Here is a 55,560-nt window from a genome sequence, read left to right as displayed (position 1 = left end):
AGCTCGTCGTCGGTCGCATCGGGGAACCGATAGGCGAGGTTGTAACGCACGCTTCCCGTCAGCAGCGGCGTCTCCTGCTCGACGTAGGCGATGCGCTCCCGGATCGAGCTGAGGGACAGCGCGGCGTAGTCGCCGCCGTTCATCCGGATTGTGCCCGACTCGGGGCGGTAGAACCCGAGGATCAGCGAGAACAGGCTCGTCTTCCCGGCTCCCGACGGCCCGACGACGGCGATCCGCCCACGCGAGGGCAGGCCGAGAGTGAGGTCGACCACGGCCGGCGCGACGGCCCCGGGGTAGGTGAACGTCACGCGCTCGAACTCCAGCGCCGGCGCATCTCCAGCATGCTGCGGGGCGTTCCCGCCGCTGGCGGTGTCCTCCGCGGCGATGTCCTCCGTCTCACGGATGCGCGCAGCGGCGGCCGCGCCGGACTGGAGCTCGGCGACGTACATCGTGATCGAGCTGACCGGCTCGACCAGCTGGAACGCGTACAGCAGGAACGCCACGAGAGTCGACACCTCGAGCCACCCCGACCCGACCCGCCAGGCGCCGACGGAGAGGATCAGAAGAATGCCGAACTGGATGCCGCTGCCCGCGATGGTCCACGCGAACGCCTCGGTGCGATTGGCCCGCTTGCCGTGGCGCATCGAATCGCGGGCCTGATCGATGACGCGGCGCTCCTCGGTTCCCTCCGCCCGTGCCGCCTTCATGGTCCGCACAGCGCGAGCCCCGCCCTCGAGGATCGCTCCGAGACGGCCAACCGCCTCCTGTGCGCGGCGTTGCGCCTCTCCGATCCGAGGCATGAGTCGACCGGCGAGCACGCCGACGACGACGATGCAGCCGAGCGCCACCAGGAACAGGGTGAGGTCGAGGATCGCCATGAGGACGAGCGATCCGGCGAGGGCGATCACCTGATTGACCAGATTCACCAGTGCGGACGAGGTCGCTTCGCGCAGCAGCACCGTATCGGAGGTGACTCGGGTCACCACCTCGCCGGTCGGCCGGAACTGCAGGTCCGCCACTCGTCCACGGAAGAACCGTCTGACGAGCATCGATCGCGCCGAGAACACGATGTCCTCCGCGAGGTTGCCGAGAAGCACCGCCTGCGCGAACCCGAATCCGGCGCCGGCGATAACAAGACCGAGCAACAGGGCGATCGGCGTCAGCATCTCGGCGGGCGCACCGACGGAGTCGAGGATCCGCTTGGTGACCAGCGGCGTCGCCAGCGCGGCTGCCGTGCCTCCGAGCCCCAACAGGAAGCCGACGGCGAGACGAGCGCGATGTGGCCTGACGAAGAACCAGAGCGTCCGCATGTTCGGCCACGAAGGCGCGGCGGACGGTTCCTGATCGCGGGCAGGGCTGACGGGCGATTGCTCGAGGTTCGGTGCGGAAGTCATTGCTTTCGCACCGTAGAAGATCTGGCTCTGCGTCGAATAAGAGAACGGAACGGGTGACGCCCCCTCCCGGCGCACCTCCGACACGTAGGCTTGCCCGATGTCCGGAAACTCGCGTGTCAGCCCCGATGCCTTCGTGCGCGTGCGCGGAGCGCGCGAGAACAACCTCCGGAACGTCGACGTCGACGTTCCGCGCAACGCGATCGTCGCGTTCACCGGTGTGTCGGGCTCGGGCAAGTCGTCGCTCGCGTTCGGGACGATCTTCACCGAGGCGCAACGCCGGTATCTCGAGTCCGTGGCCCCCTACGCCCGGCGCTTGATCCAGCAGGGCCACAATCCGCACGTCGAGTCGATCACGGGGCTCCCGCCGGCAGTCGCCCTGCAGCAGCGTCGCGGCGCGCCGAGCTCTCGCTCGAGCGTCGGCACGGTGACGACGCTGTCGAACTCGCTGCGGATGCTGTTCTCGCGCGCCGGCACCTTCCCCGACGGGTTCACCGACCGGCTCGACTCCGACGCCTTCTCCCCCAACACCGCCGCCGGCGCGTGCCCGGAGTGCCACGGCATCGGCGTCGCGCACACGGTCACCGAGGAGACCCTCGTGCCCGACCCCTCCCTCAGCATCCGCGACGGCGCGATCGCCGCGTGGCCGGGCGCGTGGCAGGCGAAGAACCTCCGCGACATCACGATCGCCCTCGGCTACGACGTCGACCGCCCCTGGCGCGAGCTCGACCCCGCCGACCGGGAATGGCTGCTGTTCACCGACGAACAGCCCGTGATGGAGATCACTCCGCAGCGCGACCGAGTCGCGAAGCCCTACAAAGGCATGTTCTGGAGCGCGAAGAAGTACGTCTTCCACACCCTCGCCGACTCGAACAGCGCGAAGATGCGCGAGCGAGTGCTCCAGTTCGTGCGCACCGGCGTCTGCCCGCTGTGCGGCGGCTCGGGCCTGCGGCGCGAGGCGCTGGCTGTCACCTTCGCCGGCCGCACGATCGCCGAGCTGAACGCCCTGCCGATGAGCGACCTCGCCGACATCCTGCGTCCGACCACGATGCTGACGGATGCCGCGCCCGCGCTGCCGACGTCATCGTCCGGCGAGCGGACGGATGTCGCTGTCGCGATCACCACCGACCTCGTCGCCCGCATCGAGGTGCTGATCGACCTCGGGCTGGGCTACCTCGGTCTCGGCCGGGTGACCACGACCCTCTCCCCCGGCGAGATGCAGCGTCTGCGTCTGGCGACGCAGTTGCGCTCGGGCCTGTTCGGCGTGGTCTACGTGCTCGATGAGCCGTCGGCCGGCCTGCATCCCGCCGACGCCGAGCCGCTGCTCGACGTGTTGGAGCAGCTGACGGACGCGGGGAACTCGGTGTTCGTCGTCGAGCACAACATGGACGTCGTCCGCGGCGCGGACTGGATCGTCGATGTGGGACCTGGAGCGGGCGAGGGCGGCGGCGAGGTGCTCTACAGCGGAGCCGTCGACGGACTCGCCGAGGTCGCTGTGTCGGTGACGCGGCCCTTCCTGTTCCCCGACGCCGACGGCGCTGCCGTGAAGCCGCGCGACCTGCGCACCCCCACCGGTTGGCTGACGCTGAAGGGCGCCTCACTGCATAACCTGGTGGACGTCGACGCGTCGTTCCCGCTCGGGACGTTCGTGGCCGTCACGGGTGTGTCGGGGTCGGGCAAGTCGTCGCTCGTGGGAGGCGTGCTCCGCGACGTGGTGCGCGGCTACCTGCGCGGGGATGACGCAGGCGACCAGCCGGACGACGAGACAACGGATGCCGCGGCGCCGGCCGAGACCGGGCTGGCGGAGGCGACACTCCCCGACGGGCGAGCCGATATCCCGACGGTGCGGACCGTCGACGGCCTCGAGCACATCGACCGGCTCGTGCGCGTCGACCAGAAGCCGATCGGACGTACGCCGCGCTCGAACCTGGCGACCTACACGGGCCTGTTCGATGCGGTGCGCGCCGTGTTCGCCGGCACCGACCTCGCCCGCGAGCGCGGGTACACCGCCGGCCGTTTCTCGTTCAACGTCGCGGGAGGCCGCTGCGAGACGTGCCTCGGCGAGGGCTACGTCTCGGTCGAGCTGCTGTTCCTGCCGGGCAGCTACGGGAAGTGCCCGACGTGCCACGGCGCGCGGTACAACGCCGAGACGCTCGAGGTCACCTACCGCGGTAAGAACATCGCCGAGGTGCTCGCCCTCACCGTCGACGAGGCTGCCGGGTTCCTCGAGCCGGTGCCCGCGGCATCCCGCAGCCTGCGCACGCTACGCGACGTCGGCCTGGGCTACCTGCGGCTCGGGCAGCCGGCTACCGAGCTGTCGGGCGGCGAGGCGCAGCGCATCAAGCTTGCGACCGAGCTGCAGCGCGCCCGTCGCGGCCACACCCTGTACCTGCTCGACGAGCCCACCACCGGACTGCATCCCGCCGACGTGCGCCTGCTGCTCACGCAGCTGCACGCGCTGGTCGACGCCGGCAACACGGTAGTCGTCGTCGAGCACGACATGGCTGTCGTAGCCTCCGCCGACTGGGTCATCGACCTCGGTCCGGCCGGCGGCAACGCGGGTGGCCGCGTGGTGGCGGCCGGGACGCCCGAGGACGTGGCGCGGGAGGCGGAGAGCCGGACGGCGCCGTACCTCGCGCGGCATCTGGCGAACCGATCGGAGCCGAACGCTACGCCGTGATCGAGGCCGGGTCGGCGAGCAGGGATCGGCTGATCGCCCGTACCGAGGGGAAGGTGTCGAGCTCCATGACGTCCGCGAGCGAGAACCACCCGGCGCCGTGGACCTCGTCGGCCGCGAAGCTCACGGTCTCCTCCCCCGTCACGTCGAGCACGAACGCCATGTCGAGGTGGATGTGCGCCGGCTCGCCGGGGCGCTCGGGGATGAGCTGATAGCTCATGCTCGTGGGGAGGTCGAGCTGCGCCTCTTTCGTGCCGTCGACCTCGAGGTCGATGCCCGGGTGCGGCCGCACCGCCGCATGGATGCCCGTCTCTTCGAGCACCTCACGGACGACGGCGGCTTGCGGCGTCTCGTCCGGGTCGACGTGACCACCCGGGGGCAGCCATCTGGTGAGCTTCCGGTGATGCACGAGCAGCACTCGGTCCCCCGCCGCATTGAGGACGTAGCCACTCACGCTGAACTGCTTCTCGAAGTGCGACGTGTGCTCGATGAGCGTCATACGGGGGTCCTCGGTTTCTCGCGGCCGGGGCCGGGCTAGCGCACGTGCCTCCTCCATGCGCTCGGCCATGGTCCGGTCGAGAGCTACTACCAGTCTCCATCGGGGCTGCTCGGCGCGGGCTCAGGACACTCGAGCCACGTCGCGCGGACGGAACTGTTCTCGAGCAAGTAAGACCGGCACGCTCGGCGTGCCGTCTGCGGCCGCCAACCAGCTGAAAAACTACGATCCTCCAGGTGGAACTCGACCTCCACGTCAACGGTGGAATCCGTGCTGCTCAGCACTCTCCATGTGAACGATGGCACTTCTGCTAGTTCCTGGGGCGTGAGCTCGAGGACTCGTACGAGCGCTCCCCGCTCATTGGCATCATCGGCGACCCCCTGCTGCACGCGCTGGAGCAGATCATTGTCAGCGAATGCCGCAGCGTAGGAGTCCTCTGGCTCTGCTTCCGAGTCCGACCACCAGCCCGCTGCAGAGCCCACTCCCCCGGCAGTCAGAAGGGCGCCCAGACAGATAACCAACACGATCCTGCGGCGACGGAATGCCCGGGGCACCTCATTCATTCCTCGATCCTGCTCCCAACTTGACCGCAGCGCTATGACCGGGATGTCGGTGCGTCTCGGAGTGGCACGTGTCCTTGATTGCCTTTCCATCCTGGAGACACCCCCCTGTGACCATGACCGACTGCCACCCCGGCGGTCGCGTCATCCTGCGAAGTGGTGCCAGCACGCGACGAGCGAAACGGCGGCGCCAATGCGAAGCCGAAGAGCTTGGGCCACACGGGGTAGGGCGTGAACAGCTGCAAGATCCTGCCCGCTCGGCGCGCGCAGGAAACGCGCGAGGAACACGCGTCCTCGCGAGCGTCACGACCGCTGAGGAAGCCCGCCTCGCCGACGCCTCGGGCGTGGATGGGCTCGTTGTCCAGGGACCGCGCGCCGGGGGGCACAGTGCGACGTTCGGCGCCACCCGCACACCCGACACCGTCCTCACCCGCGCCTTTACGGGACGCCCCACTCGCGCTCTGCGCAACGGGTTCATCGACCGCCACCAGAGAACCGACCTCAACGCCTACCCGGCCGTGCACCACACCTCACCCGTCCACTCCGACAGGCGGCGTCGCAGGCCGGCGACGCGGACCGGTTGCAGCTGTGGGCGGGCACCGGGTGGCGCAACGCCACCTCCGGTCCGGCATCGGAGATCATCCACCACCTCGCCGACGGGGTCTGAGCGCACCGAATCGCCTCGTCCCGGATGCCGCGGGGAGTGCGAATCCGGTCGACGGAGCGCCGGAGCGGCACACCCGCGTCCGCGAAGGCCGCGCGGAAGGGCGGGACGCCCGCCTCTGCGGTCAGGTCAGGGTGTCCCGTGCCACAGCCGCGCGGTCTCGATGTGCGTTCGCAGCAGGCGCTCGCGCGCTTCGTCCAGTGCGTCACGAGCATCCTCGAAAGCGCGACGCGCATCCTCGAGTCGGTGGTCGACCGCGGTCGGCGCTCCGGTCAAATGACGATCAACGGGGCGCCTGCAGATCGAATGACTCGATGTCGATGATCTGCTTCGTTATCGCATAGATCAGAACCTGCACTCGGTCGCGCACCCCCCACTTGGTCATGACCCGACCCAGATGCGCCTTGACGGTCGGCTCTGCGAGATGCAGCTGCCTCGCGATCTCCGCATTCGATCGCCCGTGAGCGAGTGCTTTGACGATCGACAACTCGCGCGGGGTGAGGGGTGGCGGTGCAGGCGCACCACCGACGATGCCCGGGTCGTCGCGCACGGAGCTGATCAAGTCGCGAGTGACGCGTGGGGAGATGACGGACCGGCCGGCATGGATCTCGCGCATCGCTTCCAGGATGTCGTCCGGGTCGGTGTCCTTCACGAGGTAGCCGGAAGCTCCAGCGCGCAGCGCCGGTACGACGTGCCGCTCCGTCGAGAACGTCGTGACGGCGAGCACCCGCACATCCGGGGAGGCCGTCGTGATCTGACGCGTGGCTTCGATTCCCGAAAGCTTGGGCATCTGCAGATCCATGAGCACGACGTCGGGTCGAAGCTCCCCCGTCGCCGCGACCGCACTCTCGCCGTCCACCGCTTCGCCGACGACGCTCATGTCACCGCTGGTGTCGACGAAAACACGGAGAGCATGACGGACGAGCGCTTCGTCATCGGCAATCAACACTCGCGTGGCTCCCACGCTGCGATTATAAGGAGCGCGTCGACAATCGGGTTAGTACATAGGTATGTGAATTCCGATACCTCCGGACGCAGTGCACCGGCATGCTCTTCCGAAATCCTCCTCCGAGAACCCTCGTTAGGAGTATCGATGTTCACGGAACTCTTCTTGTTCACAGCGGGAATGCGACCGGCGGGTCCGATCATGAGCGAGTTGTGCCGCTTGCTGGGGATCTGCAAGTGACCCGATCACCCATGCGGGCATGATGGGAGGGTGACGGAGCGTCAGAGGAGACTACGACACCGGCACGCGCCGGGCCGAGTGGGCGCGGATGAGCGCGGGTTCTCCGCGCTGCCGCGCCGGGGGCGCATCATCCTGCTCCTCGTCCTGGCCGTGATGCTCGTCGTCGACATCGCTTTAGCCGTCACCGAGCCAGGTGTCGCGTGGCGCGGTCTGATGTTTGGGTTGCCTGCGATGCTGGCCACGGCTCTGTTCATCTGGTGGCCCCCGGCAGCAGCGACCAGCCTCCTCCTCATCGCGCTCGTGCAGATCACCGCGGGGCAGGACGGCAGCGATGTCCTCTACCTCGCGGGCGTTGCCGGCCTCGTGGTCTACACGAGCCCGCTCTGGTTCGTGTCGATCTACGTCGTCGCGACGCTGATCCTCACGATCCTGGCGAGCACCGTCCTCGGAATCTTCGCGAACACGGCGCTGCCCGCGCTGGCGCTCGTGGTCGCGATCTCCGCCTCCATCGGCTGGGCGCTGCGCGCGGCGCACGGGCGTGAGTTGCGCCTGGCGGGTGACGTCGCCGCACTGGCCCAGGCACGCACGGCGGCGATCGAAGCCGAGCGGGAACGCATCGCAGACGAGTTGCACGACATCATCGCGCACGACATCACGCTCGTCTCGATGCACGCGAGGGTTCTTGAGCGCGTCGATGACGAAGCACTGCGCGACCAGTCCGTTCGCGCCATCCGCGCCGGCGCAGACCAGGCGCTGGCTGACATTCGCAGGATGCTCCGGATCGTGCGCGACGACGGAGCTTCCCCACTTCAGACGCCCGATGACCACGTCCCGACGCCGAACATCGCCGCCGCTTTCGAGGAGGCCCGCGACGCGCTCCTGCAGCTTGGGGCGGCCATCACGGTGCGATACAGCGACGTCTCGGTGTCGTCCACGATCGAACAGGCCCTGGTGCACCTGATCCGTGAGGGCACCACCAACATCGCGAAGCATGCGCCCGCGAACGCCTCCGTGACGATCACGCTCGAGGTGCTCGACGACGACGTGTGTCTAGAGCTGACCAACAGCATCGACCCTGCTCCGACCACAAGCGGCGTCCCATCGTCCGGTTATGGGCTCGACCGTCTGCGCGAGCGTGTCTCGGTCTCCGGCGGGCACTTCACGTCGGGACCCGCAGACGGACGGTGGGTCCTCACCGCACGGTTACCCGCGCGCTGACCGTCGGCGACGTGCCGCCCGAGCGCGCACCGGGGAGCGCGGAGCGCAACGTCATGAAGGTCAGCGCACGTCGCAGCACTGCGACGACGAGCGCAGTGCCGCGGATCGTCACCCACAATCGGGGCGACGTGATCCTGTGCGCAGCCGAGAACACTCGATAAGGCGACCGGCTCGAGCGAGCATCACCCCCGGCGAAGTCAGTACGTTCGTCGCTACTCGCGGGTCCGGGCAAGCGCGAACATGACGATGTCGGGGCGCCCGCTCCGCGTGAAAGTGAGGAGATGAAGACATGAGCACTGTCACGGGTCTGGCCGAGGACCAGACGAGAATCAACGTCCGTCAGCTCGCGGGCGCGACGGTGGCCCTGACAATCGCCACCTTCGCGCTCGTCTTGAGCGGCACCTTCGGGCCGGAGGTGGTGAAGTCGATCATCACGGCGGCAGGAGTTGCCGAGGCCGGGGTCGCCGTCGCGATCGTAGATGCGGTCCTAGCGGGTTCCGCGGTCGCGACCGTGGTGGCCGCGTTCATCGGCCTCGGCGTCGGCGGCGCCGTCGTGGGCGGCATCCGCTGGGCGATCGCGACGTTCGGGCGCAAGCAGGCCATCGAGTAAGACCTGAGCGTGTCCGCCAGGAGCTTGCCCTCGGCTCGACGAGAGATGACGGGCGCACGGCGCTGGGCAGCGGGGGTGACGATCCCTCTGTGGATCGTGACCCTCGCGCTCGGCGCCACTGCCGGGCTGCCGTTCGAAACTGCCCGTCAGGACCCCGCATACATGCCCTGGGAGCAGGTGCCGCTGATCTTCGGCAGCAACATCATGGTCGGCCTCATCCTCTACGCGGGAGTCGCAACGCTCGGCACCATCACGATCGCGATGACGGTACTCGCGGGGATCTACATCGGCTCGGTGGTAGGACTCGCCGCTTCGGACTGGGGCGTCGGCGGAGCCGCCGACGCGCTGCTTCCGTTTCTCGCCTTCGAAGTTGCGGGTTTCGCTGTGTTCGGTTTTGCGGGACTTCTCCCGACTGCGGAGCTAGCTCGTCGCTTGTATCTGCGGAAGCCGTCTGGATCAGCCACGTGGCGGCAGCACGCGAACTCGTTGAGTGCGTCACTGTCCGCCACCCTCCCATACGCACTCCTCGGAACCGTGCTACTGATCGTCGGCGCGATTCTCGAGGTCGCTGGCGGCTTGCCGCGCTGACGACCGAGTCCGCCCGGTACGGAGAAAAATGATCAATGCACCATCCGAGTCCATCCTCGACCACGTATCGAGGACCCCGCGACGGCGCCGCGCGCTGCCGTGGGTGCTCGTCAACGTCCTCCTCGCCATAGTTGGCGCCTTCGCCCTCGTCAGACACATCGACGCTCAGCTCGCCTTGCCTGCGACCGAGGTGCCCCAGGGTTTCGAGGGCCTAGCGCGGGTTACCGCGCTCTCGATGCTGATACTGGCCGCCATCGCGACGTACGTCGTGCTACGGCTGGGAGCGGCGATCGTCGGCGGCGGCCTCGCCGGCTTGATCAGGTCCGAGGCGCGGTGGGATGCCCGCGATGCAGCGGTCGCTGCCGTCGATTACGCTTCCGCAGGCTCAACACTGCTCGCCATCATCGCTGCGGTAGCGGCTGTCCCCAAAGCCGCCGCAATCACGGCCATCGCGGTGTTCGGCGTGTCCATCATCTTCGCGGTCGGTTACCGCACGCTTCACGGGCGGCACGTCGCGGTGCGAGTGCAGGTCGTGACGATCGCTTTAGCCGCGGCAGCGACCGGCGCCGTGCTCGCCGCTCAGATCGGAAGGGTTCTCGCATGAGCGCGTGGAAACGTATTCGACCATGGATCGCCCCGGCTGCTGTTGGTGTTCTCTTCGTGGCGTCGGTCGTCGGGTTCTTGCTCCGCGACTCCAACGAGCTCGGCGCACCGGAACGCACCTTCGCCGTGCTTTCTGTTTCGCGTTCGGTGTTGGCCGTCGCGGGCGCGGTCGTAGCAGTGCTGCTGGTGATATTCGTTGCGAAGCCCACATTCGTGCCAGTCGTCGGGGTGCTTCTCTTCGCGATCGCCATGCTTCTCTGCGTCGTTATCGGGGCATTCCTGCGCGGGGAAGCCTGGGGTTGGCTTCCCTACTCGGCCGCCGCCCTGTGCGGGCTCGCGGCCCTCGCGCACCTTGAGGGAGCGTTTGATCGGAAGCAGCTCGGCCGGGAGCGGCACACGTGACAGTTGGTTCTCGATCCATAGTCGCAGCGTCTGCGGACGGAGGCGCGCTCGCGGCTCCGAGGCAAACATCGCTTGTCGGCCGGGCACGGTCGGCGCTGGGCGCGATCGTTGTCGTCGCGCGGTTCGAATTCGCTATGTGGGCGCGAGCAAACGGCGTCACCAACAATGTTCGCGCGGCCAGCACGATCCTTCTCGTGATGGTCGTCAGTTCAGGCGCGATGCTCGTGCTGCTTCTCGTGGCGATCGCTGCCGTCGTCCGCATTCTTTCGGTCGCTATCACTCCCTTCCTGCCGGTGGTCGCCCTTGTCGCCGAGGTACTGATGGCGCTCACCGCCCTCTCTGCTGTGAGCGGCTCAGCTCGCGTGCAGGCACACTTGACGCCCTTCTCCCGGCTCCTGTTCGACGGGCTGCGGGTCGCCCCGCGCGCGAGTCTGTTCGTGCGGGGTCAGCTTCGACCGCTGCTGCGTGTAGCTGCAATCGCCGTGATCGCGCTGACGGTGACGATCAGCGGCCCCGCCGATGTGGCCACGGTCGGTGGCGTTCTGCTCGTCGGCGTCGCAGCCGTGCTTCTCATCGCGGTCGGTGTGTCACGAGCGCCGACGAAGATGCACTCCTTTCCCGTCGCCGTCGCACTTGCCGTCGGCTGCGGGGCAGCGGCGGGCTTTTTCCTCTCGACCCTCAACCCCGTCGCACTACTCGCCCTGGACGTCGAGGAGTTGTTCCGATTCGTGACCGATCAGTTGCGCAGCGCGTCGTCCTTCTCTCCCGCAGCGATCGCTGCGGTCCTGGTAACCGACGCACTGGCGCTTCGATTCGGCCGCGCGACCGGCGTCGAGTCTGCGCTCCGCAGAGTCCACGGCTGGCCCTCGGCTTTCGTAGCGCTCGTGACGCGCTCGGTCGGGCGTGGCTCCATCATCCTCCGTCGCACTCTCCGCCCGCTGTGTCTGTTGAGCTCAGCTGTGCTGGCAGCGGGCCTCGCCGGCACTGGCGCTCTGGCGGGCGTAGCACCGGGAACGACGGCGATCGCACTGCTTCCTTTGGTGGTCGCCAGTATTGTCTCGGCGACCGCATCGACGTTCCTCACGCCGCTGCATGTCTTGCCCCTCTTCGCGTTGGCCGCCCGATCAGCGCCACGGTCTATTCCGGTCGCGGTCGCGGTCTACGGGGTGACTCTGACCGTCGTGGTCGCCGCTCCAACCCTGGTCCTGGGTGCCGGGGTCTCGCTGTTGCGCTTCGATCCGACTCCGCTGCTGGTTGCTGTTGTGACCTCGTTCGGGGCTGTAGCAGGCCTCATTCTGTGCCCATTCGCCGATTCCGGGGTCCAACGATTGCCGGACGGCACCATCGAACTCAGTATCCATGGCCACCTCGTTTCGGGTGCGCCTCCGCTTCTGGGCGCGCTCGCCGTGACATTCTCGCCGCTCGCCGTTGCCCCCGCGGTATTGCTGGCGTCGGTCGGGGCCGCGGCTGTCGCCCTCGTGTTCCTCCGTCGAAAGGTGCACGTCCTGTGAATGAAATGAGCGCAGTCGTCGCGTTCGAGAACGCCACGCTCGCATATCGCGGTGAGCCACCCGTACTCACCGACGTCACACTCACTATCGGACCAGGTTTGACTCTGATCACGGGGGCGAACGGCAGCGGAAAGTCGACGCTGCTCGAGACCGCAGCCTCGAATCTGCCCCTGCGCTCGGGAACATGCTCGATACGCGGCGTCTCGGTAGGCGACACCACAGCGCGACGCATGAGGGCATACGCTCCGCATGAGATCGGCCTCATTCCGGCGCTGACCCTGCGCGAGCACCTCATTCTTTGCGGGCGAAGTTCGGACGACGAAATCGACGCTGCGCTCCAACGATGGGGTTTGATCGACTACGGTGACTTGCCAAGCTCGGAGTTGTCGACCGGGAACCGGCGCAAGAGCTGGCTCCTCATGTGCACCGACGACGTCGAATCCTCCTGTGTGCTGTTGGATGAGCCCTTCAACGCGCTCGATGAGGACGCCGTGGAGGCGTTGATCGACACCATTTCGACATGGCTCACGCAAGGCCGAGCGGTGATCGTCGTCGCCCATGCGTTGCCAGCTCGCCTGCGCCAGCTGGCAACCCGACTCGTCGCGATCGAGAAGGGCGAGGTTCATGTCGCGGACGCTTGACTCCGGCGCTGCGCCGCGCCTCATCGTGTCCGGCGTCTCGAAAACACTCGGTGGGCGTCGGGTGCTCAACGACGTTTCCTTGCGCGTCACGCCCGGGACCGTGACGTCTCTCGTAGGCCCGAATGGGGCCGGCAAGTCCACGCTTCTCCGAGTAGTGCTCGGATTGGAACGCGCGGACGCAGGCGCGGTCAGCATCGACGGGGTGTCGTACACGCACCTGCAATCGCCGATGCGTTCGGTGGGCGCGTCGCTTGATGCTGGTTGGTTGCACCCCCGCCGGCGAGCATGCGATGAGCTACTCGTCGCCGCCCGGTCGCATCGGATCGACAAGGCCCGAGTGACAGAGGTGCTGATGGAGGTCGGGCTGACGGAAGCTGCGCGCCGCCGGGTCGGAACCTTATCGTTCGGCATGCGGCAGCGGCTATCGCTCGCGCGCGCCCTTCTCGGGCAGCCGAGCCTTCTGATACTGGACGAGCCACTCAATGGCTTGGACGTTGACGGCATCCGGTGGATGCGGTCGTTGGTACGAGGCGTAGCCGACAAAGGCGGAGCAGTGCTCATGTCGTCCCACGTGCTCAGCGAGGTCGCAGCGGTGAGCGACAACGTCGAAGTGATGTCGGCAGGACAGATTGTGACGACCCGCCCTCCGGCGAGGACGTCCGGAAGCTCGACGTCTGAGGCTGCCGGATGGACCGTCACCGCTCTCACGGATGCCGCCGCGGATCTCGCCGCCCTGCTGCGCCGCCAAGGCCACGTCGTCAGCGTCGACGGACGTCGCGTCGTCGTGCATGACGCGCGCGTCGCCGCCGTTGCCCGCGTGGCCTTCGTCGAGCGTCTTTTCGTTGAGTCGATCGGGGAGACACGTGGGGACCTCGAGGCCGAGTACACGCTCGCGATGGCGCGTGCGAACCAGGAGAACCTCGCGCCGTCTGCATTTCACCAAGGCTGAGACATGAACACCGAACCCGTGACCCAGACAGGGCTCCGCGCTCAGCGGCGTTTTCTTCGACCAGGCTGGCGCGACGTCGTCGCATTCGAAATCACCCGCTACTGCACCGTCCCCGCACCCTGGCTGATGATGGCGTCGGTGGTCCTGGTAGGAGCAGGATCGGCGGCACTTGCCGTGCTGCTGGCTCAAGCATTGGCCGACACGACACACGGCGGCCTGCAAGCCGACGCTACGAGTCTCCTTCGGGCGGCTCCGACCTCAGGCGCAACCACGATGTTCCTGGTAGCCGGCGTGTTGGGCGTTTATGCCTCCTCGGGCGACCGAACCACCGGGGGTAGTCGCTTGAGCAACCTCGCAGTGCCGTCAGCACGACGCCTTCTCGCGGCGCGCCTCTGTGCCGTCGGAGCTGTTTCCTCCGGCGTGGCGCTGGCGACTTTCCTCGTCTGCGTCATCGTGGTCGGAGGCTTGGCAGCGCTACTCGAGCAACGCCCGCCGAGCTTCTCGGTGGAGATCGCGCGAGGAGCGCACCTGGCGCTAGGAGCGGTTGCTGTTGCTTGGATTGGCACCGCCATCGGCGTCTTGCTTCCGTCCGGCCCTCTCGCCTACGGGTTGTTCTTGGCTATCGGCTGGCTCGTCCCGACAGCGCTGCGTGCGGTCAGGGCACCTGCCACGATCATCGATCTCCTGCCCGTAGACCAGGCCGCCGCGCTGGCCGGCGCGGCCGGTCCAAACGCCCCGATCACCTACATCATCCCGTTTACGTGGGCCGCTCTGCTGTGCGGTCTCGCCTGGCTGATGGCGCCGGTCACGACGCGTCGTTAGCCCAGAGCTTCCGCAGGCACCAGCCCCTTCGTGGCAACGCGAAGAATAGGGCGACGCGGCAGGTTGAAGCTGCCCCCCCGGCTCAAGCCTGGGCTCACGCCCGGCGGCCTCCGCTCCGCGACCTGATCCTCAAGGCTGATGAGGGAGCCCTGCATCCGGATGCCGACCTCGCCGCAGCAGGGCTCATTGCGAGCCCCCGACACGACAGCGGCAATGAGCTCGCGGCTCGGATAACGCTCCGTGGGCCTGCCGCGAATGCAGCAGAGGCGCCGAAGTCCTGAGCAACCTGCGACCTGAATGAGAAGCCACTGCCAGAGACCGCGAAGCCCCGACAAGCATCTCGCTCGCCGGGGCTTCGAACCGTCGGGATGACAGGATTTGAACCTGCGACCCCTTGACCCCCAGTCAAGTGCGCTACCAAGCTGCGCCACATCCCGGTCCGCTGCCCGCACGCGGACAACTCCCCTATCCTAACGGGTCCGCGGCCCACTCGCGAACCGGTGCACCCGGGCGCGTTGCCCGTGTCGGTGGCGAGCGCTACGGTCGGCCCATGACCGAGACGAGGATCGTGCCGGTGACGCCCGGCAGCTTCAGCGACGCACAGCACGCCATCAGCGGCGGTGGTGACGGACGGGAGTGTCAGTGCCAGTGGTGGACGATGACGAACGCCGAGTTCCAGCGCACCGACATCGAGGGACGGGCGGCGGCGTTCCGCAGCGAAGTGAATGCCGCACCCTCCCCCGGCCTCGTGGCCTACGTCGACGGTGACGCCGCCGGCTGGGTTCGCGTCGGGCCGCGGACCCGCCAGGTGCGACTGAGCAAGACCCGCGCCTATGCCGGTGCGACCGACGAGCCCTGGGACGACGCGGACGTCTGGGCCGTCAGCTGCTTCGCGGTGCGCAAGGAGCATCGCGGCTCGGGCCTCAACGCGGCGCTTCTCGATGCCGCGATCGCCTTCGCCCGCGAGAACGGCGCACGCGTGGTCGAGGCGTACCCCGTCGACCCGGATGCGGGGCGAAAGGTGACGTCCAACGAGCTGTACCACGGGGCTCTCTCCACGTTCCTCAGCGCGGGCTTCCGCGAGGTCGCGCGCCCCAAGCCGCACGTCGCCGTGGTCTCGCTCGAGCTCGCTGACGCACACGAAACCAGTACCGGCGAGCACCCGTGACGCTTGGGCGAGAATGGAACGCATGACCGCATCCGATGCCCCTGTCCGCGTGGACTCGTGGCTATGGGCGGTCCGCATCTACAAGACCCGCTCAGCGGCGACCACGGCGTGCCGCGCCGGTCACGTCCGGGTCAACGGCGAAAAGGTCAAGGCGTCGCAGTCGGTAAAGCCCGGCGACGAGCTGCGGGTGCGGATCGCGGGCTTCGACCGCATCCTCGTCGTCCGGCAGACGCTCACCAAGCGCGTCGGCGCGCCCGTCGCCGCGACCGCGCTGGAAGACCGCACTCCCCCGCGCGAGCCGATGGCGATGCTCGCCGTCCGTGATCGCGGCGCCGGCCGGCCGACGAAACGCGAACGCCGCGAGATCGACCGACTGCGCGGAGTCGACTGACCCACACCTCGGGCACGCGACCACCGATCGCCTCGACAACTACCCCGCGTCACTCAGCGCACGACACGTCGCCGCGCCACCTGCACGACGACGCACAGCACGAGCGTGACCAGCCCCCAGATGGCGCATGCGGGCGGCAGCACGCGGTACGCCAGGTGCTGGGCGGTCCACTCCGCCGTCAGTGGCCCGTACGCGGCCAGGCCGATCAGCCACGCCACGACAAGCGCGACCGGCAGCGACGCCCACCAGACCACCCGCACGGCGCCGGGCAGTACCCGCCGCACCCGAGCCGACGACCGTTTCCGCAGCCAGAACGCCCCCGCGACTGCAAGCCCCAGCAGGCCGAGCGCGCTCGATGCGTACTGGAACCACCGGTAGCCGTGGAACGGTCCCCAGCGGTCGGCCAGCGCCGGGAAGAGCTCGACGCCCCAGCGCCCCTCGTGGGTGAAGGCATCCCAGGCGATATGACTCAACACGCCGAGAGCCAGCGACACCACGACCAGCAGAACCGTGACCGCGACCGACCGGCCGCGCCCCGTCCCCGGCACGACCGTTCGCAGCGCGTCGCCGCCTGTGGCATCCCACGTCGACGGCAGCCGTCCGGCAAGCCAGTCCGGCGCGAGCTCACGGACCGCGGGGCGCAGCAGGAGCCACCATGCGAGCAGCAGCACGCCCGCTATCACGACCGTCCGCCACGGGTACGCGTGCGTCTGCGCGTAGCTGATGCCGATCCCCCGGGCGAACAACGGCAGGTCTGGAGCCATCGCCCCGACAGCCACGGCCGCCGGCACGAGCGGTGTGCGAACAACCGCCAGCGCGACGACGGCGTGGCTCGGGGTGAACGGCATCCGGTCGGGTCAGTCCTCGACGAAGACGCCCGCGAGCGTCTTCTTGCCTCGCCGCAGTACGGCCACGCCACCCGGCAGATCCCCGACGACGACGGCCGACTCGTCGTCGACCTTCGCACCGTTGATCGAGACGCCGCCCTGCGCGATGGCCCGGCGGGCCTCCGACAGGCTGCCGACGAGCCCAGTGTCGACGAGCAGCTGCACGACCGAGGTGCCGGCCGACGCGGTGGCGTGCGGAAGCTCCTGCAGGGCCGAGCGCAGCGTGGCGGCGTCGAGAGCGGTCAGGTCGCCCTGGCCGAACAGTGCATCGGATGCCGCGATGACCTTGGCCGTCGCGTCGACACCGTGCACCGTCGCGGTGACCTCGAACGCCAGACGCTTCTGCGCGGCACGGCGGAACGGCTCGTCGGCGACGAGGCGCTCGTAGTCCGCGATCTCGGCGCTGCTGAGGAACGTGAACACTTTCAGACGCTCGACGACATCGGCATCCGCGGTCGAGAGCCAGAACTGGTAGAACGCGTACGGGCTCGTGAGCTCGGCGTCGATCCAGATGGCGTTGCCCTCGCTCTTGCCGAACTTCGTGCCGTCGCTGTTGGTGATCAGCGGCGTGCCGAACGCGTGCACCGAGGTGCCCTCGACGCGGTGGATCAGGTCGGTGCCGCTGGTGAGGTTGCCCCACTGGTCCGATCCACCGGTCTGCAGCGTGCAGCCGTACTGGCGGTAGAGCTCGAGGAAGTCGAGCCCCTGCAGAATCTGGTAGCTGAACTCGGTGTAGCTGATGCCGGCATCCGAGTTTAGGCGCGCGGCGACGGCATCCTTCTTCAGCATCGTGCCGACGCGGTAGTGCTTGCCGATCTCGCGCAGGAAGTCGATCGCCGACAGCGGCGCCGTCCAGTCGAGGTTGTTCACCATGCGAGCGGCGTTCTCGCCCTCGAAGCTGAGGTACTTCTCGATCTGACCGCGCAGCCGGTTGACCCACTCGGCGACGGTCTCGCGCGAGTTGAGCGTGCGCTCGGCGGTCGGGCGCGGGTCACCGATGAGGCCCGTCGAGCCGCCGACGAGACCGAGGGGCTTGTGACCGGCCAGCTGCAGGCGGCGGAGCGTCAGCAGCTGCACGAGGTGACCGAGGTGCAGGGATGCCGCCGTCGGGTCGAAGCCGCAGTAATACGTGATCGGGTCTCCGCCGAGCGCTTCTCGCAGCGCTTCCTGGTCGGTGGACACATGCACGAGACCGCGCCACACCAGCTCGTCCCACACGTTCTCGAACGCGGGATCGAGCGCCACGGGGGCGGTCGTCAGGGCTTCATCAGACACGCGCTTCAGGTTATCAGCGGCGCACGGCGCGGCTGGTCGGGCAGGTCCGACCTGTCAGGAATCAGCCTGAGTCGTCCCGCCGACAGGCTGAGAGGCGCTCGGGGCGGCTTCGCCGCCCCGACCTGGCGTCTGAGCCTGACGACGGCACGCGAGTCAGCTCGCCGAGACCTGGTCGTACAGACCGATCACATTGCCCTCGGAGTCTCGCAAGTAGACCCAGCGCGCGTCGTCGCCGAGAGCCTGGATCTCACCGACCTGTTCGCCGCCCGCTGCAACCGCCGCGGCCACGACGTCTTCGATGCGGTCGACGGTGAAGACGACTGTCGGATGCGGCACGGCAGACCGTTTGTGCAGGTCGCCGTTGACGCCTTCGCCATCGGGCTGCCGGAGCACGCCCATGTCATCTCCCCACGGCTCGTAGTCGAACCCGAGAACGGTTCGGTAGAACTCCCGGGCGCGCGCGATGTCGTCGGCCGGGATCTCGAAATGCTCCATCTTCGCCATGCCTTGAGCATGACGAACGCCGCTCAGCACGACAAGAGTCAGCGGCGCACCCGCCGACCCGCCTCGATGACGGTCAGGCGGCGGTTCCCCACCAGATGAGAAAGGCCGCGCCGAGGGCGACGACCCAGCTGACGAGGCTTCCGACGAGGAAGTACTCGGCCCGGTCTCCCCCGTCGTGGTCGCGCGAGATCTCCGGGAAGCGGACGATGCCCTTCGCCGCGAGCACGGCGGCCAGCAGCGTGAACGCTCCGGTGAGGGTGAGGGCGAACACGAGCACGCGCTCGAGAGGGCCGATGATGCGCCCGCCCTTCAGCTCGTTCGCCGCCTCGGCGGCGACGACACCGCCCCGCAGCGATGCCCGCACGATGACGTTGCCGGACTCGACGAGGAAGACCAGCGCTCCCGCGAGCGCGATGGCGAGGTCGAGGCTCACGACGCCGAGGGGCGAGTCGATCGGCCAGATCTGTTCCAGAGGCCCCTGGCCGTCGCGCACCCCGATGAGGGCGACCGCCACGGCCACCACAACGGCCAGGAGCGCCGCAGGCCACAGTCCCCATCGAGTGGGCTCGCGCGTCGAGGTGACCGCCGCCCACCCGGCCGCGACGGCGATCGCCGCGAACCACCAGGCCGCGGCGCCCGCCCAGGCCGCGAGCGGCAGCAGCGCCGCGCCGAGGACCACCAGCACGATCCCGAGCTTCGCGCCCGACAGCCGCTTGCGGGCGAGGTCGAGCCCGCCGACCGCGAAAAGGATGAGTCCCGCGCCGATCACGACGAGCGCTCCGTCAGGGCCGTGTACCCGGCGACGATCGCGGGAGCTCCGGATGACGCCAGCAGCTGCGACACGGCCGACTGGGTGATGCCCTCCTCCTTCGCGAGAGCGCCCTGGGTGCGACCGAGGCAGCGCCCGTAGGTCAGGCGCCGCGCGCGCGCCGACATCGCCCCGACGAGTTCGTCGCGGGCGAGCGCGTATGCGTTGGCGAAGCGGATGCGGTCGGCCATGGCGACATCCTCGTCCTCCCCTCCGACAATGCGGATGCGGGCGCGCGGAACCGCGCGGTCCTGCATCGCGTGCACCTGCTCGATCGCCTCGCGCGCCCGCCACCACCCCGGCCCGTCGGAGATGTCCGAACTCTCGGATGCGACCGAGCCGACGTCGCCGACACCGACCCCGAAGCGCAGCGACGCCTCGTCGGGCAGCGCCAGCTGCAGGAGCAGAAGCCAGGCCAGCGCGTCATCCATCTCGTCGAAGACCGCCTGGAACTCGTCGGCGAACGTGGCACGCATCGGGGTCACGGCGACGGGAAAGGCGCGATCGACCTCGGCCATCGCTGCTTCGATCTGCGCCTGGGTGCGGCTGCGATCGTCGAGCAGGCGAGAGCCGACGATGTCGGCGATGACAGCAACGGTCATGCAGATCAGGCTAACACTTATATCTCGCGGATATCAGTCACCAGCTGATGAATATCCGGTATCAGCCGATCGCTTATGTCAGAGCTGCCACACCCGCACGGCCTGCTGAGCCTGAGCGATCAGTGCCGCACGCTGCTCGGCGACCCGCACCGGCGCGGTTCCGCCGATGCCGTCGCGGCTGGCGACCGATCCCTCGGGCGACAGAACCTCGCGGACCTCGGGAGCCAGGTGCTCCGAGACCGAGACGAGGTCGTCATCGGATGCCTCATGCAGCTCGATGCCCCGCTCCTCGCAGAGCCGCACGAGCGAGCCCGAGATCTCGTGCGCCTCGCGGAACGGCACACCGCGCTTGACGAGCCACTCGGCGACATCGGTCGCGAGCGAGAACCCCTGCGGCGCGAGCTCGGCCATCCGGTCGACGTCGAAGCGGAGCGTCGCGACCATGCCGGCGAACGCGGGCAAGACCACCTCGAGCGTCTCGATCGAGTCGAAGACCGGCTCCTTGTCTTCCTGCAGGTCGCGGTTGTACGCGAGCGGCAGCGCCTTGAGGGTCGCGAGCAGACCCGAGAGGTTGCCGATCACACGACCGGCCTTGCCGCGAGCGAGCTCGGCGATGTCGGGGTTCTTCTTCTGCGGCATGATGCTCGACCCGGTCGAGTAGCCGTCATCGAGCGTGACGAAGCCGAACTCGCGGGTGTTCCAGATGATGATGTCTTCGGCGAACCGCGAGATGTCGACGCCGATCATCGCGGCGATGAAAGCGAACTCGGCCACGACATCCCGCGAGGAGGTGCCGTCGATCGAGTTGTCGGCGGGACGCTCGAGGCCGAGCTCCGTGGCCACGAGCTGCGGGTCGAGACCGAGGGTCGCACCGGCGAGCGCTCCCCCGCCGTAGGGCGAGATCCGCGCGCGCACCGACCAGTCACGCAGGCGCTCCAGGTCGCGCAGCAGCGGCCAGGCGTGGGCCTGCAGGTGGTGGGCGAGCAGCACCGGCTGCGCGTGCTGCAGGTGGGTGCGGCCGGGCATGATCGCGCGGGAGTGGTTCTCGGCCTGACCGACGATGGCGTCGATGACTCGCAGGATGTCGCGGGCGATGACCTCGGCGTGATCGAGCAGGTACAGACGCACGAGCGTGGCGATCTGGTCGTTGCGGCTGCGTCCGGCGCGCAGCTTGCCGCCGAGCTCCGGTCCGACGGTCGCGATGAGGGCGGCCTCGAGCGCGCCGTGCACGTCTTCGTCGCCGGGGGCTGGCTGCAGCGATCCGTCACGGACGGCGGCGAGCACCGAGTCGAGCCCCGCGTGCATGCGACTCTCCTCGTCGGGAGTGAGGTACCCGGCGGCGGCGAGCGCCTTCGCGTGAGCGTGCGATCCGGCGATGTCGTACCCGGCGAGCGCCCAGTCGAAGTGCGTCGATCGGCTCAGGCGGGCCAGCTCGGGCGCGGGGCCCGAGGCGAAGCGGGCTCCCCAGAGAGCCCCGGAGTTCGTGCCGCCTGACGTGTCTGCGCTCATCGCTCCAGCCTATCGGGGCGGCATCGCTGTCCCCGGCGCCTCCACGCGCCCGCGCACCGTCAGCCGGGCGAGTGCGTCGATGCCGGCTTCGAGGGGACCGCGCCCGACGGCGAGCGCCCAGGCCGTGCATCCGACGATGATGCCGAGGGTCATCGGCCAGAACGGATCGAGGGCTCGGTAGGAGTCGAGCTCGAAGACGCCCGGCTCGGCGGCGGGACGGGTGAGCGCCCATACGACGATCTGCGCCGAGTACGCGGTCAGCGGCATCGAGCCCACGGCGCGCAGCGGCAGCGCGACCCACGTGAGGGGCGTCCGGCACACGAGCACGCACACGCCGATGACGAGGAGGGCGAACCCGCCGGATCCGATCACCTCGAACAACCCGGATGAGTGGGCTTCCCCGGTCCACGGCGTCTCACCGAAGACCTCGGAGCGTCCCCACACGATGTCGAGCGCGGCGCCGACAGCGGTCAGGGCGAGCCCCGCGAGCGCGAGGAGCCACGGCGTCGCGCGCGAGCGCAGGTCGAGGCGCGCCGCCCCCATGCCCGCGAGGACGAACGCCATCCAGGTCAGGAACGGGTAGTGCCATCCGACAGCGTTCGAGACGTCGACCCCCTCGGGTGTCGACCAGAACGACAAGCCGTCGATCGCCGCCTGCGGGAACGGCGCGACGAGCCCGATGACCGCGGCAGCGATGAGCAGCGTGCGTGCTCGCAGCGGCAGCACCGCGGCAGCGAGCACGAACAGCAGCGCGTAGGCGGGAAGGATGACGTACACCGGCACCGCGAGGAAGAGAAGCAGCACGCCGATCACCCAGATCGCTCCGGCCCGCACGAGCAGGCGCAGACGGGCCGTCTCGAGTCGTGGCCCGCGCAGCGGAACCGGTCCGCCGCTGATGAGCCCGATCGAGACACCCGCGAGCGTTGCGAACAGGATCGACGAGCGCCCGTGGACGATCCCCTCGTACGAGGAGGGGATCGTCCAATCGAAGTCGGGGATCGCGAGCAGGTGCGCCGCGAGCATCCCGATCACGGCGAGGCCGCGAGCGAGGTCGACGCCGTCGATGCGCGAGGGCGCGAACAGCGGGCGGCGGCGCAGCATCTCGCTCATCCCCGGCACCGGCCGCTCCTCACCGCTCCGCGGTCACTGCTGACGCAGCAGCCAGACCAGCAGCGCCTTCTGCGCGTGCAGACGGTTCTCGGCCTCGTCCCAGACGACGCTGTGCGAGCCGTCGATGACGTCGGCGTCGACCTCGTAGCCCCGGTCGGCGGGCAGGCAGTGCATGAAGATCGCCCCGTCGGCGGCGGCATCCATCGTCTGCTGCGTCACCTTGTACGCACCCAGATCGCGGATGCGTGCGATCTTCTCCTCCTCCTTGCCCATCGACACCCACGTGTCGGTCACGATGACGTCGGCGCCGGATGCCGCTTCGAGCGGGTCGACGAGGATCGTGACCGATCCGCCCGTCTGTGCCGCGATGCGCTGCGCGTCGGCGACGACATCCTCACGCGGGCCGTACCCCTCGGGAGACGCGACTCGAACGTGCATGCCCGCGGTCACGCCCGCGAGCACGTACGAGTGACCCATGTTCGACTGCCCGTCGCCGAAGAACGACAGCGTGAGCCCGGCGAGGTCGCCCTTGTGCTCGCGGATGGTCAGCAGGTCGGCGAGCAGCTGGCAGGGGTGGAAGTCGTCGCTCAGCGCGTTGACGACCGGCACGCGAGTACCGCGCGCCATCTCCTCGAGGCCTGCCTGCGCGTACGTGCGCCACACGATCGCGGCAACCTGGCGCTCGAGCACGCGCGCGGTGTCGGACGGGGTCTCCTTACCGCCGAGCTGGCTGTTGGCCGTCGAGATGATCAGCGGCGAGCCACCGAGGTCGGCGATGCCGACCGCGAACGAGACGCGCGTGCGGGTCGACGACTTGTCGAAGATGACCGCGACGGTCTGCGGACCCTCGAGGGGCTTCAGCTTCCAGCGGTCCTTCTTCAGCGAGAGGGCGAGATCGAGGACCTCGGCCTGCTCGGCCGGGCTCAGGTCGTCGTCGCGGAGCAGGTGGCGGGTCATGCGGATTCCTCCGTGGTCGTGTTCTCGAGAAGCAGGGCCGACTCGACGGTGCGCAGCGCGGCGGTGAAAAGCTCGGCGAACTCGTCGATCTCGACGTCGCCGATGGTGAGCGGCGGAGCGATCCGCACGGTGCGGTCGTTGGCGGCGTTGACGATCAGGCCGTGCTCCTGCGCCGCCGCGACGACGGCGCCGGCGACCGGATGCCGCAGCCCGACGCCCAGCAGCAGACCCTGTCCGCGCACGCCCTCGACCAGTGCCGAATCGATCGTCTCGAGCACCTGCCGCAGGCGTGCGCCGTGAGCTGCGGCGGCCTCGACGAGCCCGCCGTTCTCGATCTCGCCGAGGACGGCCGACGCCACAGCGGTGCCCAGCGGGTTGCCGCCGAACGTCGAGCCGTGCGTGCCCGGGTAGAAGAGGTCGCTCGCGCTCGCGAAGGTGATGAGCGCGCCGATCGGGAACCCGCCCCCGATGCCCTTGGCGACCGTGATCGCGTCGGGCTCGATGCCGGCGTGCTGGAACGCGAACCACGCGCCGGTGCGCCCGGCACCGGTCTGGATCTCGTCGACGATCAGCAGCGCACCGTGGCGCTTCGTGATCTCACGCGCCGCCGCGAGGTAGCCCTCGGGCAGCGGGATGACCCCGGCCTCGCCCTTGATGGGCTCGACGAACAGGGCTGCGACGCGGTCGTCGATCGCGACCTCGAGAGCCTCGATCGTCGAGTCGATGCTCTCGACGCCGGGAACCATCGGCTCGAACGGCTGCTGCATCTGCGGCTTGCCGGTGAGGGCGAGGGTGCCCATCGTGCGACCGTGGAACGCATCCTTCAGCGCGAGGATGCGGGGGCGCTCGGCTCCGCCGTGCAGACGCGCGAGCTTGAACGCCGCCTCGTTCGCCTCGGCGCCGGAGTTGCCGAAGTAGACGCGACCGGCGTCGCCGGTGCCCGCGAGACGCTTGAGCTTCGCCGCGAGCTCGAGCTGCGGCGGCGTGGCGAAGTAGTTCGAGACGTGCGACAACGTGGCCGCCTGACGCGAGACCGCCTCGACGAACACGGGGTGAGCATGTCCGAGCGAGTTGACGGCGATGCCGGCCAGGAAGTCGAGGTAGCGCTTGCCGTCGACATCCCAGACGTACGCGCCCTCGCCGCGCTCGAGCAGCGCCAGGCGTGCGCCGGCGCTGCGGACGAGGTCGCGATCGACGTCATCCGCCCATGTGGGCGCTGTCTGCTGGATCGTCGGGTTCGTCATCCCGCCACCACCTCCGTACCGATTCCCTGTGCTGTGAAGACTTCGACCAGCACCGAGTGGGGCTGGCGTCCGTCGATGATGGCCGCCGTGTCCACTCCCCCGTCGACCGCGTCGAGGCATGCCTGCATCTTCGGGATCATCCCCGACTCGAGCTTCGGCAGCATCGCGCGCAGGTCCGTCGACGTCAGATGGGAGACGAGCGAGTCGCGGTTGGGCCAGTCGGCGTAGAGGCCGGGCACGTCGGTGAGGACGACGAGCTTCGTGGCGCCGAGGGCCGTCGCGAGTGCAGCGGCTGCGGCATCCGCATTCACGTTGAGCGAATGACCGGGGTTGTCGAGATCGGGTGCGATCGAGGAGATCACCGGGATGCGTCCGGCGTCGAGCTGATCGTGCACCGGCTGCGGGTCGACCTCCACGACATCGCCGACGTGCCCGAGGTCGTGCTCGGTGCCGTCGATCACGACGCCGCGCCGGCGACCGCCGAACAGACCGGCATCCTCGCCCGACAGGCCGGTGGCGAACGGGCCGTACGCGTTAATGCGGGCGACGAGCTGCGGGTTGATCTGCCCGGTCAGCACCATCCGGACGACGTCGATCGCCTCGGTGCTGGTGACCCGGTAGCCGCCCTTGAACTCACTCTCAATCGAGAGCCGGTCGAGCATCTTCGAGATCTGCGGGCCGCCGCCGTGGACGACGACGGGCTTCACGCCGACGAAACGCAGGTAGGCGATGTCTTGCGCGAACGACTCCTGCAACTCCTCAGAAACCATCGCGTTGCCGCCGTACTTGATGACGATGATCTGATCGCGGAAGCGCTGCAGCCACGGCAGCGACTCGATGAGGACGCCCGCCTTGGCGGCCGCCTCTTCGGGGGTCGTGTACTGGAGGTCGATGTCGTTCATGAGGAGTAAGCGCTGTTCTCGTGGACGTAGTCGTGCGTGAGGTCGTTCGTGAGGATCGTCGCCGTGGCATCGCCCGACTTCAGGTCGATGAGGATGCGCGTCGCGCGGGGCGTCAGGTCGACCTCTTCACGCGGACGGTCGGGCCCGCCGGCGGTGCACACCCGCACGCCGTTGAACGAGACGTCGACGTCGTAGGGGTCGAAGGCCGCATCGGTCGTGCCGATTGCGGCGAGCACCCGGCCCCAGTTCGGGTCGTTGCCGAAGATCGCGGCCTTGAAGAGATTGTTGCGGGCGACCGAGCGTCCGACGACGACGGCGTCCTCTTCGGATGCCGCGCCGACGACCTCGATCGCGATGTCGTGGCTCGCGCCCTCGGCGTCACCCTGCAGCTGCTCGGCGAGGTCGGCGCACAGCTCGGCGAGCGCGGCGTTGAACTCGGCGGCATCCGGCGCCGCGCCCGACGCGCCGCTGACCATGAGGGTGACCTGGTCGTTGGTCGACATGCATCCGTCGGAGTCGAGCCGGTCGAAGCTCGTGCGAGTCGCGGAGCGCAGCGCGGCATCCGCCTGCGCCGCGTCGAGAACGGCGTCGGTGGTGATGACGACGAGCATCGTCGCGAGGCCCGGTGCGAGCATCCCCGCGCCCTTCGCCATGCCGCCGATCGTCCAGCCACCCCGCGAGACGACGGCGCGCTTGGGCCGCGAGTCGGTGGTCATGATCGCGAGCGAGGCGTCCTCGCCGCCCTCGGCACTGAGCGAGCCGATCGCCGCCGTGGTGCCCTCGAGCACCTTGGCGCGGAACACCTCGTCGCCGGTGCCGATGAGGCCCGTGGAGCAGACGAGCACATCGCCCGAGCTGACATCCAGCAGCTCCCCCGCCTTCTCGGCGGTCTGGTGCGTCGTCTGGAAGCCGAAGCTGCCCGTGAAGCAGTTCGCTCCGCCGGAGTTGAGGACGATGGCTTCGACGACGCCGTCGGCGATCGCCTGCTGCGACCACATGATCGGGTTCGCCTTGGCGCGGTTCGAGGTGAACACCGCGGCGCCGACCTTGAGCGGGCCGCGGTTGACGACGACGGCGACGTCGGGCTTTCCGGTCGACTTCAGACCCGCGGCGACACCGGCGGCTTCGAAACCCTGGGGGGCGGTGACGCTCACGGGGCGACTCCGTTCGCGCTCAGGCCCGTGGTCTCGGCGAAACCGAGGGCGATGTTCATCGACTGGATGGCGGCACCGGCGGTGCCCTTGGCGAGGTTGTCGACCGCGGTCACGACGACCACACGGCCGGCGGCCCGATCGATCGCCAGGCCCATGAGCGCGGTGTTCGCGCCGGTGACGTCGGCCGTTCGAGGGAAGGAGCCTTCGGGCAGCAGCTGCACGAACGTCTCATCCGCGTAGGCGCTCTCCCACGCCTCGCGGATCTGAGCGTCGGAGACGCCGTCCGCGATCGGAGCGGTCGAGGTGGCCAGGATGCCGCGCGACATCGGCACGAGGACGGGGGTGAACGAGATGCGGATGTCGCCTACCGCGCCCGCTCCCCACAGCGCCTGCCGGATCTCGGGGATGTGGCGGTGCGTCCCGCCGATGGCATAGGGGTTCGCCGATCCGAGGATCTCGGCGGCGAGGAGGTTCGTCTTCAGGCTCTTGCCCGCGCCCGACGGACCGACCGCGAGCACGCTCACGATGTCGCTCGGGTCGATGACACCGGCGGCGACACCGGGCGCGAGGCTCAGCGCGACGGTCGAGGCGTTGCACCCGGGAGCGGCGATGCGCGAGGCTCCGACGAGCTTGTCGCGCTGTTTGCCGGTGCCGTTCGCGCCTCCGACGAGGAGCTCGGGCACACCGTAAGTCCAGGGCTCGTGGAAGTCGCCGCCGTAGAAGGCATCCCAGTCGTCCGACGACGTCAACCGGTGGTCGGCGCCCGCGTCGATGACGAGGGCGGTGTCGGCGAGCGCCTCGGTGTACTGACCCGACTGGCCGTGCGGGAGGGCGAGGAACACGATGTCGTGCCCCGCGAGCACCTCGGGCGTCGAGGGCTGAAGCGTGAGGTGACGCAGCGAGCGGAGGTGCGGCTGGTGATCGATGAGCGGCTGACCGGCGTTGGAGTGCGCGGTGACCGTGCGGAGTTCGACCTCGGGGTGAGCGGCGAGCAGGCGCAGGATCTCGCCTCCCGCGTATCCGGATGCGCCGGAGACGGCGACGGAGAGGGGCATGACTTCCACCTTATTGTCTGGGATGACGTCGCCTTCGCGGCGACGGGGACCGGCGGCGGCGACACCACGCGCTCGACCGCGGATGCGGGAGCGTGCAGGGTCGCCTAGCGTCGGCGGTCGCCCAGACGTCGGCGCGCGCGAAGCACCGAGACGGTGCGCTGCGGGGCCGAAGACATGCGCCGACAGTAGCGCTCCCTCGCGGCATCCGCCAAATCTCGAGCATCTCGACTTGAGTTGACCGCGCAAGGTTTGCAGTGCAAAGTGGTTTGCATGGAGCACGATTCGATGGATGACGAGCAGCAGGCCGACCCGGCGGCGATGCTCGCCCTCATGCAGGACCAGCGCCGGCGCACCGCGCACTGGGTCAACCGCAACTACGCGGTGATGCTCATCACCTGGGCGGCGGCGTGGATCGTCGGATTCGGAGCCATTTGGAGCGCGGCCGACGGCGGCGGCAACCCCTGGTTCCGCATTCCGACGACCCCCGCGTGGATCGTCTTCGGCACGGTGCTCATCGCCGGCATCGTCGTCTCCGCCGTCGCCGGCATCCGCTCCGGCGTGGGCGTGCGGGGACCGTCGCGCCTGGCCGGGGCCATGTACGGCTGGGCGTGGTCGCTGTCGATGTTCGGTGCCGGCCTCCTCATCGGCGCGGTGCAGCGCACCGGCGCGGATGCCGACGTCATGGCAGTGCTCTCCCCCGCGATCTTCGTCCTGCTGGTCGGCGTGCTCTACCTCGCCGGCGGGGCGCTGTGGCGCTCCCCCGTCCAGTACGCGCTCGGCATCGTCATGATCGCCACCGCGATCGTGGCGTCGTACGCGGGCACGCCGACCAACTACCTCGTGTACGCGACCGTCGGACCGCTCGCGATGCTCATCGTCGCGACCCTGATGCTGCGCGGCGTCATCCCGGCGGAAGGCAGCCGATGACCGAGCTCGACCCGGTGATCCACGCCCCGGCCCGCCTGCGCATCGTCACGGCGCTGAACGAGGCCCTCGCCGACGGCGACGAGGTGACCTTCCCCGTGCTGCAGAAGCTGCTCGGGATGACCGCCGGGAACCTCACCACGCACCTCGCGAAGCTCGAGGCGGCGGGCTACGTCGAGACCAGCAAGGCCTTCGCGGGCCGGAAGCCCGTGACCTACGTCGCGCTGACCCCCACCGGGCGAGCCGCGTTCCGCACGTACCGCACCCATCTGCTCGATCTCCTCGGAGGAGGATCATGACCGCCCTCATCAGCACCCGCGACCTCGTGAAGCGGTTCGGCGACGTCACCGCGCTGGCCGGAGTGACCCTTGACATCCACGCCGGCGAATGCGTCGGTCTGCTGGGGCCGAACGGCGCCGGCAAGACGACCCTCCTGTCGCTCGTCGAGGGCCTGCGAACCCCGACCAGCGGCGAGGTGCGCCTGTTCGGCGGCGACCCGCGCGACACGTCCTCGCGCGTGCGCCTCGGCTCGACCCCGCAGGCGACGGCGCTGCCCGACGCCCTGCGCGTGGGTGAGGTGCTCGATTTCGTCGCGGCGCACTTCCCGCATCCTTCTCCCCGCGCCCGCATCATCGAGGAGTTCGACCTCGGCCCGCTGCTGCGCCAGCAGTGCGGGGCGCTGTCGGGCGGGCAGCAGCGGCGTGTGGCCGTCGCGCTGGCCTTCGTCGGCGACCCCGATCTCGTGCTGCTCGACGAGCCCACGACCGGTCTCGACGTGGACGCCCGGCGCGCACTGTGGGATGCCGTCCGCGCCCGGCACGCCGCCGGATGCGCCGTCGTGGTCACGAGCCACCACCTCGAGGAGATCGAGCAGCTCGCTCACCGCGTCGTCGTCATCGACGACGGTGTCGTCCGCACCGATGACACGCTCGCGGCCGTCGTGTCGAGCGTCTCCCGACGCCGTGTCACCCTGCGCGGAGTCTCGGCGGACGACATCCGGCGCCTCGCCCCCGAGGCATCCGTCTCCACCGCGGACGACGCCGTGACGGCCGTCGTCGGCGACTCCGACGCTCTCGTCCGCTCACTCGTCGCCGCCGATCTGCCGTTCAGCGATCTCACGGTGCGCGGAGCGACGCTCGAAGAGGCGTTCCTCTCCCTGACCGCCACGTCCGCGCGCCCCGGCGCACCCGCACCCGCACCCACCACCGAGAAGGCCGCCTGATGTCCACGCTCTCGCTCACCCTGACCGCGACCAGATACAACCTCATCGAGACCGCGCGGGTTCCGATCGCGGTGATCGGGTCGGTCGTGTTCCCGACCCTCGCGTTCTGCCTGTTCGTGCTGCCCCAGGGCGCGGTCGTGGCGGATAGCAGCGTCGCCACCGCCGCCGTCTGCTCGATGGTCGTGTTCGCCTTCATGTCGTCGGGGCTGTTCTCGGTCGGGCTCGAGCTCGCCGAGCAACGCTCGAAGCCGTGGACGCCCTACCTGCGGACGCTCCCCGGCAGCCCGCTCGCCCGCATCGGGGCCCTGATCCTGGCGACCCTCGCGATCGCGACCGTGGCGATGGTGCCGCTGCTCGTGGTCGGAGGTGTCTTCACGAGCGCGCGGCCCGAACCGCTCCGGCTGCTCGCGGCCATCGTGCTCGTGATCGCGACGGCGCTTCCGCCGATGCTCATCGGTGCGATCATCGGTCTCACGACGGGCCCGAAGGCCGCCATCGCCGTCACGCAGGTGGCCCTGTTCCTGCTCGCCTTCGGCGGCGGCCTGTTCCTGCCCCCGCAGTTCTTCCCCGCCTGGCTCGACACCGCCTCGTCGATCCTGCCGATCCGTCAAGCCCGAGAGATCGTCGTCGGCGTCGCGACCGGTGCCGACGTGCCGCTCTGGGCGATCCTCGGCGTCGTCGCGTGGACGCTCGCGCTGGGCGCCCTCGTCGTGTGGCTGTACCGACGCGACGAGGGCCGCCGCTACCGCTGATCTCGGACGGGTCCGCGGGGCCGGACGTCGATCAGGTGGGGAACGACTTGATGCGCACGAGCAGGTCGGGACCGGTCCGCTCGATCGTGCGCCCACCGACGAGCACGCCGACGATCGCGACCACCGCGCCGAACACGACACCGGCGGCCAGCGCGATCCAGCCCCACATCGCGTCTCCCGTCACGGCGTTCACGACGGCGGGCACGATGGCCGGCAACGACAATGCGATCACCGCGGCCCATACGACGAAGACCAGCAGGCCCATGATGGAGTTCTGACCCGGGGTGCTCTTGAACGGGCTGTCGCCCGGTGCGGGCACCGGTGTGACGATGAGCGCCGACGACACCGCGCACGCGCCGTATCCGGCCAGCAGCACGCCGAGGGCCGCTCCCAGCACCGCGGGCAGGTGCGCCGCGTCGCCCGAGACCACCGCGGTGGCGACCGCGATGAGGCCGATCAGCGGAACTCCGACGCACGCGGCGCCGAGCAGGCGACCGAGACGGTCGGCACGGCCGGAGATGCCGGTGGCGAGGGTCGTGCCGAAGGCCGTGCCGTCGAAGGAGACATCGGCGTAGCCCACCGCGGCCATGACGAGCGCGGCGAGCACCGGCGAGATGAGGAACATGAAGCCGTCCGTCCCGCCGGTGAAGGCGAAGAGCACGGGGAACAGCGGGATGACGATGAGCTGCCGCAGGTACCGCGGATCACGCAGCCATCCCGAGAGCGATCGCGCCCACGTCGCACCGACACCACCGGTCGGCATCACGCCGAAGAGGCCGAGCTTTCCGGCAGCCACGGTGCGAGTCGCGCGCTGGCGCGGCGACGACACGGCCGTCTCGATGACGCGGTCCCACACGATCCACAGCACGACGACGGTCACGATGGCGATCACGGTGCTGGCGAGCGCGGGAAGCCACTGCCCCGCCGCCGCGCTCGGGGCGACCGACCAGGCGGCACCGAGCGGAGTCCAGGCGAGGATGCCGGCGGCCTGCTGCAATCGCGTCCACAGATCGCCACCGGCCTGATCGAGCAGCGCGGCGATGCCGGTGAGGATGGGACCGGTCATGATGAGCACGACCAGCACGACGGTGCCGATGATCTCGCGCGAGCGCCGGCCGCCCATGCCGCCCGAGAGCTCGCCCATCAGACGCGAGGCCAGCACACAGGTGAGAACGCCGAGCAGCACCGTCGGCACGGCGACGATGGCCGCGACCGGCCACCGCACCCACACGATCAGCGTCGCGAGGGCAGCGACCGTGGTGACGATGCCGGGGATGCCGGTGAGCCCGGCACCCGCGAGGGCGAGCATGACCTGACGGCGTGTCAGGGGGAACGGCGCCAGGCGCACGGCGTCGACCGTGCTGTCGAGCCCCGCGATGATGATCGGCCCCACGAGCCAGCCGAGAATCAGCAGAGAGCCGCCGAGGACCGCGACGACGGTCGCGGCCTCGAGGTTCTCGAACACCGACAGCGCGACGAACCCGACGACGAGCCCGCCGAGGATGCCGAGACCCCAGAGCGATCCGAGGATGAAGCCGACGAGCTGCCAGGGGCGACGGGCGAGCGTGTTCCCGAGAACGCGGTAACGCAGCTTCAGGACTGTCGCAACCACTGCGGTCCCTCCGACTGGTGGCGTCCGCCGACGAGCGAGACGAAACGGTCCTGCAGGCTCTCGCCGGCACGCACCTCGTCGATCGTGCCCGCGGCGAGCACGCGGCCTGCGGCGATGACGGCGACGTGGTCGCACATGCGCTGGACGAGGTCCATCGAGTGGCTCGAGACGATCACCGATCCGCCCGAGCTGGTGTAGCTGCGCAGGACGTCCTCGATGTTCGCGGCCGACACCGGGTCGACCGACTCGAAGGGCTCGTCGAGCACGAGCAGGCGCGGGGCGTGCACGAGAGCGCACGCGAGCGCGACCTTCTTGGTCATGCCCGCAGAGTAGTCGGCGACGATCGTCCCGGCTGCGCCGCGCAGGTCCATGAGGTCGAGCAGGTCCGACACGCGCGGTGCGATCTCGGGGCGCGGCAGCCCGAACATCATCGCGGTGTAGGTGATGAGCTGCTCCCCCGTCAGACGGTCGAAGAGCCGCACGCCGTCGGCGAGGTTGCCGATCGTGCGCTTGGCGGCCACCGGGTCGCGCCACACGTCGATCCCGTGGACGCGCGCGGTGCCGGCATCCGGGCGCAACAGCCCCGTGGCCATGGAGAGGCTCGTGGTCTTACCTGCGCCGTTCGGCCCGACGAGTCCGTAGAACGAGCCGGCCGGCACGACGAGGTCGATGCCGTCGACGGCGACCTTCTCACCGAACCTCTTGACCAGGCCGAGCAGTTCGAGGGCGGGGGCGGCACCGGCCGCCGGAGACGATGGGGTGACGCTGGCTGGGATCTCGCTCACGGCCCCGACACTATCGGGAACCGGAGGGCGGTGTCAGACGCAGATGCCAGAGTGAGGGGATGCTGCGCGCTCTGGCTGTATCGGGATACCGCTCGCTCCGCGACGTCGTCGTGCCGCTCGGCGACCTCACCGTCGTCACCGGCCCCAACGGCTCGGGCAAGTCGAACCTCTACCGCGCGTTGCGCCTGCTCGCCGCAGCGGCACGGGGCGACATCGTGGGCGCGCTGGCACGCGAAGGAGGGCTGCCGTCGGTCCTCTGGGCCGGGCCCGAGAACGGCGGAGATCAGGGAACGGTGCGCCGGGGACCCGTCGCGGTGCAGCTCGGCTACGCGTCCGACGAGCTGGGGTACCTCATCGATCTCGGCATCCCGCAGGGCGACCAGACCAGTCCGTTCGCCCGCGACCCCGAGATCAAACGCGAACAGGTGTTCGCCGGTGTCGTCGCCAAGCCGTCGACACTGCTCATCGACCGCACGCGGCAGCTCACCCGCGTGCGCGAGCACTCCTGGACGATGCTCGACCAGCAGCTGGCGCCGTACGAGAGCATCGTCACCGATCTCGCCGACGGCGACACCGCCCCCGAACTGCTGACCCTCCGCCGCGCGATGACCGCGTGGCGCTTCTACGACCACTTCCGCGTCGACCTCGACGCCCCCGCGCGTCAGCCACAGGTCGGCACCCGCAGCCACACCCTCGCGCACGACGGGGCGAATCTCGCCGCGGCCTGGGCGACGATCGTCGACGCCGGGCACGGCGACGCTCTGGCGCGTGCGGTCGACCAGGCGTTCCCGGGCAGCCGCGTGCGCGTCGTGACCTCCGACGGACTCTTCCGCCTGACGATCGAGCAGCCCGGCCTGCTGCGTCCGCTCGATGCGGCCGAGCTGTCGGACGGCACGCTGCGTTACCTGCTGCTGTGTGCCGCGCTGCTGCCGGCGCGACCCGCACCGCTCCTGGTGCTGAACGAGCCCGAGGCGAGCCTGCATCCCTCCCTCCTCGCACCGCTGGCCTCGCTCATCCGAGCGGCATCCGAGCGCACGCAGGTGCTCACGGTGTCGCATGCCGATGCGCTCGTCGACGCTCTGCCAGAACCGTCGCGCGTCGAACTCCAGCGATCGAACGCCGAGACGACGGTCCGCGGTCAGGGTCTGCTCGACGTTCCGGCCTGGAACTGGGGCTCGCGCTGAGCCCCTCTCGGTCGGCCGGCCGGTCACGGGAACGCGTCGGGCGCAGTTCCGGACGTGGAGCGCGCCCGTAACCGCGCGTGACGTCGGGAACTGCGCCCGGTACGCAGGTCAGTCGCGGATGACGGCGCCGAAACGCTCGGCCGCGACGGCGACGCCCGCGAGCTTGGCCTCGCTCGCCTCGGCCGCCGTGAGGGTGCGGTCGTCGGCGCGGAAGCGCAGCGCGAACGTCAGGCTCTTCGAGCCCTCGGGAACGCCGGCACCGCGGTAGTCGTCGACGAGACGGAGCGACTCGAGCAGCTGGCCCGCCCCCTCCGACAGCGCCGACGCGAGCGCACCCGCCGTCACGTCCGCAGGAACGACGAGCGAGACGTCCTGCGTGGCCGCCGGGTAGCCCGACAGCGACGCGACGACGACCCGCTCCCCCGCGCTCGCCAGAACGGCGTCGAGGTCGATCTCGGCGACGAGGACACGGCCCGACAGGTCGGCCGCAGCCGAGACCTCGGGATGCAGCTCCCCGGCGTAGCCGACCTCGACACCTCCGACCGTGAGCGCGGCGGCGCGACCCGGGTGCAGCGCGGCACGACGGGCCTGCGAGATCTCGATGTCGACGCCGGCCGCCGAACCGATCGCGGCGACAGCCGCAAACACGTCGCTGAGATCGGCCGCGACGGCGGCATGCCCCGGCGACTTGGGCGCCACGTTGCCGGCGACGAGCACCGCAACGTGACGCGGCTGCGGCGGGATCGACGCGTGGAGCTCCGCGAGCGTGGCGTCGTCGGGACGCGCGGCGAGCGGCGGCACCGTCGCGGTGCCGTACTGCGTGCCCGGCTCGGGGAGGAAGACGGCACCGACCTCGAAGAGGGCGAGATCGGTCAGTCCGCGCGAGACGTTGCGGTGCGCGACCTGCAGCAGGCCCGGTACGAGCGAGCGGCGCAGGTAGGGCGCCTGCCCGTCGAGCGGATTGGCGATCTTAACCGAGGGCACTTCCTCGCCCGAGGCCGAACCGTGGAGATCGTTGCTGTCTCGCGTCGTGAACGGGAACGACGGGGTCTCGACGAAGCCCGCGGCCGCGAGCGCGTTCGAAACGCGACGTCGCCCCTTCTGCGCATCCGTCAGACCGCGGCCGGAGGGAGCCGTCGGGAGGACCGACGGCACGCGGTCGAGGCCGTGGATGCGCGCGACCTCTTCGGCCAGCGTCCACTTGTCGGTGAGGTCGGGGCGCCACGACGGCGGGATGACCTCCCAACCGACATCCGTGTCGGTCACCTCGGCGCCGATCGTCTCGAGCGCCGAGACGACCTCGTCGTCGGTGTAGTCGATGCCGATGAGGCCTGCGACGAAGCCGCGCGGCAGATCGATCGCCTCGAGGAACACCTCGCCGAACAGCGCGCCACCGACCGGCTCGAGCGTGCCGCCGGCGAGCTCGACCATGAGGTCGGCGACGCGGCGGGCGGCCACGAACGGCAGCAGCGGGTCGACGCCGCGCTCGAAGCGCCGCGAGGCCTCGCTCGGCAGCTTGTGCCGACGAGCGGTGCGGGCGATCGTGACGGTGTCGAAGATCGCGGCCTCGATGAGCACGTTGCGCGTCGCATCCGTCATCTCGGTCGTGCCGCCGCCCATGACGCCGGCGAGGCCGATGGGGCCCGACTCGTCGGTGATGAGCAGGTCTTCGCCGTCGAGGGTGCGCTCCTTGCCGTCGAGCGTCGTGAGCTTCTCGCCCGCCGTCGCGCGACGCACCGTGATGCCACCGGTGAGCTTGTCGAGGTCGTAGCCGTGAATCGGGTTGCCGAGCTCGAGCATCACGTAGTTGGTGATGTCGATCAGGATGCCGAGCGAGCGGATGCCGGCGAGCGTGAGACGCGCGACCATCCACGGCGGCGTCGGCCGCGACGGGTCGACGCCCGAGACGACGCGCACCGCGAACTCGGTCGCACCGACGCGGCCGCGGATCGGCGCCTGGTCGTCGACCGCGACGTCGAAGCCCGTCGCGGGGTGCTCGAGCTCGTCGAACTCGCGGAGACCAGGGTCGCGGAATGCCGCGCCGGTCGCGTGCGAGTACTCGCGCGCGATGCCGCGCACCGACAGCGCGTAGCCGCGGTCGGGGGTGACGTTGACGTCGATCGCGGCGTCGTCGAGTCCGAGCAGCGCGATCGCGTCGGTGCCGACCTCCGGGTCGAGTCCGAGCTCGGTCAGACGCAGGATGCCCGAGTGCTCGTCGCCGAGGCCCAGCTCCTTCGCCGAGGCGATCATGCCGTCCGAGACGTGGCCGTACGTCTTGCGCGCCGCGATCGGGAACGGACCGGGCAGCACGGCGCCGGGAAGGGTCACGACGACCTTGTCACCCTCGAAGAAGTTGCCGGCGCCGCAGACGATGCCGCGCACGCCGCCGTTCGCCTCGCCGACATCGACCTGGCACCAGCGGATCGTCTTGCCGTTGGACTGCGGCTCGGGCTCGAACGAGACCACGCGGCCCACGACGATCGGACCGGTCAGGTCGAAACCGTGGACGTCCTCCTCCTCGAAGCCGACCGACACCAGCGCCGCGAGGATGTCCTCAGGCGCGGCATCCGCCGGTACCTCGACGTACTCACGCAACCACGACAGCGGAACGCGCATCAGACCACCATCCCGAACTGCTCGCTGAAACGCACATCGCCCTCGGCCATGTCGCGCATGTCCTTCACGTCGGAACGGAACATCAGCGTCCGCTCGATGCCCATGCCGAAGGCGAACCCGGAGTAGACCTCGGGATCGATGCCCGCGGCACGGAGCACGTTGGGGTTCACCATGCCGCATCCGCCCCACTCGATCCAGCGCGCTCCGCCGGCGAAGGTCGGGTGCCACAGGTCGAGCTCGGCGCTCGGCTCGGTGAACGGGAAGTAGTTGGTGCGGAAGCGCGTCTTCGCCTCGGGGCCGAACAGCTCGCGCGCCGCGTGGTCGAGGGTGCCCTTGAGGTGCGCCATCGTGATGCCCTTGTCGACGACGAGGCCCTCGAACTGCGTGAACACGGGGAGGTGGGTCGCGTCGTACTCGTCGGTGCGGAACACCCGGCCCGGCGAGAGGACGTAGATCGGGATGTCGCGCTCGAGCATCGACCGCATCTGCACGGGGCTCGTCTGCGTGCGCATGACGAGGTGCCGCGCGACCGGGTCGACGAAGAACGTGTCCTGCATCTGGCGCGCGGGATGGTCGACGTCGAAGTTCAACGAGTCGAAGTTGAACCACTCGTGCTCGAGCTCCGGCCCCTCGGCGATCTCCCAGCCCATCCCGACGAAGAGGTCGGCGACCTCCTCCTGCAGGAGCGAGATCGGATGCCGCGCCCCGACGCGTCCGCGCGGGGCGATGGCGGTGACGTCGAGCGCCTCGGCCTCGAGCTTCGCGGCCGTCTCGGCGGCGGCGAGCTCGCCCTCGCGGGCGGCGAGGGCCTGGGTGACACGGCCACGCGCCTGGCCTACGAGCTTGCCGAACTCGGCCTTCTTCTCGTTGGGCACCGACCGCAGCTGCGCGTTGAGGCGCGCGAGCGGCGACCCCTCGGCCGTGTGGGCGTTGCGGGCGGACTTCAGCTCGGCGGTGGAGGACGCGTCGGCGATGGCGGCGAGGGCCGCATCCACCGCCGCGGCGACCGCGTCAGGGGTGATCTCGGGTGCGTCGGACACGGGAGTCGAGTCTACCGGCGACGGGCCCCTCCGCTTTCGCGTGAGGGGCCCGTCGGGGTCGTGCTGTGCGTCAGGCTCCGCCCGAGCTGTTGGAGTCGTACTTGCCGATCCCCTTCTGCGTGGCGATGAGCTCGGTATCGGTCGTCGGCGCCACCGGGTGGTGCAGCGGGTCGACAGCAGCTGCGCCGCCGCCTGGGGTGCGCGGCGACCGCGAGAGGCGCTTCTCGAGGAAGCTGGCGAACCACGACAGCAGCAGGCACATCACGATGTAGATCGCGCCGATGACGATGCCCGCCTGGAGGATCGGGCGCCCCGGCTGGGAGGTCAGCTGCTTGGCGTAGTACAGCAGCTCGGGATAGGTGATGATGAAGCCGAGCGCGGTGTCCTTCAGCGTCACGACGAGCTGCGCGACGATGACGGGCAGCATGGCCCGAACCGCCTGCGGCAGCAGGACGAGGCGCATGACGCCGCTCTTGCGCAGACCGATCGCGTAGCCGGCCTCCTTCTGTCCGCGCGGCAGCGACTCGATGCCGGCGCGCAGGGCCTCCGCCAGCACGGAGCCGTTGTAGGCGACGAGGGCGATGACCACGGCCCAGTACGGCTCCATGCGGATGCCGAGCGTCGGCAGCCCGTAGTACATCAGCATCATGAAGATCAGCACCGGCACGGCCCGGAACGCCTCGATGACGACGCCGAAGGGAATCCGCACCCACGCATGATCCGACAGGCGGCCGATCGCGAGAACGAAGCCGAGCGCCAGGGCACCGACGGCCGCGAGCCCGAAGGCCGCGAGCGTGTTGCCAAGCGCCCTGAAGATGCCGAGCCACACGTTGCTGAACGTGAAGATGTACCACTTGTCGGCGGAGAACTGACCGCTCACCGCGAAGCGGAAGACCACGAATCCGATCGCCGCGGCGACCAGGAGGATGGTGACGATGCCGAGGATGCGGTTGCGCAGGATCGCGCGGGGCCCCGGGACGTCGTACAGGACGGAAGTCATCGCGCGATCCTCCACTTGTTCTCGAGTCGTCGCTGCACGGCACTGAGGACCAGCACCAGGGCGACGAAGACGACGGCGACCCAGAGCAGCACGGTCAGGGCGTTCTCGCCGCGCTCGCTCAGGTTCGCGCGGATGGCGCCGAGCTCGACCACGGAGAAGCCGGCAGCAACCGTGGTGTTCTTCAGCAGCGCGATGAAGACGCTCATCATCGGCGGCACGACCGACCGGAAGGCCTGCGGCATGACGACGAGCGTCATGACCTGGCCGAACGTGAGCCCGATCGCTCGGGCCGCCTCGGCCTGGCCGACCGGCACGGTGTTGATTCCCGCGCGGATGACCTCGGCGACGTAGGTCGCGGTATAGATACCCAGCGCCCAGACGCCGAGCACCGTGAAGCCGGGGTTCGGCAGGTCGAGCTGCGGGTAGCCGAACGCGAAGAAGAAGAAGACGAGCGTCAGCGGGGTGTTGCGGATGGTGTTGACGTAGACCGTGCCGAAGGCGCGCGCCACCGGAATCGGCGAGACGCGCATGGCGCCGATCAGGGTGCCGAGGACCAGGGCGATCGCTCCGCCGGCGAAGAACAGCAACAGGGTGTTGCCGAGAGCCTCGCCCCAGAGGTCGAGGTTGTCGGTGATGACGCCCACATCGTCTCCTTGGATGGTGCGGGGCGGGGACGCGTACGCCCCCGCCCCGTGGTCATGGTGTCAGTGCGACTCAGTACGCGTCGACCGCAGGCTGCTCGACCGTGATCCCGGACTGACCGAGGTTCTTGTCGAAGATGCCCTGCCACGCGTCGCCGCCGTCGGTGAGCAGCTCGTTGATGTGCGCGCGGAACGCATCGTCGCCCTTGCGCAGGCCCACGCCGTACTTCTCCTCGCTGAAGGGCTCGCCGACGACCTTGATCTCATCGGGGTACTGCGCCGCGTAACCGATCAGGATCGCCTGGTCGGTCGTGACGGCGTCGACGGTGCCGTTGATGAGCGCGTCGACGCATGCCGAGTAGAGGTCGAACTCCTCGGTGGGAACCTCGGGGTAGTTCGTCTTGATGTTCTGGATGGGCGTCGAACCGGTCGCCGAGCACACGCGCGTGTTCTCGTTGAGGTCGTCCTCGCTCGCGATGTCGCTGTCCGCGGCGACCAGCAGGCCCTGGCCCGTGATGAAGTACGGACCGGCGAAGTCGATCTGCTGCTTGCGCGCGTCGGTGATTGAGTAGGTGCCGACGTAGTAGTCGACGTCGCCGTTCACGATGGCCTGCTCACGGTTGGCCGACGCGATCGCCTTGAACTCGATCTTGTCCTCGTCGTAGCCGAGGGATGCCGCGATCCACCGTGCGATGTCGACGTCGAAGCCGCTGCGCTCGTTGGACGTCGCGTCGAGGAAGCCGAGACCGGGCTGGTCCTCCTTGACGCCGACGATCACCTTGTCGCGCGACTGGATCGCGTCGAACGTCGGGCTGCCCTCGAGCGAGACGTCGGAGGCGACCTCCCACAGGGCTTCGTTGCTGTCGCCGCCGTCACCGCCGGCGGCGCCGCCGGGCGAGGTGGGCGAGCCGCTGTTGCAGCCGGTCAGAGCGATCGCAGCGATGGCGACACCGGCGAAGGCGCCGGTGATTCGTGTCTTGCGCATGTGGTCCTCCTGGTTGGGGCTTCCGCGCCCGGTGCAGAGCGCGGAGGTCGGTGGTCTCAGTGGGTGATGAGCTTGGAGAGGAAGTCCTTGGCACGGTCGCTCCGGGGCGACGTGAAGAACTGCTCGGGAACGGCCTCTTCGACGATCTGGCCGTCGGCCATGAAGACGACGCGGTCGGCGGCCTTGCGGGCGAAGCCCATCTCGTGCGTGACGACGATCATCGTCATGCCGTCCTGCGCGAGGCCGACCATGACGTCGAGCACCTCGTTGATCATCTCGGGGTCGAGCGCGCTCGTGGGCTCGTCGAAGAGCATCACCTTCGGCTTCATCGCCAGCGCGCGGGCGATCGCGACGCGCTGCTGCTGCCCGCCCGACAGTTGCGCCGGCAGCTTGTCGGCCTGGTGCCCCACGCCGACTCGGTCGAGCAGCTCACGGGCGAGCTTCTCGGCCTCGGCCTTCTTCATGCCCTTGACCTTGATCGGACCGAGCGTGACGTTCTCGAGGATCGTCAGGTGGGCGAAGAGGTTGAACGACTGGAAGACCATCCCCACGTCGGCGCGGAGCGCCGCGAGAGCCTTGCCCTCGGACGGCAGCTTCTCGCCGTCGATCGTGATCGTGCCCTCGCTGATGGTCTCGAGGCGGTTGATCGTGCGGCAGAGGGTCGACTTACCCGAGCCCGAGGGACCGATGACGACAACGACCTCGCCGCGGTTGACGGTCAGGTCGATGTCCTTCAGAGCCTGGAACGAGCCGTAGTGCTTCTGCACGCCCTCGATCACCACGAGCGGGTCGCCGCGGCGCACCGAGATGTTCGACGTCGGGGGCGCCGGGTTTTCGGGAGTCGTCATAAGAGATCACATTAAGAGCACTCCCCCGCCCTGGACCCCGCGGAACGCACCGAGTCACCGATCTGTAACAGAATCGGAATACACGGCGCATCCGGCTGGCGTCGTCGACGGGTTCAGCCGGCGCGCTGGGCGAACGCGGTCTCGTAGAGGCACACGCTCGCGGCGGTCGCCAGGTTGAGCGACTCGGCGGCGCCGTAGATCGGCAGCCGCAGCGCGAGGTCGGCCTGGGCCAGGGCCTCGTCGGCCAGGCCGCGCGCCTCGTTGCCGAAGAGCCACGCCGTGGGCTCCGCGAGCGTCGCACGGTGGTCGAGGAACTCCTCGCCCTTGACGTCCGCGGCGACGACTCGCAGTCCCGCCTCGTGCGCCCGCGCCACGGCGGCGTCGAGCTCGACACCGAGCACGATCGGCAGGTGGAACAGCGACCCGGTGGTCGAGCGCACCACCTTGGGGTTGTAGGGATCGACGGTGCGACCCGTCAAGACGACGGCATCCGCACCGGCGGCATCCGCGGCTCGGATGATGGTGCCGAGGTTGCCGGGGTCGCGCACCTCTTCGCAGATCGCGACGAGGCGGGGACCGGCGGCGAAGATGTCACGCAGCGACGACGGCGACTGACGCGCGACGGCGACGATGCCCTGGGGCGTGACGGTGTCGGCCATCGCCTCGAGCACGGCCTCGCTCGCCGAGACGACGGCGACGCCGGCCTTCTCGGCGTTCGCAGCCAGTTCGGGATGCCGCTCGATCGCGCCAGGTGTCGCGAAGACCTCGACCAGGGTGTCGGGACGGTACGCGAGCGCCTCCCGCGCGGCCTGCGGACCCTCGAGCAGGAACAGACCGGTCTCCTGACGCGCGCTGCGCTTGGTCAGCTTGGCGACGGCGCGAACGCGGGGCGAGCGGGGGTTCTCGAGCACGTTTTCAGCATACGGCGAAGGGGCGCCCTCCTCTCGGAGGACGCCCCTTCGTGCGGTGCGTGGAACGCGAAGACCCGATCAGGCCTTGGGAGCGTTGACGTCGGCGGGCAGCGCGCCCTTGGCCGTCGCCACGAGCGACGCGAAGACGGCGGGCTCGTTCACGGCGAGCTCGGCGAGCATACGACGGTCGACCTGCACACCCGCGAGGCCGAGGCCCTGGATGAAGCGGTTGTACGTGATGCCGTTCTGACGGGCAGCGGCGTTGATGCGCTGGATCCACAGACGGCGGAAGTCGCCCTTGCGCTTGCGACGGTCGCGGTACGCGTAGACGAGCGAGTGGGTGACCTGCTCCTTCGCCTTGCGGTACAGGCGCGAACGCTGTCCGCGGTAACCGGAGGCGCGCTCGAGGATGACGCGACGCTTCTTGTGGGCGTTTACTGCCCGCTTGACTCTAGCCATTTCGTTTGTTTCCTATTCGTGCGCAGCAGCGCTCAGATGCCGAGGAGCTTCTTGGCGACCTTCGCGTCGCCGGGAGCCAGGATCTTGTCGGCCGACAGGCGGCGCGTGCGCTTGGTGGGCTTGCCTTCGAAGTTGTGGCGGAGGTTCGCCTGCTGCTTCTTGATCTTTCCGCTGCCGGTGACCTTGAAGCGCTTCTTGGCACCCGAGTGGGTCTTCTGCTTCGGCATGTCTCTTCCTTCGTTGTGTTTCCCGCGAGGCGGGAGTCTGGGGGCTACTCCGCCGAGGCGGGAGCGGCGTCTTCGGTCGCGGGTGCGTCGCCGGAGCGGGCCTGGCGTGCTGCCTCCTTGTTGGCGGCACGCTGGGCGTTCTGCTCGGTCTTCACCTCGGACTTGTTCTTGTGCGGCGCGATGACCATCACCATGTTGCGGCCGTCGATCGTCGGGTTCGACTCGACGGTGCCGAGCTCGGCGACATCCTCGGCGAACTTGCGGAGCAGGCGCACACCCTGCTCGGGACGCGACTGCTCGCGACCGCGGAACAGGATCATCGCCTTCACCTTGTCGCCCGCCTGGAGGAAGCCCTCGGCGCGCTTGAGCTTGGTGATGTAGTCGTGCGCCTCGATCTTCAGGCGGAAACGGACCTCCTTGAGGACCGTGTTGGCCTGATTGCGGCGCGTTTCCTTGGCCTTCTGAGCCGCTTCGTACTTGAACTTGCCGTAGTCCATGATCTTGACCACGGGCGGCTTCGAGTTCGGGGCGACCTCGACGAGGTCGAGTTCGGCCTCCTGCGCCAGACGCAGGGCGACCTCGATACGGACGACGCCGACCTGCTCTCCAGCGGGGCCGACGAGGCGAACCTCGGGGACGCGGATGCGGTCGTTGGTGCGGGGATCGCTGATGTGCGGAACTCCTGTTCGTGCGGTGGTGGCCACCGGGACGCGAGGACGCGACCCGGGCGGAAGAGCATCGCATCCACCCCGCACGACGCGCGTGCGTCGGCATTCGTGTTCCGCACCCTGACTACCCCGGCCGCGGTGAGACGGACGGAGCGGAGTGCATGACCCGGTAGCCTGGAACGGCAAGCGCGGGTGGGATGTGATCCTCTTTCGATCCGGAGTAGAACACTCCGGTGCCCGCACAGTCTAGCAGAGAGCGACACGTGGACACGAACCCCGCCGACAACAGCACTTTCACCGACGACGAGGCTCGTCGCCAGCGGTGGGAGGAGCAGGAGCGCGCGGCCTCGGCCGCGACCCGCGACATCGCCGACGTGCCGGCGGTCGAGGTCATCACCACCGCCGCCGTGCACCTCATGAGCGCCGCCGCCGTCAAGGTCGGGCTCGCCGACGACCCGGCCACCCAGCTCGACCTCGACGAGGCCCGCAAGCTCATCAACGCCCTCGCCGGGCTCATCACCGCCGGCGCTCCCGAGATCAGCGACATGCACGCGCGATCGCTGCGCGACGGCCTGCGCTCGCTGCAGCTCGCCTTCCGCGAGGCGTCGACGATCCCCGACCCGATCGGCAAGGGCCCCGGCGAGAAGTTCACCGGTCCCGTCAACTGACGAGCTCCCGGGCTCGAGCAGCGCTCGGGCCCGGCACTTCCGTCAGGAAGCGCGCACCAGCTTGACCGTCAGCGAGTCGACGAGCACCGCGATGCGGTCGTCGGCGGCCCACCGCGACGCCAGCCGCGACAGCACCGCGTCGAGCTCGGCGGCATCCAGCCCATCGATGAGATGAAGCCGGACGATCAGCTCGGGGCCGCGCATCCGGGCGGCGGGATCACCCGCCGCGACCGACAGGTCGAGCACCGCGAGCTCTCCCCCGATGCTGGCCTGGAGAGCGGTGAAGACCTCGGGCGAGGTGGGCGCCGGTTCCCAGGGCAGTCCCTGTCCGATCGCCCAGACGGCGGGGCGTCGCAGCACGAACTCGGTCTCGGAGCCCGGGTCGATCACGATCAGGTCGGTGTCATCGGACGCCGCCGCCATCGCCGTGCGCACCCCGTCGGCCGGAACCGGACGCGCGACGGCATCCCACCGCGCGAGTGCGGCCACCGACGTGAAGACCGGCAGAACGCGCCGACCGTCAGGAGCCGCGACCGTGACGATCGACAGCTCCTGGGTCTTGTCGACACGCAGCCCCGTCGGCCCGACCCCTTCGTCGCCCTTCTCGGGCACGAGCGGGATCAGCAGCCGCGCCGCGCGATACGCCTCGACGACCGCCACGGCGTCACCGGTCCCCGCGCGGAAGGCTTCGAGCGCCGCGAGCAGCGCGGGATCGGCGGAGCCGTCGTCACCGGCGTGAGGGTTCGACTCGAAGCTGCGCCCCTCCCAGGGAACGCCCGCCGAGTCGGCGGCGTGGCCGCAGCCGTCGTCAGTCTCCGGCGACATCCAGCGCCTCGGCCAGCGTGAACGCGCCGGCGTAGAGAGCCTTGCCGACGATCGCACCCTCGACGCCCAGCGGCACGAGCTCGCGCAGCGCGGCGATGTCGTCGAGGCTCGAGATACCGCCCGATGCGACCACGGGCTTGGGTGTGCGCGAGGTGATCTCGCGCAGCAGCTCGAGGTTCGGGCCCTGGAGCGTGCCGTCCTTCGTCACGTCGGTGACGACGTATCGGCTGCAGCCGGCGTCTTCGAGACGCTCGAGGACGTCCCACAGGTCGCCGCCGTCGCGGGTCCAGCCCCGGGCGGCGAGCGTCGTGCCGCGGACATCGAGTCCGACCGCGATCGCGTCGCCGTAGCGGCCGATGACATCGGCGGCCCACTCGGGGTTCTCGAGCGCGGCAGTGCCCAGGTTGATGCGCGTCGCACCGCTCTCGAGCGCGGCCTCGAGCGTCGCATCGTCGCGGATGCCGCCCGACAGCTCGATCTGCACACCCTTGACCTGCTTGATGACCTTGCGGAGCACGGCGGTGTTGTTGCCCCGGCCGAAGGCCGCGTCGAGGTCGACGAGATGGATCCACTGCGCACCCTGCTTGGCCCAGGCGAGCGCCGCGTCGACGGGGTCGCCGTAGGTCGTCTCGCTGCCGGCCTCGCCCTGGGTCAGGCGCACGGCCTTCCCGTCGGCGACGTCGACGGCGGGCAGGAGGATCAGTTCGGGGGTGGACGCGAAGTCGTTCATCACATTCCAGGGGTGGGTCGGGATGCACGCTCGTCCACGCGAGCGCACCAGAGGGAGACTAGTGGCGCGGTAGGGCACCGATCCAATTGGCGAGGAGACGGATGCCGGCGGCCCCCGACTTCTCGGGGTGGAACTGCGTCGCCGAGAGCGGCCCGTTCTCGACGGCCGCGAGGAAGGGCGCGCCGTAGTCGCACCAGGTCAGCACGGGCTCGGCGAAGGGCTTCATGACCTCGAGGCTCCAGTCCTGGGCACCGTACGAGTGCACGAAGTAGAAGCGCTCGTCCTCCAGACCGTTGAACAGCGTCGACCCTGCGCCCGCGCGCACGGTGTTCCAGCCCATGTGGGGCAGCACGGGTGCCTGCAGCTCGGTGACGGTGCCCGGCCACTGCCCGAGGCCCTCGGTGTCATCGCCGCGCTCGACGCCGTTGCCAAACATGATCTGCATGCCGACGCAGATGCCCAGCACCGGGCGCCCCCCGGCCAGGCGCCGCTCGATGATCTCGTCGCCGCGGCTCTCGCGCAGGGCGGCCATGACCGCACTGAACGCACCGACGCCGGGAACCAGAAGACCGTCCGCATCGCGGATGAGACCACGATCGGACGTCAGTCGGGCGTCCGCACCCGCGGCGGAGAGGGCCTTGACGGCCGAGTGGATGTTGCCCGAGCCATAATCGAGGACGGCGACGAGCGGCGCGCGTCCGGTCGTGTCACCCTCGGTCATAGGGCGCCCTTCGTGCTGGGGATGCCGTGCACGAGCGGATCGAGCGCCTTGGCCTGCCGGAAGGCACGGGCGAAGGCCTTGTACTCCGCCTCGGCGATGTGGTGCGGGTCGCGTCCGCCGAGCACGCGGACGTGCATCGTCAGGCCCGCGTTGAACGCGATCGCCTCGAACGTGTGCCGCACGAGCGACCCCGTGAAGTGCCCGCCGATGAGGTGGTACTCGTATCCCTCGGGCTCTCCCGTGTGCACGAGGTAGGGACGCCCGGAGATGTCGACGACAGCCTGCGCGAGCGCCTCGTCGAGGGGCACGAGCGCATCGCCGTAGCGGGATATGCCCGACTTGTCGCCCAGCGCAGAGCGCAGCGCCTGCCCGAGCACGATCGCCACATCCTCGACCGTGTGGTGCGCGTCGATGTGCGTGTCGCCCGTCGCGCGTACAGTCAGGTCGGTGAGCGAGTGCTTCGCGAACGCCGTCAGCAGATGATCGAAGAACGGCACGGTCGTCTCGATCGTGCTGATCCCGGTCCCGTCGAGGTCGAGCTCGAGTTCGACACTCGACTCGCTCGTGGCACGACGGATGCTGGCCGTTCGGGGGCTGGTCATGCCTCCGAGTCTATCGACGCCAGTGCTTCGAGGAACGCGGTCGTCTCGTCTTCCGTACCGGCACTGACGCGCAGGCTGTGCGGGATGCCGACGTCGCGGACGAGGATGCCGCGATCGTAGAGCGCCTGCCAGGTGGCGCGCGGGTCGTCGACCCCGTCGAACAGGACGAAGTTCGTCCAGCTCTCGTAGGCGTGGTACCCGAGGGCATCGAGCGTCGCCGACATCCGATCGCGCTGCGCGACGATCTCGTCCACCATCCGGAGCATCGTCGACGAGTGCGACAGCGCGGCTGTCGCGGCCGCCTGCGTGAGGGCGCTGAGGTGGTACGGCAGGCGGACAAGACGCAGAGCGTCGATGAGGGTCGCGTCGGCGGCGAGATAGCCGACGCGCGCACCGGCGAAGGCGAACGCCTTGCTCATCGTGCGCGAGACGACCAGGCGCTCCCGCTCGCCGAGCAGCGTCAGCGCGGAGGGGCTCTCGCGCGGCGCGAACTCCTGATAGGCCTCGTCGACGATCACGATTCCGTCGGTGGCGTCGTACACCGCCTCGATGACGTCGAGACCGAGCGGCGTGCCGGTCGGGTTGTTGGGCGCGCAGAGGAAGACGACGTCGGGGCGTAGTTCGGAGACTTGTGCCGCGGCGGAGGCCGGGTCGAGCGTGAAGTCGGGGCCGCGCGTGCCCGCGACGTACTGCGCGCCGGTGGCTCGCGTCAGCAGCGGGTACATCGAGTACGTGGGGCCGAAGCCCATGGCGGTGCGCCCCGGGCCGCCGAAGGCCTGGAGCAGGTGCTGCAGCACCTCGTTCGATCCGTTCGCGGCCCAGATGCGATCGGGGGTGAGGCCGTGACCGAGGTACTCGGCGAAGGACTCGCGGAGGTGCGTGAACTCGCGGTCGGGATAGCGGTTGACGTCGCGCAGGGCACGGGCGACGGCATCCAGGATGTCGTCTGCGACCTCTTCGGGAACGGGATGCGTGTTCTCGTTGACGTTCAGCGCGACCGGAAGCGGCGCCTGCGGGGCGCCGTACGGGGTGAGGCCTCGCAGATCGTCTCTGAGGGGCAGATCATCCAGACTCGGGCTCATCCCACCCATGCTAGGCCGCGTCCGAGTCCGGCGTGGCCGCACCCCAGCTTCTGCGCCGAAGACGGCGGGCTTCAGCTCGCGGCGTCGTACTCGGCGGGGATGGCGAGTGTCTGGCCTGCCTCGAGCTGACCAGAGCCGAGGGCGTTCAGCCGGATGATGGCGTCGACGACGTCACGGGGGTCGGCGGCCGGCGCCACCTCTTCAGCGATCGACCAGAGCGATTCGCCCGACATGACGGTCACCGTCGTGAACGACCCCTCGGGCGCGCCCGCCTCGTTGGACGCGAGTGCTCCCCCGCCGGAGAGCACGGCAGCGGTGACGGCGACGACGGCGGGAAGCGCGGCGATCGCTGCGATGACGCGGCGTCCACGGCGCGTCAGGCGCAGACGGGTGCGGGGGGCCGGTGCGAAGCGGGCATCGATCGTGGTCATGACATCTCCTCGGGAGCGGTAGGAAGATTCGCTCCCGCCTCTCGGCCGGGAGAGACGGGTGCGAACTTCGGTTCCGAACGTATCTTCGATATTGTGTGGTGTCAACCACCCACCGAAATCGGAGACCGATCGAAGAGACACGCGGAGCGTTCCGTGATGTCGCTGTCGGATCGGGCTACCTTTTCGACAGCGAGAGCCCACCATGAACCTCCGACATCGGGTCGGGGACGGGGCGCGACGACAGGAGACCGGCGGTATGAGCGAGAAGCCGCAGACGCGACGACGCAAGAATCTGAGCGATAAGCAGCTCGCGATCCTCGAGGTGATCCAGCACGCGATCGCCCGCAACGGCTACCCGCCGAGCATGCGCGAGATCGGCGACGCCGTCGGCCTCAAGTCGCTGTCGAGCGTCACCCACCAGCTGAACCAGCTCGAGCTGAGCGGATACCTCCGCCGCGACCCCGGCAAGACCCGCGCGATGGAGGTCCTCATCGACCTCCCCGGCACGGCCGGCGAGAACCCCGCCGACGCCGCGCCCGCCCTCGGCGACGCCGCCCTCGTGCCGCTCGTGGGCCGCATCGCGGCGGGCGTCCCGATCACCGCCGACCAGCAGGTCGAGGAGATCTTCCCCCTGCCGCGTCAGCTCGTCGGCAAGGGCGAGCTGTTCATGCTCAAGGTCGTCGGCGACTCCATGATCGACGCCGCCATCTGCGACGGCGACTGGGTCGTCGTGCGGGCACAGGCGACCGCCGACAACGGCGAGATCGTCGCGGCCATGCTCGACGGCGAGGCCACCGTCAAGACGCTCCGTCAGCGCGACGGCCACACCTGGCTCCTCCCCCGCAACTCGGCGTTCGAGCCGATCCTCGGCGATGACGCCACCATCCTCGGCAAGGTCGTCGCCGTCCTCCGCACGGTCTGACCTCGCCGCACCGACGGAACTGCGGGAGGGGATGCCGCGACTCGGCGGCATCCCCTCCCGTCGTCCGGCACGACCCGGATCCGCTCGCGTAGCGTGACGGTATGTCGCAGCAGCAACTCCCGTACGGTTCTTGGCCCTCCCCCCTGACCGCCTCGTGGGCCAGCGCGTCCTCGTTGCGCCTCGACGGCGCGCGCTTTGTCGGGGATGAGATCTGGTGGGGCGAATCCCTTCCCGATGAGGCCGGTCGCGTCGCCGTCATGCGCCGCCGCCGCGACGATTCTGTGGAGGTCGTCCTCCCCGCGCCCGGGAACGCGCGATCGCGTGTGCACGAGTATGGCGGCGGCGCCTGGACGGCGTCCGACGACGGCGAGCTGTTCTTCGTCGACAAGTCGGACCAGCGCATTCGACGCCTCCGCCCGGGCGGCGAGCCCGAGGCGCTCACCCCAGAGGAGAGCGGCACCCACTACGGCGGTCTCCGCTGGCAGCACGGCGCGCTTCTCGCGGTGCGCGAGCGCGAGCGCCCGGGGCGCACTCCCGAACGACACATCGTGCGGATCGACGGCGCGAGCAGCGATGAGAACGCCGCGAGCGGCGACGAAGCGGGAGTGACGGAGCTCGCCGGGGGCAGCGACTTTGTGGCTCAGCCGGCACTGTCACCCGACGGATCACAGCTCGCGTGGGTGGCGTGGGATCACCCGGACATGCCCTGGGACCGCACCCGCATCCGTGTCATCGAGCTCGACGCCCCGGATCGTGTCCGCGAGGTGGCCGGCGGCAGCACGGCCGCGCTGCAGCCGGAATGGACATCCGACGGCCAGCTGTTGCTGCTCGACGAGCCGACGGGGCGCTGGAACCTCCATCGCGTCGACCCCGCGACCGGCGCGGCACCCGTCGCGGTCTCCCCCGCCGACGCCGACACGGGTGGTGGCCTGTGGGTCCTCGGCACCCGGTGGTACGCGCCGCTCGACGACGGCCGCGTCGTGGCCGTCCGCACGCACGGCTCGGACCAGCTCGTGATCGTCGACCGCGACGGCGGCGCGATCCCTCTCCCCTTCCCCGCCACCGCTCGACTGCAGATCGAGGACGTCCGCGGCAGCCGCGCCCTCGTGAGCGGCGCCATGCCCGGGGCGAGCGGGCTCTGGCTGGTCGATCTCGACAGCGGCGAGACGACAGCGGTGCGCGGCGGTACCCCCGATATCGACGAGGCATGGATCCCCCATGCCCGTCAGATCACCACCGAGGGTCCCCACGGCCCGGTGCACGCCTTCGCCTATCCGCCGACGAACCCCGATGTCACGGCGCCGACCGACGAGCTGCCGCCGTACCTCGTCTGGGTGCACGGCGGGCCGACGTCGCACGTGGGCGGCACCGCCGACGCCAAGGCGGCCTACTTCACCAGCCGAGGCATCGGTGTGCTCGACGTGAACTACGGCGGGTCGACCGGGTACGGCCGGTCGTACCGTGAACGGCTGAAGGGCCAGTGGGGCGTCGTCGACGTCGATGACGTCGCGGCGGCGGCACGCGGCCTCGCCGCCGACGGACTCGCCGATGCGTCACGGCTCGCGATCGAGGGCGGGTCGGCCGGTGGCTGGACCGTGTTGGCGGCGCTCGTCGGCACGGACGTGTTCGGCGCGGGCGTCTCGCGCTACGGCGTCGGCGATGCCCGCGCCCTCGCGGCCGAGACCCACGACTTCGAGGCGCGCTACCTCGACGGCCTGATCGGTCCCCTTCCCGAAGCGGAGCACGTGTACATCGAGCGCTCGCCGCTGAGCCACGCCGAGGGGTTCCGCGTGCCGCTGCTGCTTCTCCAGGGCGACGAGGACGCGGTCGTGCCGCCGGCGCAGGCCGAGGCCATCCGCGACGCACTCGTCGCGCAGGGCGTGCCCCACGCCTATGTCCTGTACGCGGGCGAGGGGCACGGGTTCCGACGGACCGAGACGATCGTGAACGCTCTGGAGAGCGAGCTGGCGTTCCTCGGTCAGGTGTTCGGTTTCGACACGCCCGGCGTCGCGCCGATCGAGCTCGACTGAGCCCGGCGACCGCCTGGCGCTGATACGCCTGTCAGGCCGCGGATGCGGAAGGCCTCACCAGCACCGCCGAGCCTGCAGGTGTATCGCCGACCGCGGGCTCAGACGGCGTAGGGCGCGAGCTCAGCCGCGAGACGCTCGGAGACGTGCGCGTGCACGGCCGTGCCGTCCTCCTCGTGCGAGGTGGCGACGATGTGGCCGCTCTCGTGCACGGCCGAGATCAGGTCGCCACGGTCGTACGGCACGAGAGCGCGCACCTCCACCGCCGGCAGCGGCAGCGCATCCTCGATCGCGGCGCGCAACTCGTCGATGCCCTCACCCGTGCGCGACGACACGAAGTGGGCCGTCGGCTCGAGCCCGCGCAGCAGCAGCCGCGCATCGTCGTCGACGAGGTCGGCCTTGTTGAAGACGACGAGCTCGCGGGTGGCGCGAGCGCCCACGTCGCCCATCACGTCGCGGACGGTCGCGAGCTGCGCGGCGGGGTCGGGATGCGAGCCGTCGACGACGTGGACGATGACGTCCGCGCCCGAGACCTCCTCGAGCGTGGACCGGAACGCCTCGACGAGCTGGTGCGGGAGATTGCGGACGAAGCCGACGGTGTCGGTGAGCGTGAACACGCGCCCGTCGGCGGCCTCGGCCCGACGCACCGTGGCATCCAGCGTCGCGAACAGAGCGTTCTCGACCAGGACACCCGCGCTCGTCAGCCGGTTCAGCAGACTCGACTTGCCGGCGTTGGTGTAACCGGCGATCGCCACCGAGGGGATCGTGTTGCGCCGACGCTCGGCGCGCTTCGCCTCGCGCGACGGCGCGAACTCGCGGATCTGCTTGCGCAGCTGCGCCATGCGGGTGCGGATGCGGCGCCGATCGAGCTCGATCTTCGTCTCACCGGGACCGCGCGAGCCCATGCCCGCACCGCCCGCGCCGACCTGGCCACCGGCCTGGCGGCTCATCGACTCGCCCCATCCGCGCAGACGCGGCAGGAGGTACTCGAGCTGTGCGAGCTCGACCTGGGCCTTGCCCTCACGACTCTTGGCGTGCTGGCTGAAGATGTCGAGGATGACCGTGGTGCGGTCGATGACCTTGACCTTCGCGACATCCTCCAGGGCGCGCCGCTGGCTCGGTGCCAGCTCGGTGTCGGCGATCACGGTGTCGGCACCGACGGCGGCGACGAGGTCGCGCAGCTCGGCTGCCTTGCCGCGTCCGATGTAGGTGGCGGGGTCAGGATGCGGTCGCCGCTGCAGAACGCCGTCGAGCACGACCGCACCGGCGGTCTCGGCCAGGGCCGCGAGCTCGCGCAGCGAGTTCTCCGCGTCCTCGTGCGACCCCTGGGGATACACGCCGACGAGCACGACGTTCTCGAGTCGCAGCTGTCGGTACTCGACCTCGGTGACGTCCTCGAGCTCTGTGGACAGACCGGGGACACGGCGCAGCGCCGCGCGCTCCTCGCGATCCCACTGGTCGCCGTCGGTGTCTCCGTACGACACCGTCGACTCATCCTGCAGCGCCTGCGCGCCGCCGAAGACGCGGATCGACGAGCGCGTCTCCGCGCTCGCGAGCACGCGATCGACCGGGTCCACCGCGATGTCGCCGTCGCCGTCGGGGGTGGTGATATGCGTCATAACTCTCTTCCCGGGATGCCCGTGCCCGGGCATCCGTGAATTCTAGTCTCCCGCCGGTACGTCCGGCTCCGATACGCTCGGATGCATGGGGAGCGATCATTACTTCAGCGCGTCCCCGTCCAGCGAACAGAACCTCCGCCGTATCCGCGTGACCCTCGCGGGTCACGCCGTCGAGGTCACGACCGCGGGCGGGGTGTTCAGCCCTGACCACGTGGATTCGGGTACAGGGGTTCTTCTGGCCAATACTCCGCCGGCACCGTCCGGTGGGGATTTCCTCGACCTCGGCTGCGGCTGGGGGCCGATCTCGCTGTCGCTGGCTCTGGAGTCGCCTCACGCCACGGTGTGGGCCGTCGATGTCAACGAACGGGCTCTCGACCTGGTGCGACGCAACGCCGCTGATCTGGGACTCGGTAACGTCAACGCCGTCCTGCCCGACGATGTTCCCGACGACGTCGTATTCCGGACCATCCGCTCCAACCCGCCGATCCGCGTGGGCAAGAACGAGCTCCACGGGATGCTGCAGCGCTGGATACCCCGTCTGGCTGAACGAAGCGACGCGTGGCTCGTCGTGCAGCGCAACCTCGGTTCGGATTCCCTCCAGCGCTGGCTGGCCGCGACGTTCGACGACGGCTACGGCGTCTCGCGCGCCGCGACCGGACGCGGTTTCCGCGTGCTTCGGGTGCGCCGGCACGGCACTCCCCCGACGGGCGCGATCGAACTGCCCTGACCGGCGGCCGGACGTCCGGATGCCGCGGCGCTCGGATCAGTCGGCGAGGGTGACCTGCCCCGAGAAGACCAGCGTCGCGGGGCCCGAGAGCAGCACGTGCTCGCCATCGGCCTGCCGCACGATGCGCACGCCCAGCGTTCCGCCCGGCACGTCGACGGTCCAGCGGTCGGGTGCCGCAGCCCCGGCCCAGTGACGCACGGCCAGAGCGGATGCCGCGACCCCGGTGCCGCACGACAGGGTCTCTCCCACGCCGCGCTCGTGGACGCGCATCCGGATGGCCCCGACACCGTTCTGAACGAGCGGCTCGGCCGGAACGACGAACTCGACGTTCGCGCCGGCGGACGGACGAGGCTCGAGGGTGGGCTGTACCGTCAGGTCGACGCCCTCGAGTTCATCCTCCCCGGCGAGCGCCACGACGACGTGGGGGTTGCCGACGTCGATCCCCTGCCCGGGGCGGGCGACGCCGAGCCCGCGTGCGCGGACGAGAACGTCGCCGTCTTCGGCCCGCCAGGTTCCGAGGTCGACCTCGAAGCCGTTGTCGACCCGGGTGATCGTCTTCACTCCGGCACGCGTGCCGATGCGGAGGCCGGCATCGATCGAGGCGAGGCCGGCGTCGGCGAGGTAGCGCGCGAAGACCCGCGTTCCGTTGCCGCACATCTCGGCCTTCGAGCCGTCGGCGTTGCGGTAGTCCATGAACCACTCAGCGCCGGCGGCAGCGGCATCCGCCCCCTCGGGGATCGCGGCCGAGCGGACGACTCGCAGCAGCCCGTCGGCGCCGATGCCGACATGGCGATCGCAGAGCGCTGCGATCTGCGCGTCGCTCAGGTCGAGGTCGCCGTCCGGGTCGGCCAGGATCACGAAGTCGTTGCCGGTGCCGTGCCCCTTGGTGAACGCGAGAGTCGCCATGAGCCCAGCTTAGGCGGGGCCGCCCGGGCCATCGACGACGAGGCGCTTGCCCGCGGACCACACGGTGAACGGCTCGTAGCCGAGCTCGTCGTAGAAGCCGCGCACCGCCTCGTTCTCAGGCCGCACCATGAGCTGCACCTTCGGACACCCCATGGCCTCGAGCAGGCGCTCGGACTCGGTGACGAGCAGGCGCCCGATGCCGAGCCCCCGGTGAGACCGAGCCGAGGCGAGGTAGTAGAGCCAGCCGCGGTGTCCGTCGTAGCCGGCCATCACGGTGCCGACGACGGCTTCAGCCGTCCCGTCGACAGGCTGATCGACGGCCACGAGGAAGAGTTCGGGCTGCAGGGTGAGTTTCCGCCTGATGTCGGCACGCGGGTCGTTCCAGGGACGGGTGAGACCGGCCTCGTGCCAGAGCCGGATGACGGCTTCTTCATCGGCGAGCGCGAATGCGCGCACGGTGATGCTCACTGTTCCTCCCGTTCCGACCGGGGCACTGCCTCGCCCGGTCCGGCCACCGCCCCGATGAGGGACGCCGCGTCGAC

At 69.6% G+C, this 55,560-nt stretch carries 59 protein-coding genes and 1 tRNA gene (2 of these 60 only partly in view); 22 read left to right on the top strand and 38 right to left on the bottom strand.

Going from position 1 to position 55,560, the window contains the following annotated elements; translation table 11 throughout:
• On the bottom strand, positions 1–1,394 hold the 5' portion of the coding sequence (locus tag VC184_RS05125) for an ABC transporter ATP-binding protein (protein ID WP_323987461.1). Its footprint begins 403 nt before the window's first position; only the first 1,394 of its 1,797 coding nucleotides appear in the window; it begins with the start codon at positions 1,392–1,394; its stop codon lies beyond the left edge, outside the window.
• A gap of 97 nt (positions 1,395–1,491) precedes the next feature.
• On the opposite strand from VC184_RS05125, the gene VC184_RS05120 reads away from it, so the two are divergent.
• Positions 1,492–4,071: an excinuclease ABC subunit UvrA gene (locus VC184_RS05120; protein WP_323987460.1), complete on the top strand. Its 2,580-nt coding sequence runs from the start codon at positions 1,492–1,494 to the stop codon at positions 4,069–4,071.
• Here VC184_RS05120 and VC184_RS05115 read toward each other — a convergent pair.
• A complete protein-coding gene (locus tag VC184_RS05115; protein ID WP_274177594.1) occupies positions 4,061–4,567 on the bottom strand; it encodes an NUDIX hydrolase in 507 nt (168 codons plus the stop codon). The two genes, VC184_RS05120 and VC184_RS05115, sit on opposite strands and share 11 nt — an antisense overlap.
• Positions 4,568–5,240: 673 nt before the next feature.
• On the opposite strand from VC184_RS05115, the gene VC184_RS16345 reads away from it, so the two are divergent.
• Positions 5,241–6,068, top strand: coding sequence for a nitronate monooxygenase (locus VC184_RS16345; RefSeq protein ID WP_354452187.1), 828 nt, complete (start codon positions 5,241–5,243; stop codon positions 6,066–6,068).
• Between the two features lie 3 nt (positions 6,069–6,071).
• On the opposite strand, the gene VC184_RS05110 is transcribed toward VC184_RS16345, so the two are convergent.
• Positions 6,072–6,752 carry a response regulator gene (locus VC184_RS05110; protein ID WP_274177593.1) on the bottom strand — a complete coding sequence of 227 codons (681 nt, stop codon included), beginning with the start codon at positions 6,750–6,752 and terminating at the stop codon, positions 6,072–6,074.
• Positions 6,753–7,004: 252 nt separating this feature from the next.
• Here VC184_RS05110 and VC184_RS05105 point away from each other — a divergent pair, with 252 nt between their 5' ends.
• The 9 genes from VC184_RS05105 to VC184_RS05065 all read left to right on the top strand — a co-directional run bounded on the left by VC184_RS05105 (position 7,005) and on the right by VC184_RS05065 (position 14,318).
• Positions 7,005–8,192 carry a sensor histidine kinase gene (locus VC184_RS05105; protein ID WP_323987457.1) on the top strand — a complete coding sequence of 396 codons (1,188 nt, stop codon included), beginning with the start codon at positions 7,005–7,007 and terminating at the stop codon, positions 8,190–8,192.
• A 289-nt stretch (positions 8,193–8,481) separates the two neighbouring features.
• A complete protein-coding gene (locus VC184_RS05100) occupies positions 8,482–8,802 on the top strand; it encodes a hypothetical protein (protein WP_274177591.1) in 321 nt (106 codons plus the stop codon).
• A gap of 75 nt (positions 8,803–8,877) precedes the next feature.
• On the top strand, positions 8,878–9,390 hold the full coding sequence (locus tag VC184_RS05095; protein WP_282502343.1) for a stage II sporulation protein M: 513 nt from the start codon (positions 8,878–8,880) through the stop codon (positions 9,388–9,390).
• Positions 9,391–9,418: 28 nt separating this feature from the next.
• Positions 9,419–9,994, top strand: a complete 576-nt coding sequence (locus VC184_RS05090; protein ID WP_282502342.1) for a hypothetical protein — start codon at positions 9,419–9,421, stop codon at positions 9,992–9,994.
• On the top strand, positions 9,991–10,395 hold the full coding sequence (locus tag VC184_RS05085; protein WP_282502341.1) for a hypothetical protein: 405 nt from the start codon (positions 9,991–9,993) through the stop codon (positions 10,393–10,395). The genes VC184_RS05090 and VC184_RS05085 overlap by 4 nt, the downstream gene beginning before the upstream one ends.
• A 134-nt stretch (positions 10,396–10,529) precedes the next feature.
• The gene (locus tag VC184_RS05080; RefSeq protein WP_282502340.1) at positions 10,530–11,906 is read left to right on the top strand and encodes a hypothetical protein; all 1,377 of its coding nucleotides are present in this window, start codon (positions 10,530–10,532) and stop codon (positions 11,904–11,906) included.
• Positions 11,907–11,911: 5 nt separating this feature from the next.
• Entirely contained in the window at positions 11,912–12,547 is a 636-nt protein-coding gene (locus tag VC184_RS05075) for an ABC transporter ATP-binding protein (protein WP_282502339.1), read from the top strand.
• The gene (locus tag VC184_RS05070) at positions 12,531–13,496 is read left to right on the top strand and encodes an ATP-binding cassette domain-containing protein (protein ID WP_274177585.1); all 966 of its coding nucleotides are present in this window, start codon (positions 12,531–12,533) and stop codon (positions 13,494–13,496) included. The genes VC184_RS05075 and VC184_RS05070 overlap by 17 nt, the downstream gene beginning before the upstream one ends.
• 3 nt (positions 13,497–13,499) lie before the next feature.
• Positions 13,500–14,318, top strand: coding sequence for a hypothetical protein (locus VC184_RS05065; RefSeq protein ID WP_282502337.1), 819 nt, complete (start codon positions 13,500–13,502; stop codon positions 14,316–14,318).
• Between the two features lie 363 nt (positions 14,319–14,681).
• Here the strand turns inward: VC184_RS05065 and VC184_RS05060 are convergent.
• Positions 14,682–14,755: transfer RNA gene (locus tag VC184_RS05060), tRNA-Pro, on the bottom strand.
• Positions 14,756–14,868: 113 nt separating this feature from the next.
• On the opposite strand from VC184_RS05060, the gene VC184_RS05055 reads away from it, so the two are divergent.
• Both VC184_RS05055 and VC184_RS05050 read left to right on the top strand, forming a co-directional pair.
• On the top strand, positions 14,869–15,486 hold the full coding sequence (locus VC184_RS05055) for a GNAT family N-acetyltransferase (protein ID WP_282502315.1): 618 nt from the start codon (positions 14,869–14,871) through the stop codon (positions 15,484–15,486).
• A 22-nt stretch (positions 15,487–15,508) separates the two neighbouring features.
• The gene (locus VC184_RS05050) at positions 15,509–15,877 is read left to right on the top strand and encodes an RNA-binding S4 domain-containing protein (RefSeq protein WP_023951692.1); all 369 of its coding nucleotides are present in this window, start codon (positions 15,509–15,511) and stop codon (positions 15,875–15,877) included.
• Between the two features lie 53 nt (positions 15,878–15,930).
• Here VC184_RS05050 and VC184_RS05045 read toward each other — a convergent pair whose 3' ends face one another.
• The 12 genes from VC184_RS05045 to argC form a co-directional block, all read right to left on the bottom strand.
• On the bottom strand, positions 15,931–16,725 hold the full coding sequence (locus VC184_RS05045; RefSeq protein ID WP_323987455.1) for a DUF4184 family protein: 795 nt from the start codon (positions 16,723–16,725) through the stop codon (positions 15,931–15,933).
• Positions 16,726–16,734: 9 nt separating this feature from the next.
• Positions 16,735–18,039, bottom strand: coding sequence for a tyrosine--tRNA ligase (gene tyrS / locus VC184_RS05040; protein ID WP_323987454.1), 1,305 nt, complete (start codon positions 18,037–18,039; stop codon positions 16,735–16,737).
• A 153-nt stretch (positions 18,040–18,192) separates the two neighbouring features.
• The gene (locus tag VC184_RS05035) at positions 18,193–18,543 is read right to left on the bottom strand and encodes a VOC family protein (RefSeq protein WP_274177579.1); all 351 of its coding nucleotides are present in this window, start codon (positions 18,541–18,543) and stop codon (positions 18,193–18,195) included.
• Positions 18,544–18,616: 73 nt separating this feature from the next.
• Positions 18,617–19,312 carry a hypothetical protein gene (locus VC184_RS05030; RefSeq protein ID WP_323987453.1) on the bottom strand — a complete coding sequence of 232 codons (696 nt, stop codon included), beginning with the start codon at positions 19,310–19,312 and terminating at the stop codon, positions 18,617–18,619.
• Positions 19,309–19,953: a SatD family protein gene (locus VC184_RS05025; protein ID WP_323987451.1), complete on the bottom strand. Its 645-nt coding sequence runs from the start codon at positions 19,951–19,953 to the stop codon at positions 19,309–19,311. The genes VC184_RS05030 and VC184_RS05025 overlap by 4 nt, the downstream gene beginning before the upstream one ends.
• Positions 19,954–20,031: 78 nt before the next feature.
• Positions 20,032–21,462: an argininosuccinate lyase gene (gene argH, locus VC184_RS05020; RefSeq protein WP_323987449.1), complete on the bottom strand. Its 1,431-nt coding sequence runs from the start codon at positions 21,460–21,462 to the stop codon at positions 20,032–20,034.
• 9 nt (positions 21,463–21,471) lie between these two features.
• Positions 21,472–22,572 carry a heparan-alpha-glucosaminide N-acetyltransferase domain-containing protein gene (locus VC184_RS05015; protein WP_323987715.1) on the bottom strand — a complete coding sequence of 367 codons (1,101 nt, stop codon included), beginning with the start codon at positions 22,570–22,572 and terminating at the stop codon, positions 21,472–21,474.
• Positions 22,573–22,605: 33 nt separating this feature from the next.
• A complete protein-coding gene (gene argF, locus VC184_RS05010) occupies positions 22,606–23,529 on the bottom strand; it encodes an ornithine carbamoyltransferase (protein ID WP_064956902.1) in 924 nt (307 codons plus the stop codon).
• Positions 23,526–24,773 carry an acetylornithine transaminase gene (locus VC184_RS05005; RefSeq protein ID WP_323987448.1) on the bottom strand — a complete coding sequence of 416 codons (1,248 nt, stop codon included), beginning with the start codon at positions 24,771–24,773 and terminating at the stop codon, positions 23,526–23,528. The genes argF and VC184_RS05005 overlap by 4 nt, the downstream gene beginning before the upstream one ends.
• Entirely contained in the window at positions 24,770–25,675 is a 906-nt protein-coding gene (argB, locus tag VC184_RS05000; protein WP_114587953.1) for an acetylglutamate kinase, read from the bottom strand. The genes VC184_RS05005 and argB overlap by 4 nt, the downstream gene beginning before the upstream one ends.
• Positions 25,672–26,829 carry a bifunctional glutamate N-acetyltransferase/amino-acid acetyltransferase ArgJ gene (argJ, locus tag VC184_RS04995; RefSeq protein WP_323987447.1) on the bottom strand — a complete coding sequence of 386 codons (1,158 nt, stop codon included), beginning with the start codon at positions 26,827–26,829 and terminating at the stop codon, positions 25,672–25,674. The genes argB and argJ overlap by 4 nt, the downstream gene beginning before the upstream one ends.
• Complete coding sequence (gene argC, locus VC184_RS04990; RefSeq protein WP_323987446.1) at positions 26,826–27,884, bottom strand: N-acetyl-gamma-glutamyl-phosphate reductase; 1,059 nt, start codon at positions 27,882–27,884, stop codon at positions 26,826–26,828. Before argC ends, argJ begins: the two co-directional genes overlap by 4 nt.
• Before the next feature lie 270 nt (positions 27,885–28,154).
• Here argC and VC184_RS04985 point away from each other — a divergent pair, with 270 nt between their 5' ends.
• Genes VC184_RS04985 through VC184_RS04970 form a run of 4 tightly spaced genes read left to right on the top strand, consistent with a single transcriptional unit; the run spans position 28,155 to position 30,782 of the window.
• On the top strand, positions 28,155–28,811 hold the full coding sequence (locus VC184_RS04985; RefSeq protein WP_274177572.1) for a hypothetical protein: 657 nt from the start codon (positions 28,155–28,157) through the stop codon (positions 28,809–28,811).
• Positions 28,808–29,107 carry a transcriptional regulator gene (locus tag VC184_RS04980; protein WP_274177571.1) on the top strand — a complete coding sequence of 100 codons (300 nt, stop codon included), beginning with the start codon at positions 28,808–28,810 and terminating at the stop codon, positions 29,105–29,107. The genes VC184_RS04985 and VC184_RS04980 overlap by 4 nt, the downstream gene beginning before the upstream one ends.
• On the top strand, positions 29,104–30,030 hold the full coding sequence (locus VC184_RS04975) for an ABC transporter ATP-binding protein (protein ID WP_274177570.1): 927 nt from the start codon (positions 29,104–29,106) through the stop codon (positions 30,028–30,030). The genes VC184_RS04980 and VC184_RS04975 overlap by 4 nt, the downstream gene beginning before the upstream one ends.
• Entirely contained in the window at positions 30,030–30,782 is a 753-nt protein-coding gene (locus VC184_RS04970) for an ABC transporter permease (RefSeq protein WP_323987445.1), read from the top strand. Before VC184_RS04975 ends, VC184_RS04970 begins: the two co-directional genes overlap by 1 nt.
• Before the next feature lie 31 nt (positions 30,783–30,813).
• Here VC184_RS04970 and VC184_RS04965 read toward each other — a convergent pair whose 3' ends face one another.
• Positions 30,814–32,394, bottom strand: coding sequence for a hypothetical protein (locus VC184_RS04965; RefSeq protein WP_282502305.1), 1,581 nt, complete (start codon positions 32,392–32,394; stop codon positions 30,814–30,816).
• The gene (locus VC184_RS04960; RefSeq protein WP_240309665.1) at positions 32,376–33,179 is read right to left on the bottom strand and encodes an ABC transporter ATP-binding protein; all 804 of its coding nucleotides are present in this window, start codon (positions 33,177–33,179) and stop codon (positions 32,376–32,378) included. The genes VC184_RS04965 and VC184_RS04960 overlap by 19 nt, the downstream gene beginning before the upstream one ends.
• A gap of 59 nt (positions 33,180–33,238) precedes the next feature.
• Here VC184_RS04960 and VC184_RS04955 point away from each other — a divergent pair, with 59 nt between their 5' ends.
• The gene (locus VC184_RS04955) at positions 33,239–34,363 is read left to right on the top strand and encodes an AAA family ATPase (protein WP_323987444.1); all 1,125 of its coding nucleotides are present in this window, start codon (positions 33,239–33,241) and stop codon (positions 34,361–34,363) included.
• A 108-nt stretch (positions 34,364–34,471) separates the two neighbouring features.
• On the opposite strand, the gene pheT is transcribed toward VC184_RS04955, so the two are convergent.
• From pheT to infC, 10 genes are all read right to left on the bottom strand, one after another.
• Positions 34,472–36,979 (bottom strand): phenylalanine--tRNA ligase subunit beta, encoded by a 2,508-nt coding sequence (gene pheT, locus VC184_RS04950; protein WP_282502303.1) that lies wholly within the window; start codon positions 36,977–36,979, stop codon positions 34,472–34,474.
• A complete protein-coding gene (gene pheS, locus VC184_RS04945) occupies positions 36,979–38,019 on the bottom strand; it encodes a phenylalanine--tRNA ligase subunit alpha (protein ID WP_094261998.1) in 1,041 nt (346 codons plus the stop codon). Before pheS ends, pheT begins: the two co-directional genes overlap by 1 nt.
• A 70-nt stretch (positions 38,020–38,089) precedes the next feature.
• The gene (locus VC184_RS04940) at positions 38,090–39,019 is read right to left on the bottom strand and encodes an amino acid ABC transporter permease (protein ID WP_323987443.1); all 930 of its coding nucleotides are present in this window, start codon (positions 39,017–39,019) and stop codon (positions 38,090–38,092) included.
• Complete coding sequence (locus VC184_RS04935; protein WP_112613805.1) at positions 39,016–39,663, bottom strand: amino acid ABC transporter permease; 648 nt, start codon at positions 39,661–39,663, stop codon at positions 39,016–39,018. The genes VC184_RS04940 and VC184_RS04935 overlap by 4 nt, the downstream gene beginning before the upstream one ends.
• 70 nt (positions 39,664–39,733) lie before the next feature.
• Entirely contained in the window at positions 39,734–40,645 is a 912-nt protein-coding gene (locus tag VC184_RS04930; RefSeq protein WP_323987442.1) for a glutamate ABC transporter substrate-binding protein, read from the bottom strand.
• A 56-nt stretch (positions 40,646–40,701) separates the two neighbouring features.
• Complete coding sequence (locus tag VC184_RS04925; protein WP_112613801.1) at positions 40,702–41,493, bottom strand: amino acid ABC transporter ATP-binding protein; 792 nt, start codon at positions 41,491–41,493, stop codon at positions 40,702–40,704.
• 113 nt (positions 41,494–41,606) lie between these two features.
• Positions 41,607–42,404, bottom strand: coding sequence for a TrmH family RNA methyltransferase (locus tag VC184_RS04920; RefSeq protein ID WP_114587965.1), 798 nt, complete (start codon positions 42,402–42,404; stop codon positions 41,607–41,609).
• Between the two features lie 78 nt (positions 42,405–42,482).
• Entirely contained in the window at positions 42,483–42,863 is a 381-nt protein-coding gene (gene rplT / locus VC184_RS04915) for a 50S ribosomal protein L20 (protein WP_023951735.1), read from the bottom strand.
• A 32-nt stretch (positions 42,864–42,895) separates the two neighbouring features.
• Positions 42,896–43,090, bottom strand: a complete 195-nt coding sequence (rpmI, locus tag VC184_RS04910) for a 50S ribosomal protein L35 (RefSeq protein WP_005048908.1) — start codon at positions 43,088–43,090, stop codon at positions 42,896–42,898.
• A 44-nt stretch (positions 43,091–43,134) separates the two neighbouring features.
• Positions 43,135–43,794: a translation initiation factor IF-3 gene (gene infC, locus VC184_RS04905; RefSeq protein ID WP_240309666.1), complete on the bottom strand. Its 660-nt coding sequence runs from the start codon at positions 43,792–43,794 to the stop codon at positions 43,135–43,137.
• A gap of 227 nt (positions 43,795–44,021) precedes the next feature.
• Between infC and VC184_RS04900 the strand changes: the two genes are divergently transcribed.
• A complete protein-coding gene (locus VC184_RS04900) occupies positions 44,022–44,426 on the top strand; it encodes a DUF1844 domain-containing protein (RefSeq protein ID WP_023951737.1) in 405 nt (134 codons plus the stop codon).
• A 42-nt stretch (positions 44,427–44,468) separates the two neighbouring features.
• Here VC184_RS04900 and VC184_RS04895 read toward each other — a convergent pair whose 3' ends face one another.
• The 6 genes from VC184_RS04895 to VC184_RS04870 form a co-directional block, all read right to left on the bottom strand.
• Positions 44,469–45,251, bottom strand: coding sequence for an SseB family protein (locus tag VC184_RS04895; RefSeq protein ID WP_282502298.1), 783 nt, complete (start codon positions 45,249–45,251; stop codon positions 44,469–44,471).
• Complete coding sequence (priA, locus tag VC184_RS04890) at positions 45,235–45,981, bottom strand: bifunctional 1-(5-phosphoribosyl)-5-((5-phosphoribosylamino)methylideneamino)imidazole-4-carboxamide isomerase/phosphoribosylanthranilate isomerase PriA (RefSeq protein WP_112613795.1); 747 nt, start codon at positions 45,979–45,981, stop codon at positions 45,235–45,237. Before priA ends, VC184_RS04895 begins: the two co-directional genes overlap by 17 nt.
• 58 nt (positions 45,982–46,039) lie before the next feature.
• Positions 46,040–46,702, bottom strand: a complete 663-nt coding sequence (hisH, locus tag VC184_RS04885; protein ID WP_274177563.1) for an imidazole glycerol phosphate synthase subunit HisH — start codon at positions 46,700–46,702, stop codon at positions 46,040–46,042.
• A complete protein-coding gene (gene hisB / locus VC184_RS04880) occupies positions 46,699–47,304 on the bottom strand; it encodes an imidazoleglycerol-phosphate dehydratase HisB (RefSeq protein WP_114587968.1) in 606 nt (201 codons plus the stop codon). The genes hisH and hisB overlap by 4 nt, the downstream gene beginning before the upstream one ends.
• Positions 47,301–48,386: a histidinol-phosphate transaminase gene (locus VC184_RS04875; RefSeq protein WP_112613789.1), complete on the bottom strand. Its 1,086-nt coding sequence runs from the start codon at positions 48,384–48,386 to the stop codon at positions 47,301–47,303. Before VC184_RS04875 ends, hisB begins: the two co-directional genes overlap by 4 nt.
• A gap of 71 nt (positions 48,387–48,457) precedes the next feature.
• Complete coding sequence (locus VC184_RS04870) at positions 48,458–48,817, bottom strand: LysM peptidoglycan-binding domain-containing protein (protein WP_112613787.1); 360 nt, start codon at positions 48,815–48,817, stop codon at positions 48,458–48,460.
• Between the two features lie 256 nt (positions 48,818–49,073).
• On the opposite strand from VC184_RS04870, the gene lexA reads away from it, so the two are divergent.
• Positions 49,074–49,739: a transcriptional repressor LexA gene (lexA, locus tag VC184_RS04865; RefSeq protein ID WP_112613785.1), complete on the top strand. Its 666-nt coding sequence runs from the start codon at positions 49,074–49,076 to the stop codon at positions 49,737–49,739.
• 101 nt (positions 49,740–49,840) lie between these two features.
• Positions 49,841–51,769: a prolyl oligopeptidase family serine peptidase gene (locus VC184_RS04860; protein ID WP_323987441.1), complete on the top strand. Its 1,929-nt coding sequence runs from the start codon at positions 49,841–49,843 to the stop codon at positions 51,767–51,769.
• Positions 51,770–51,867: 98 nt separating this feature from the next.
• On the opposite strand, the gene hflX is transcribed toward VC184_RS04860, so the two are convergent.
• Positions 51,868–53,196, bottom strand: coding sequence for a GTPase HflX (hflX, locus tag VC184_RS04855; RefSeq protein ID WP_378718968.1), 1,329 nt, complete (start codon positions 53,194–53,196; stop codon positions 51,868–51,870).
• 274 nt (positions 53,197–53,470) lie between these two features.
• Between hflX and VC184_RS04850 the strand changes: the two genes are divergently transcribed.
• On the top strand, positions 53,471–54,112 hold the full coding sequence (locus tag VC184_RS04850) for a class I SAM-dependent methyltransferase (protein ID WP_274177559.1): 642 nt from the start codon (positions 53,471–53,473) through the stop codon (positions 54,110–54,112).
• 36 nt (positions 54,113–54,148) lie between these two features.
• On the opposite strand, the gene dapF is transcribed toward VC184_RS04850, so the two are convergent.
• The 3 genes in view from dapF to miaA are tightly spaced (at most 9 nt apart) and all read right to left on the bottom strand, a layout consistent with a single transcriptional unit that may run on beyond the window.
• Positions 54,149–55,018 carry a diaminopimelate epimerase gene (dapF, locus tag VC184_RS04845; RefSeq protein ID WP_323987440.1) on the bottom strand — a complete coding sequence of 290 codons (870 nt, stop codon included), beginning with the start codon at positions 55,016–55,018 and terminating at the stop codon, positions 54,149–54,151.
• 9 nt (positions 55,019–55,027) lie between these two features.
• Positions 55,028–55,486, bottom strand: coding sequence for a GNAT family acetyltransferase (locus VC184_RS04840; RefSeq protein ID WP_282502295.1), 459 nt, complete (start codon positions 55,484–55,486; stop codon positions 55,028–55,030).
• On the bottom strand, positions 55,483–55,560 hold the 3' end of the coding sequence (gene miaA, locus VC184_RS04835; protein ID WP_323987439.1) for a tRNA (adenosine(37)-N6)-dimethylallyltransferase MiaA. The gene runs 927 nt beyond the window's last position; 78 of the gene's 1,005 nt are visible here — the last part of the coding sequence; its start codon lies beyond the right edge, outside the window — the gene reads right to left on this strand; the stop codon is at positions 55,483–55,485. The genes VC184_RS04840 and miaA overlap by 4 nt, the downstream gene beginning before the upstream one ends.

The sequence above is a fragment of the Microbacterium plantarum genome (genome assembly GCF_035231185.1).
Classification (GTDB): Bacteria; Actinomycetota; Actinomycetes; order Actinomycetales; family Microbacteriaceae; genus Microbacterium; species Microbacterium plantarum.
This window is presented reverse-complemented; position numbering and strand designations above follow the sequence as displayed.

Excerpts from the sequence above, each read along its gene's own strand:
- rpmI (WP_005048908.1), bottom strand. The coding sequence starts at position 43,090 with ATGCCGAAGCAGAAGACCCACTCGGGTGCCAAGAAGCGCTTCAAGGTC.
- VC184_RS05065 (WP_282502337.1), top strand. The coding sequence starts at position 13,500 with ATGAACACCGAACCCGTGACCCAGACAGGGCTCCGCGCTCAGCGGCGT.
- VC184_RS04940 (WP_323987443.1), bottom strand. The coding sequence starts at position 39,019 with ATGACTTCCGTCCTGTACGACGTCCCGGGGCCCCGCGCGATCCTGCGC.
- VC184_RS05075 (WP_282502339.1), top strand. The coding sequence starts at position 11,912 with ATGAGCGCAGTCGTCGCGTTCGAGAACGCCACGCTCGCATATCGCGGT.
- argH (WP_323987449.1), bottom strand. The coding sequence starts at position 21,462 with ATGAGCGCAGACACGTCAGGCGGCACGAACTCCGGGGCTCTCTGGGGA.
- lexA (WP_112613785.1), top strand. The coding sequence starts at position 49,074 with ATGAGCGAGAAGCCGCAGACGCGACGACGCAAGAATCTGAGCGATAAG.
- VC184_RS05100 (WP_274177591.1), top strand. The coding sequence starts at position 8,482 with ATGAGCACTGTCACGGGTCTGGCCGAGGACCAGACGAGAATCAACGTC.
- VC184_RS05120 (WP_323987460.1), top strand. The coding sequence starts at position 1,492 with ATGTCCGGAAACTCGCGTGTCAGCCCCGATGCCTTCGTGCGCGTGCGC.
- VC184_RS05005 (WP_323987448.1), bottom strand. The coding sequence starts at position 24,773 with ATGACGAACCCGACGATCCAGCAGACAGCGCCCACATGGGCGGATGAC.
- VC184_RS05045 (WP_323987455.1), bottom strand. The coding sequence starts at position 16,725 with ATGCCGTTCACCCCGAGCCACGCCGTCGTCGCGCTGGCGGTTGTTCGC.
- priA (WP_112613795.1), bottom strand. The coding sequence starts at position 45,981 with ATGAACGACTTCGCGTCCACCCCCGAACTGATCCTCCTGCCCGCCGTC.
- VC184_RS05070 (WP_274177585.1), top strand. The coding sequence starts at position 12,531 with ATGTCGCGGACGCTTGACTCCGGCGCTGCGCCGCGCCTCATCGTGTCC.
- VC184_RS05035 (WP_274177579.1), bottom strand. The coding sequence starts at position 18,543 with ATGGCGAAGATGGAGCATTTCGAGATCCCGGCCGACGACATCGCGCGC.
- argB (WP_114587953.1), bottom strand. The coding sequence starts at position 25,675 with ATGAACGACATCGACCTCCAGTACACGACCCCCGAAGAGGCGGCCGCC.
- VC184_RS05025 (WP_323987451.1), bottom strand. The coding sequence starts at position 19,953 with ATGACCGTTGCTGTCATCGCCGACATCGTCGGCTCTCGCCTGCTCGAC.
- VC184_RS05050 (WP_023951692.1), top strand. The coding sequence starts at position 15,509 with ATGACCGCATCCGATGCCCCTGTCCGCGTGGACTCGTGGCTATGGGCG.
- VC184_RS04985 (WP_274177572.1), top strand. The coding sequence starts at position 28,155 with ATGGAGCACGATTCGATGGATGACGAGCAGCAGGCCGACCCGGCGGCG.
- VC184_RS05055 (WP_282502315.1), top strand. The coding sequence starts at position 14,869 with ATGACCGAGACGAGGATCGTGCCGGTGACGCCCGGCAGCTTCAGCGAC.
- VC184_RS04980 (WP_274177571.1), top strand. The coding sequence starts at position 28,808 with ATGACCGAGCTCGACCCGGTGATCCACGCCCCGGCCCGCCTGCGCATC.
- VC184_RS04870 (WP_112613787.1), bottom strand. The coding sequence starts at position 48,817 with ATGACCACGATCGATGCCCGCTTCGCACCGGCCCCCCGCACCCGTCTG.
- VC184_RS04860 (WP_323987441.1), top strand. The coding sequence starts at position 49,841 with ATGTCGCAGCAGCAACTCCCGTACGGTTCTTGGCCCTCCCCCCTGACC.
- dapF (WP_323987440.1), bottom strand. The coding sequence starts at position 55,018 with ATGGCGACTCTCGCGTTCACCAAGGGGCACGGCACCGGCAACGACTTC.
- pheT (WP_282502303.1), bottom strand. The coding sequence starts at position 36,979 with ATGCGCGTTCCGCTGTCGTGGTTGCGTGAGTACGTCGAGGTACCGGCG.
- VC184_RS04970 (WP_323987445.1), top strand. The coding sequence starts at position 30,030 with ATGTCCACGCTCTCGCTCACCCTGACCGCGACCAGATACAACCTCATC.
- VC184_RS04955 (WP_323987444.1), top strand. The coding sequence starts at position 33,239 with ATGCTGCGCGCTCTGGCTGTATCGGGATACCGCTCGCTCCGCGACGTC.
- hisB (WP_114587968.1), bottom strand. The coding sequence starts at position 47,304 with ATGACCAGCCCCCGAACGGCCAGCATCCGTCGTGCCACGAGCGAGTCG.
- VC184_RS05090 (WP_282502342.1), top strand. The coding sequence starts at position 9,419 with ATGATCAATGCACCATCCGAGTCCATCCTCGACCACGTATCGAGGACC.
- hisH (WP_274177563.1), bottom strand. The coding sequence starts at position 46,702 with ATGACCGAGGGTGACACGACCGGACGCGCGCCGCTCGTCGCCGTCCTC.
- VC184_RS16345 (WP_354452187.1), top strand. The coding sequence starts at position 5,241 with ATGACCGACTGCCACCCCGGCGGTCGCGTCATCCTGCGAAGTGGTGCC.
- VC184_RS04850 (WP_274177559.1), top strand. The coding sequence starts at position 53,471 with ATGGGGAGCGATCATTACTTCAGCGCGTCCCCGTCCAGCGAACAGAAC.
- VC184_RS04930 (WP_323987442.1), bottom strand. The coding sequence starts at position 40,645 with ATGCGCAAGACACGAATCACCGGCGCCTTCGCCGGTGTCGCCATCGCT.
- VC184_RS05080 (WP_282502340.1), top strand. The coding sequence starts at position 10,530 with ATGTGGGCGCGAGCAAACGGCGTCACCAACAATGTTCGCGCGGCCAGC.
- VC184_RS04895 (WP_282502298.1), bottom strand. The coding sequence starts at position 45,251 with ATGTCGCCGGAGACTGACGACGGCTGCGGCCACGCCGCCGACTCGGCG.
- VC184_RS05115 (WP_274177594.1), bottom strand. The coding sequence starts at position 4,567 with ATGACGCTCATCGAGCACACGTCGCACTTCGAGAAGCAGTTCAGCGTG.
- VC184_RS05085 (WP_282502341.1), top strand. The coding sequence starts at position 9,991 with ATGAGCGCGTGGAAACGTATTCGACCATGGATCGCCCCGGCTGCTGTT.
- argC (WP_323987446.1), bottom strand. The coding sequence starts at position 27,884 with ATGCCCCTCTCCGTCGCCGTCTCCGGCGCATCCGGATACGCGGGAGGC.
- argF (WP_064956902.1), bottom strand. The coding sequence starts at position 23,529 with ATGACCCGCCACCTGCTCCGCGACGACGACCTGAGCCCGGCCGAGCAG.
- rplT (WP_023951735.1), bottom strand. The coding sequence starts at position 42,863 with ATGGCTAGAGTCAAGCGGGCAGTAAACGCCCACAAGAAGCGTCGCGTC.
- VC184_RS05015 (WP_323987715.1), bottom strand. The coding sequence starts at position 22,572 with ATGAGCGAGATGCTGCGCCGCCGCCCGCTGTTCGCGCCCTCGCGCATC.
- VC184_RS04875 (WP_112613789.1), bottom strand. The coding sequence starts at position 48,386 with ATGAGCCCGAGTCTGGATGATCTGCCCCTCAGAGACGATCTGCGAGGC.
- VC184_RS04975 (WP_274177570.1), top strand. The coding sequence starts at position 29,104 with ATGACCGCCCTCATCAGCACCCGCGACCTCGTGAAGCGGTTCGGCGAC.
- VC184_RS04925 (WP_112613801.1), bottom strand. The coding sequence starts at position 41,493 with ATGACGACTCCCGAAAACCCGGCGCCCCCGACGTCGAACATCTCGGTG.